This window comes from Paenibacillus lacisediminis (assembly GCF_046567315.2).
Map to the genome: position 1 here is coordinate 1 of NZ_JBKIAX020000030.1, position 52125 is coordinate 52125.

A 52125-nucleotide genomic window follows, 5' to 3' on the forward strand; every position below is an offset into this window, starting at 1 on the left:
AAGGCATGAGGTGTTCCATCCAAGTTGAAACTTTATTCGAAAGAGCGATTAGCTCAATCAGTTACTGACGAGAATTTTAATTCTCATTTAATACTCACTCGTTGTTCAGTTTTCAAAGATCAAACCACTCACGATGACATTCAATTCGACACAATACCAAACTCAAATTCATCATATTTCGTCGCCGATTTGATTTCAGCAGCGACCTTTTTAATATATCATGCTTTCCACTCTTTAGTCAAGGTTTTTTTTCGAGGTTATTTGTTCAACAACCTTGTCCAGCCTGACCCGGCGGAGAAGCGACTTATAATGTACCATACAACACAAAGCGGAGTCAACTGTTAGATCATGGTTAATTTTAGCCCTACCAGCAACGCGACGCCCGGCAAGCCAAGAACAAGCACTGTGCTTATGGTTATAGGATTTAAAGGAATGTATACTTCGGTCAGCAAACCCGAAAAATTAATGACGTAAATGCCCAGCGTCGCGAGAACCATGTGCAGCCCCAAACGCGTCAACCAAACAAAGCCCGGTTTCCGTGAAAGTAAAACGTATAAAAGCAGCGCCGATGATGCCACAAGAACGCCGGTCAGTAAAAGCTTCATAATCTCGCCTCCCCCCATTAATATATGAAAACCATTCACCACTAACTCTCCAAGAAGACAGCTTCGAAGTTAACACTTTCTGATCCGGATCGTTTAGAGATTATGCACTAGTTCGCCCAAAACGATCCGTACTGGAATGCGTTCCAATCCAAGTTGGCCTGTTTCGCCGCTTTCAGCAGAATTTGATATCTTCTCTCCGCCGCTTCAAGCGTGTAAATTGCCACATCCACCTCATCCATGCCAGTCGCCTCCTGAAACGCTGTATAAGCCTGCTCCCATTCCTTATGCGCCTTGACCACTTCCTTCTTGAGCAGTTGCATGTTCTTCATCGTTTCATTCATTCGCAAAACGGCTTCGCGATCCGTATTCCAGATTTTCCACAGCTTCAAGACCGATCGCCTCCCTAATCCGGTTTATTTCATTTCTATAGGGAAGCGGACAAACTTAGAACCTCGAACCTGCATAAAAAACGTCTACCGGCACATTTTCAATGAAGCCGGACCAAAGGATCCTCCGAAACTAAAAAAGAACTTTGCCTCCCGAACTTAAAATTCAGGATACAAAGTCCTTTTTTTCATGATGCCGGCATCAATTTATTTCGCGTCTGCCTTCCAACGCCTTGGACAGCGTTACCTCATCCGCATATTCCAGGTCCCCGCCGACCGGCAAGCCGTGAGCAATACGAGTTACACGGATATCAAACGGCTTTACGAGCCGTGAGATATACATAGCGGTAGCCTCACCCTCGATATTCGGGTTCGTCGCCAATATCAGCTCCTTGACGCGCTCATCGCTCAAGCGGTTTAACAGCTCCTTCAGCCGAATATCGTCCGGACCCAGGCCTTCCATCGGCGATATCGCCCCCTGCAGCACATGGTAATAGCCATCGAACTCTTTTGTGCGTTCCATCGCCACCAAATCCTTCGATTCCTGCACCACGCAAATAACGGACGGATCGCGGGTCTTATCCTGGCAGATTCGGCAAGGATCGGTGTCCGTGATGTTGCAGCAAACTGAACAATAGTGCAGATTACGCTTCACGCTCACCAAAGCTTTGGCGAAATCGATCACGTCGTCTTCCTTCATGTGCAGAACATGGAAAGCGAGCCTTGCGGCCGTTTTGGGTCCGATTCCGGGCAGATGGGTAAAAGCATCGATCAGCTTTGCGATCGGTTCGGGATAATACAATTTAGGCTTTCTCCTTCAGCTCAAAAATTAGAACAGGCCGGGAATTTTCATGCCGCCCGTAAATTTGCCCATATCCTGATTGGCCAGTTCCTCAGCTTTGTTCAGCGCATCATTAACTGCGGTGAGCACGAGGTCTTGCAACATTTCAACATCATCCGGATCGACCGCTTCCGGTTTAATGGTCAGGGACAGCACTTTTTTATGTCCGTTCACTTGGACCGTAACGACGCCGCCGCCTGCGCTGCCTTCCACCGTTTTGCTGCCGAGTTCCTCCTGCGCCTTCAGCATTTGCTCCTGCATTTTTTTCACTTGTTTCATCATTTGATTCATATTGTTCACGCGATTCACATCTCCTTTAATTGATCTGCATTTGGGAATTACAACACTTTAAAAATAACACAGAATTCGATGCGATTCTCCGGCAAAATCATTCCTTGATCACGACCAGGTCGTCGCCGAACAGATGCAGCGCTTCGTCCACCCATGGCTCCTTGCTGTTGCTGCCTTCGCCATCCTCGGGCGGGGGCTCCAGTTCGAACGCTTCCTTAGGCGGCTCCGCCGCTCCCTGAATCGCATCGTTCCAGTCCTTCAGCATCATCGTCACCAGGCGGCAGGGGCTGCCAAGCTGGCGGGCCATAACGTTTTCGATCAGCTGCTTATTGGCCGGCTTCTCCGTCGTTTCACGGTGAATATCGTTCTTGAAAGCGACCAAAACGGAATCCTCCAGCACCGAAACCGGTTCACCGTTCATAAACCAGGCGTGGATGGTTACCTTCTCCTCTTTGACGGCCTGCAGGATCTGATTCCATTTATTCTGAATCTCCATAAAGGCCGGACTATGCCGCTCGGCGATATACCGGTCCATATTGGACGGAATCTTGGCTTTCGACGCGACCCGCGGAGCGGAGCTTCGAGCAGGCGAACGATTGTTTCCCGCCGGCGCGGCTGCGCCACCCCCTGCTCCCGCGGACAAGCCTCCCTGCAGAGCCCGTTCCAGCTTCGCTTCCAGTTCGGAAAGCTGGCGTCTCAGCTGGCTGACTTCCGAAGCATCCGCCGCGGAACTGCGGGCAGTTGCCGAGGCCCCATCGATATCCTCCTTTGGAATCGTACAGATTTTCAGGAGCGCCACCTCAAACAACGTTTGCGGTTGAACCGCATATTTCATTTCCGTTTGATAGTGATTTAACGTATCGATGATCTTAAACAGCTGCGATTTCGCAAAAGATTCGGCGATTTCCGCAAAATCCCGGGGATCCAGCACACGCTCCGTCAATTTGTCCGCCTGCGGCACCATTTTCACCATCAACAAATCGCGGAAATAATAAAGGAGATTCTCCATGCATTTATCGGCGCTTTTGCCTTCCTGCATAAATCCGTCGATCATTTGCAGCATGCCGCCGACATCGCCGGCCAGCAGTGTTTGGGCAAGCTCGGCAAACTGCCGGGAGGCGATTCCCCCGGTCATTTCCAGAACCTGCTGATAGGAAACCTGTCCACCGGAGAAGGACGCAATCTGGTCCAAAATGCTAAGCGCGTCGCGCATTCCGCCATCGGACAACCGGGCGATATACTGAATGGCCTCTTCTTCGGCGGTGATGCCTTCTTTTTCGCAAATCAGTTTTAGCCGCTCGCTTTGCTCCTCCAGGGAGACCCTGCGAAAATCAAAGCGTTGGCAGCGGGAAATGACCGTAGCCGGCAGCCGATGAGGTTCGGTCGTAGCCAAAATAAACATGACGTGCGGCGGCGGTTCCTCCAATGTTTTGAGGAGGGCATTGAACGCTTCCGTGGTCAGCATGTGAACTTCATCGATAATATAAACCTTCTGCCGCACTTCCGTCGGGGCATATTTCACTTTCTCGCGCAGATCGCGAATTTCTTCGACCCCCCGGTTGGAAGCGGCGTCAATTTCAAGCACATCCATGACTGCTCCGGCGGTAATCCGCCGGCATGCATCGCATTCGTTGCACGGTTCTGCGGTTGGCCCTTTTTCGCAGTTCACAGCCTTGGCCAAAATTTTGGCGGCACTGGTTTTACCGGTCCCCCTGGGCCCGCTGAACAGATAGGCGTGAGACAACCGCTGTTCGCGAATCGCATTTTGCAGCGTCCGGATAATATGCTGTTGCCCCACCATGTCTTGAAACGACTGCGGCCGCCAAGCGCGGTACAGCGCAACATGCTCCATATGCGGCACCTCTTTCCTTCCAGTAAGCGACGTTTGTCGTTTCCTTATTATACTATACTCCCGTGGCGAGCAAAACTTCTAATCCGCAATCGAGCGGTATCAGCCCATTTTACACAAAAAAACACCCCGCCCGCAGGCAAAGGTGTCTCCTAATGTACTATGTAAACCGTGCACCTGTTATTGATCATTGCGATCCGAGCGGCACCTTTACGGCATGACTCGGGACAGGCGACCCTCCGGCACAAGAATGGCACTGCTTATGGCTGCTTCCTTCCGGACCTGACCAGGTTCACAGGCACTCCTTGCGGAGGACCCGTCCGTCAACGTCTGCCGTAAAGACCGGACCTCACATCGGCAAGACCTCTAACAGGACTTCAACCTCGCTACAGCGGATTGCGAGTTACAGGGCACCGCTACCTCCCCATCTAGCACGGTGAAAATAAGTATATCTCATGCCTGTATAAAATGCAACCGAGTGGAAGAACTTGGCGGCGCTGCCAAACCGCCTGCACGGACCGATACCGCCTTTCCGCCCCATGCATCTTCCCTCCTATTCTGGTATAATTCTGATATATTAGTAGAATAGAAGAAAAAGTGCAGAAAACGAGAGGAGAAACGAATGAAACTGATCGGGAAACTTTTCCTTGCAGCTGCCATTTTGGCCGGAGGCATAACCGGGGCAGGACTCCCTCAGGCAATCGCAGCCGCGAAAGTGCAAATTATGCTGGACGGATATCCGCTGTCTTTTTCCGGTGAACCTATCATCGTTGACGGTACAACCATGGTTCCTTTTCGCTCAATATCCGAAGCCTTAGGAATTCAAGTCACTTGGAATCAGGCCGCCAAAACGATTTCCGCCGTTAAAGGTACGGGCGGGGATGGAATACTCGTACAACTGACGTTGAATAATAAAACCGCCCAGGTGAACGGTTCCCCCGTGACGCTGGCAGTAGCTCCCCGTTCCGTCGATGGCAATACGCTGATTCCGCTCAGCTTCTTCAGCCAGCAGTTTGGAGCGGATGTCGGCTGGGATCAATCTACGCGAACGGTGTCTATTACTTCGCCGCAGGAAAGGATGTATATGCTGGGCTTCTATGCGATATCTTCTTTCTCGGAAGCATCGGCCATTCCTAGCCTCGATGCCGTAGCCTTTGGCTGGAGCAGGATCGACGAGAACGGCAACTTCACCCTGTCCGGCAAAGACTTCAGAATGCCGGAAGCTGCCGGTGAGACCACGCCGGAAAGTTTGGTCCAGACGGCGTCAGGCGCTCGAACGATCCCTTATCTGATGGTCTATGCCGGCGACGCGCAAGGCGAATTGACCAAAATGATCGAAGATGAGGAACTGCGCAAGCAAACCATTTCCGACATGATCTCCGCGGCAAAGGACAAGGCGTTTCAAGGCATCATGCTCGACTTAGAGGGATTAGGGCTGACAACCGACAAGTCGGCCACCCGCAAAGCTTTCACCGCTTTCGTCAAACAGCTGTCCACGGAAACGAAGTCCGCCGGTTTAAAGCTGTCGCTGGCACTTCATCCATTGAACTCATCTTACCAAGGTTATGATTACAAAGAGCTGGGGAAAATCGCCGACGAACTCATCATTATGGCTTATGATTATCGGGTAGGGCAAACTACCGGCAACCCGGAACCGGCGGACAAAGTGGATGAAGCAATTCAGCTGGCACTTAAGGAAACAAGCAAAAGCAAGCTCCTGCTGGGGCTGAACCTCAACAGCGAAAATGAAAACTCCGTCAAAACCTTGACCGGTTTGGCCAAACGCTATGACTTAAAAGGCATCGCCTTATGGCGGCTGGGGCTGATCAGCAGTGAGGAATGGGATAGTCTTAAGCAAAGCGTTGAATTTAAAAAGTGAACGATGCGCCGCGTCTAACAAAACAAACGAACAAACGTCTCTAACAAAGTACAGGCTGGAGCGAAGGGGGGGCTCCCCCTGGTCTCCCGCCTGTTTTTGGTTTAGGACTGCGCTGCATGTCCGTAGCTGCATGCTATCGGCTGCATTCGGCAGGGACCATGTCGTCCAGGTTGAACACGTCGCGCTAAGTCGACCACGTTGTTCTTCATTTAACTATTCCGTACCTACATTTCCTCGTTGCCGGATCAATACCTCCTTATTTCAAAATTGCGAGATGCAAAAGTGTAGTTCATTCCCCCGAAACGGATCCGTTTATGCGATTCAAATGCAAAAGTGCAGGCCATTTTCGCCATTTTGATCAGATTTGTCACCAAACCCCATTTTCAACTACACTTTTGCACTTCATAGCTAAAAATAGCTCGAACTCAGCCATTTCAACTGCACTTTTGCACTTGAGCCCGGGGCCGGAGCAAATATACCATCCTGTAAACTACCGAGTTTCGTCACTGCACTTCGTTACTGCTCATCATTACTGCTCTTCGTCACAGTCTCTTCGTTACTGCTCATCACTCACCCTTTCGTTCACCACTCACTCATTCATTTATTCTACCCTTCCCTCTACCACGCGCCTCCAAACCAACCACCAACTACCTCCTACCGCCAACCAACTACCACTCAAAAGCATCCCAATCTCTGCGCATGACCTCATATGCCAATACCCGGCCCGAGGAGCCACTCCATTTTGGGATTAGCCAGCCCATTTGGCACAACTGCTGCAAATAGCGGACCGCCGTCCGATGACTAACGCCCAGATGCTCCGCCACATCCTTTGGCCGCACCGGCTTGCCTAACTGCACGGCAAACAGCAGCGTGGATCTCAAGGCTATCTTTGCCACACCGGTCAAACGGGTTGCCTCGTAGCGGCTGAGCAGCATACGCAGCAGCGTAATGCACAATTCGGGATGCCGCTCTACATCATCGTAAGCAAATGAAATCACCCGAAACCCTAACGCCTGCAGAAAAAGCTCCCGATTTAATTCACGGCAATAACTGCTTCGGTCCATATCGCGAACATGCGGGCCATAACCTTTAATTTCGATGACCCACTTTACCGCTTCCGTCAACCATGCAAAATCGGCAAAGTAGGATCTGCCCCTCCAATCCATAATTTCATATTCCGGATGCAAGTCATCCAGGTTCTTCCGCAGCGGCCACCACACATTACGCAAAAACAGCTCCTCACCATGCCCGTGACCCCGTTCCAGACGTCCTTTTCGTTCACCGGAACGGAGTTTCATATGCGCTTTAAGCCACTCTTTATGTACAGCTTCAAACTCCATCACACTGCACCTCCGCTTTATTAAGAATCATCAGTACCTACTGACACATGTTGTAATCTTACCGTTCTTCCCGTCACCTTAAACTAGAAAACCTCAGAAGTAATGCCGCACTAAGCAGCAGTTTTTCTTACTCATCAAGAGCGGAAACTCCAACAATAATACCTTACTGATATAAAAAAAACGCCCCCCGCCATCAGATGATGGAGAGAGACGTTCCTCGTCATAGTTTCCAAATTCCAGTTGTATAAACTTAGATGCCGTATTTCTTTTTGAATTTATCCACACGTCCGCCGGCATCCACGAATTTCTGCTTACCTGTGAAGAATGGATGACAGTTGGAGCAAATTTCAACGCGCAGTTCTTGTTTAACGGAACCCGTTTCAAAGGTATTGCCGCAAGCGCAAGTAACCGTAGTCACGTGATATTTGGGTTGAATAGCTTCTTTCATCACTTTCACCTCTTTCCGCCCTGAGCCTCAATCGTGCACAGAGTTATAATGACACATAAAAGCATTATAGCACGGCATATACCGCCAGCGCAATTGCCTGTTTTATCCACGCACCTTGGTTTTGACGCGAGCCAGCTCAGCCGGAGGCACATGAGTGTACGAGCCGATCACCACGTCGGGCAATTCTTCCTGAAAAATTTCAATCGCTTGTTTCATTCCGAGTATCTCACCCTGCGCTTTCGGAATCAGCTCCAGGTAGCTTTCCGGGTCGATGTTCAGGTTGCGGAGCTGGATCAACTTCAGTTTGGTGCGGCGGGCGAATTCGATCATCGCCTCGACCTCTTCCTCCCGGTCGGTTACGCCGGGAAAAATCAAATAGTTGATCGAAGTGTATACTCCCTGATCCGCCGCGTACTTCAACGATTTCTCCACATTGGCAAGCGTGTAGCCGCGCGGCTTGTAGTACGCGTTATAGTGGCCGTCCAGTGCGCTGATCGTGCTGACCCGCATCAAATCGAGCCCGGCGTCAACGATGCCGCGGATATGATCGGAGAGCCCCGCGTTCGTATTGATGTTGATGTAGCCCATATCGGTTTGCCGCCGCACTTCGCGGATCGCTTCGATAATCAGCTTGGCTTGCGTGGAAGGCTCGCCTTCGCAGCCTTGACCGAAGCTAATGATCGATTCCGGCGTTTTCAGATGTTCCAGCATCACTTCGACCAGTTCCTCCACGCGCGGGCGAAAATTCATTCGCGTCTGCGGCGCCACAAACCCGCTGTCGTCCGGCTGCTCGGAAATGCAGCCAAAACAGCCCGCATTGCAGGAATAAGATACCGGCACGGCCCCTTCCCAGCGGTTCAGAAATGTATTGGAAGCCGTCAGGCACTCATAGCCGAGCGCGCAGTTCGACAAATGCTCGTACAGACGATTTTCCGGATAACGCGCTTTAAAAGCCTTTACCTGATTTTTCAGGTCAAGCGGATCGCAATTCAGCGGATTCCATTTCTCGGGATCGTCCGACAGCCGGGCCGTCACATAAAATTGCCCGTCTTTCCAGACCACCGCCGAGTAGCCGAACAAGGGCAGCTTATAGTCTTTATCGGTTTTGACATAGCCGGGAAGGCAAAGCCGCGTGTACCCTTGCGGCAGCAAAGCCCCCACGGCCTGCACATCGTCAGGGAGCGGTTTCATCTCGCCCGTGTCCGGATCCATCCCGACCGGCCGTGTGGAAGGCAGGCCCACCAGCGTAGCGCCCTCCGGCAGGGGAATCAACTCATCCTCCAAAATCTCCACGACCATATCCCCGCTCCGGGCAAGCCCGTACAGCGTCGGATGATCATAAACCTGTCCCTCAGCGTCGGCATATACTAAATGCATGATGTTCTCCTCTTCACTAGGCAATCTTAAAAATTATACGCCCGAACCATGCGTCGAACCAGCATTCGTCTGCGACGAACCCGTCCGCGAAGAAGGCGAAGCGGAACTGGTCCGAACCGGACGGCGCGCTCCCCCGTTCCCGCTTCCGGATGGCGTGTTGCCCGCCGTATCGAACGAAGCCAAAAATTCCGCGTTTGTCTTCGAATCGCGAAGTTTTTTCAGGAACCCTTCCACAAAGTCGTAGGAATCGTTCATGTTTTTGCGGATCGACCAGATCGTATCGAGCTCTTCCTTGGTCAGCAGCACTTCTTCGCGGCGTGTTCCCGAACGGCGGATGTCGATCGCCGGGAAAATGCGGCGCTCCGCCAGCTTGCGGTCCAAATGCAGCTCCATGTTGCCGGTGCCTTTAAATTCTTCATAAATGATATCGTCCATACGCGACCCCGTATCGACCAGCGCGGTCGCCAAAATCGTCAGACTGCCGCCCTCCTCCACATTTCGGGCCGAGCCGAAAAACCGCTTCGGACGATGGAAAGCCGCAGGGTCAATCCCCCCGCTAAGCGTACGGCCGGATGGCGGAACGACCAAGTTGTACGCCCGGGCAAGCCGCGTGATGCTGTCCAGCAGAATCACAACGTCCTTCTTATGCTCCACCAGCCGCAATGCGCGCTGCAATACCAGCTCCGCCACCTTGATATGATTCTCCGGAAGCTCGTCAAACGTCGAAGCGATGACTTCGCCTTTTACCGAACGCTGCATATCCGTCACTTCTTCCGGACGTTCGTCGATCAGCAATACGAATAACTCGATATCGGGATTGTTGGTGGAAATGCTGTTGGCGATTTCTTTGAGCAGCAGCGTCTTCCCTGCTTTTGGCGGCGCCACGATCAAACCGCGTTGTCCGAGTCCGACCGGGGCAAGTAAATCCATAATGCGGGTAGATAAGTGGGTTGGGGAAGTTTCCAGCACAAGCTTCTTCTGCGGATAAAGCGGAGTAAGCGCCGGGAAGTGCAGCCGTTCGGAGGCAATGACGGGATCTTCTCCGTTGACGGCATTGACCTGAAGGAGCCCAAAATAACGTTCGTTTTCTTTCGGAGCCCGGCACTTCCCGGAGACGAGATCCCCCGTTCGCAGATCGAACTTGCGGATTTGGGAAGCGGAAATATAAATGTCTTCTGTACTGGGCAAATAATTGATCGGCCTTAGAAAACCGTACCCTTCCGGCAAAATCTCGAGCACGCCCTCCATAAACATCAGCCCGCTCTGTTCTGCCTGTGCCCTTAAAATTGCGAAAATCAATTCTTTCTTTTTCAACTGGCCGTAATAAGGAATCTGATACTGCTTCGCAAGCTTGTACAGCTCGGTCAGTTTCATCCCTTCCAAATCGGCGATTTGCAGATCCATAATAAAATAACCACCTATTCAATTTTTTTGGAATCTATGAAGTTAAAATAAAATAATAGACTTCTGACCCTATTATTCCCGTTCCTTGGGAACTTATGCAAGGGGCGAAAAAGTTATTCCGCCTCTCGCCAAACGTCCGCACCCAAAGCCCGCAAATTAGGAACGAGATGGTCGTAGCCCCGGTCGATCAGTTCAACGCCCGATACTTCGGTGATCCCTTCCTCTACGGTTAAACCAGCCAATACGAGCGCCGCGCCGGCGCGCAGATCGGCCGCTTTCACTTTAGCCGCATTGAGCTTAGAGCCTTCGATAATCGCCGAACGGCCTTCCACCCGGATCTTCGCTCCCATCCGCACCAGCTCCGGGACGTGCTTAAAGCGGTTGCTATAAACAAAGTCGCTCAGCACGCTTACGCCGTTCGCCTGAGTTAAGAGACTTGTCATCGGGGATTGAATATCGGTCGGAAAACCGGGGTAGACTAATGCCTTGACATCGACATGTCCGTAAGCGGACTGACCGATAACGCGGATGCTCTCATCCAACTCTTCGACCTCAGCGCCCATTTCCAGCAACTTGGCGGTCAACGCCTCAAGATGCTTGGGGATCACCCCGTCGATCAGGACGTCGCCACGCGTGGCGGCCGCCGCAATCATATAGGTACCGGCTTGGATTCGGTCAGGAATAATAGAATGACGGCAGCCTCTAAGCTCCGTGACGCCTTCGATCCGGATCGTTTCCGTTCCGGCGCCTTTAATAATCGCCCCCATGGAATTCAGCAGGGTGGCTACATCTATAATTTCAGGCTCTTTAGCCGCGTTTTCGATAATCGTTGCGCCTTTGGCTCGCGTAGCCGCCAGCATAATGTTGATCGTTGCCCCAACGCTACTGACGTCCAAATAAATTTTGGCGCCGCGCAGCTCCTTGGCATGCAGATGAATCGATCCGTGCTCATTCGTCACGGTCGCGCCAAGTGCTTCAAATCCTTTGATATGTTGGTCGATCGGACGGGGCTCAAAATTGCAGCCGCCCGGTAAACCGATCGTCGCTTCCTTAAACCGTCCTAACAAGGCTCCCATCATATAATAGGAAGCGCGCAGCTTCTTAACGGGTCCATTGGGCATCGGAATCGATCTGATGTCGGCTGGGTCGATGCGCATCTGGTTGCCTTCCCACTGAACTCGGGCTCCGAGTTCTCCCAAAATTTCCGCGTACACAGCCACATCGCTCAGAACCGGCAGATTGTCGAGCACGACTTCCGATTCCGCCAGAATCGCAGCCGGAATCAACGCGATCGCACTGTTCTTAGCGCCGCTAATCGAGACGCTGCCGCGCAGCGGACGTCCGCCACGGATCATTAATTTCTCCATAAGTTCAAGGATCCCCCTACGTATTTGCGTCGGCAAACGAACCTAAGCCAAGTTATTTGCGGTGAAAATGGAAAGACACCGTCTAAGCGGTGTACTTTCCAAGTCACCTTATTCAGCTGGACCAGCCAGTTCCCTCGGGCGGTCCGATGACACCGGACAAAGCTCCCCGTACAGGAAGGTATGCAAGCCTACCAAAAGCCCTTAGGCCTTGTTGTTGGAACCAAACTCACGGATTTTTCCGATAACCGTTGCCTTGATGGCGTCGCGGCCTGGAACGATGTACTTACGCGGATCGTATACGTCCGGTTTTGCGGCAAGCACTTCACGAACCGCCTTGGTGAACTCGATTTGATTTTCCGTATTTACGTTGATTTTGGAAGTGCCGAGCGAAATTGCTTTTTGGATGTCATGAGTAGGAATGCCTGTCCCGCCGTGCAATACGAGCGGCAGCTTGACCGCGTCGCGGATTTCTTCCATTTCTTTGAAGCCGAGGTTCGGTTCGCCATGGTAAGGACCATGTACGGAGCCAAGTGCCGGAGCCAGCGTGTCAATTGCGGTTTCGTTTACGATGCGGATGCATTCGTTCAGGTCGGCATATTGAATACCGCCGGAAACGTCGTCTTCCTGACCGCCAACGGTACCGACTTCCGCTTCCACGGAAACGCCTTTGGCATGAGCGTATTCAACGACTTTCTTCGTCATGGCGATGTTTTCGTCGATCGGATGATGGGAGCCGTCGATCATAACGGAAGTAAATCCGGCGTCGATCGCTTCCTTACATTTATCAAAACTGGAACCATGGTCAAGATGGATGGCTACAGGAACGGTAATTTTCATGTCATGCAGCAAGCCTTCCACCATTTTAACAATGGTGTAGAAACCGCCCATATGGCGGGCTGCACCCTCGGATACGCCAAGGATAACCGGGGACTTCTCTTCTTCTGCGGCAGCAAGAATCGCTTGGGTCCATTCCAGGTTGTTGATGTTGTATTGACCCACTGCGTATTTGCCTTGAAGCGCTTTGTTCAACATGTCTGTCATCGATACTAATGGCATTGGTTTCAATCCTCCTAAGGATGTGGGATTTTATCTTATTTAGCCGACATTCACACACTTTTTTATTATACCACAACTTGTCAAAATTACTATTGGAGCTTTCCGGGGCGGCTGAAGCAAGGAATTCCGGCAGCGGGAAACGATCAGGGCACTCTGCATTTCTACTTCGGCACAGGGAGGAAATGGGACTTTTGCTAGGCGAACCGGGATATCGTTTGCTAGACGAATGCGGATATACCAACTCTCTCGAAATGCAAAAGTGCAGTTGAAACGGGCCGAATTCGGGCTGTTTAGAGCGATGAAGTGCAAAAGCGCATTTGAAAATGGAGCTTGGAAGCGATTGAGATCAAAACGGCGAAAATGAACTGCACTTTCGGCTTTTGCACTAGAACCGCTCATATTGAGGTGTTTCGACAAAAACCGACTGCACTTTTGCATTTGGCCAGTCGAACCGCCACCTGCCATGTCCCGAGTCAACGATCCCTCGAGCGTTATCCGGCCTTGCGCCAGGTAGATGCTCCCTCCAACAATAAAAAAGAACCTCCTTAGAGGACTCCAGAGCGTTAGCACGCTTCGAACTCCTCAAGGAGGTTTCACTTCCAAGCTAAATGACGGCGCCGCCTTTCAGCAGCATGTTCACCGCCACGCGCATTTCATCAATGTCAAAAGGCTTCGTAAAATGCATCAGGGCCCCAAGTTCGGTCGCTTCTTTAATCATGTCCAGCTCACCGTAAGCCGTCATCATAATGACTTTGATGTCCGGATTGACCTCCTTGATGTGCTTGAGGATTTCAAGTCCGTCCATTCCCGGGATTTTCATGTCGAGAAGCACCAAATCCGGCGAATCGCTGCGGACGATTTCCAAAGCCATTTTGCCGTTGGCTGCCTGAAACGTTTTATACCCTTCACTGCTGAAGACTTCCATCAATAAAATGCGGATACCGTTCTGATCGTCGACAATTAACACTTTCTTCTCTTCCACGGAAAAACCTCCCACCGATTCACCCCTGTAATCCTGGTAATACTAAATATTCGCCCCTAATTTGGAAATCCCTTCTGTACTGGAAAAAAGAGACTTAAAAATTCGCAGGCGGGATTTCAGGCAGATGCCCCGGGCGGGAGAGAAGCGCGAGACAACCTGGCCTTTCCGCGCCCGCCGGCTTGCGGACTGGCGCGGAATACAGCCCAAAGGGCTTAGGACAAATGGGTGATCGCTGCTTTGACAAACTCGCGGAACAGTGGCTGCGGCCGATTCGGACGGGACGTAAACTCCGGATGGAACTGTACCGCCAAAAACCAAGGATGATCCGGCAGCTCAATAATTTCGACCAGACGTCCGTCCGGCGAAGTGCCGGAAATACGCAATCCCACGCGTTCCAGCGTCTCACGGTACGCATTGTTGAACTCATACCGGTGACGGTGTCTTTCGTACACCAGCTCATCGTCATAGCATTGCATCGCCAGGGAACCCGGCACAAGTTTACAAGGATACAAGCCAAGCCGCATCGTTCCGCCCAGATCCTCGATATCCTTCTGCTCCGGCAGCAAATCGATGACCGGATACTCGGTGGAAGGATTGATTTCCGAGCTGTTGGCACCTTGCAGGCCGGCCAAGGCACGGGCGTATTCGATGACCGCCACCTGCATGCCAAGACAGATGCCGAAGAACGGAATCTTGTTTTCCCGGGCGTAACGGATCGTCGTAATTTTGCCTTCGATCCCCCGATCGCCAAAACCGCCCGGCACCAGAATGCCGCCGACGCCTTGCAGCAGCTCGGCCACGTTGCCGTCCGTCACCTCTTCCGCGTTCACCCAGCGGATTTTCACGTCGCTATTTGCGTCAAATCCAGCATGGGATAGCGATTCGACCACGCTCAAATAAGCATCGTGCAGCGCAACGTATTTGCCGACGATGGCGATTTCCACCGTCTTCTCCAGCTTGTTGATCCGCTCGACAAGGCTTTCCCACTCGTGCATATCCGGCATCGGCGTCGTCAGCTTGAGATGGTTGACGACGATTTCGTCCAACCCTTCGTCGCGCAGGTTCAACGGCACTTCGTACAGCGTATCCGCGTCCCGGCACTCCACCACCGCGCTGGGGTCAACATCGCAAAACTGGGCGATCTTCCCCTTGATGTCGTCCGACAGGGCATGCTCCGTCCGGCAGACGATCACGTTCGGCTGAATGCCGATGCTGCGCAGCTCCTTGACGCTGTGCTGGGTCGGCTTTGTTTTCACTTCGCCGGCCGCCTTAATGTACGGAATCAGCGTCACGTGGATATACATGACGTTCTCGCGGCCGATATCGCTTTTGATTTGGCGGATCGCCTCCAGGAACGGCAAGCTTTCGATATCGCCGACGGTGCCGCCGATTTCCGTAATGACGACGTCGGAACCGGCTTCGCGTCCGGCGCGGAACACGCGCTCTTTGATTTCGTTCGTAATATGCGGAATCACCTGCACCGTACCGCCGAGATACTCCCCGCGGCGCTCCTTGCCGATCACCGAAGAGTAAACTTTACCCGTCGTTACATTGCTGTTCTTCGATAAATTAATGTCGATAAACCGTTCGTAATGGCCAAGATCAAGGTCTGTCTCGGCCCCGTCGTCGGTGACGAACACTTCGCCATGCTGATAGGGGCTCATCGTCCCCGGATCGACATTGATATAGGGATCGAATTTCTGGATCGTTACCTTCAAACCTCTGTTTTTAAGCAGTCTGCCCAGCGACGCAGCCGTAATTCCTTTCCCTAGTGAGGACACGACCCCGCCTGTCACGAAAATGTATTTTGCCACAACTAAAAACCTCCTAAGATAGTACATGTTCAAAAAAAATCGGATTCCAGAAATTCGGGGAACTTGGATCGTTAGCGATCATTAGCGTAACCCATTAACGGTGAATCATAGTCGAATGGGCATAAGAATAACTTTTATCGACGCACCTTCAAAGCAGACAGACCGCGTTCAGCGGTAGTTTTTCTTGCGATATAAGGAAGCCGAGCCTCCGAGACTCATACATTCTTATATCTAAAAAAAAACAAAAAAGTGACACCCGAGTTAAGTCGGGGCACTTTTTTGAAAAATTCATTATTTTATAGGTTTGAATCATAAGCCCATGCAATAGTTTACCCGTTACCCCTGCCTGTGTCAAGTCAGGTGCTGCGGGCATACCTTGAACAATTTAAGGCATCGTTCTCGCATGTAAAATGGGCAGCAGCCGATGATCAGTCGTCATCGTTGTCGTTGTCGCCGTCGTAATCTTCTTCGCTATCCAGTTCGTCTTCTTCATCGGCGAGGGCGTCCTCGTCCTCCATCTCCTCATCGTCGATCATGGTGTCGTCCTCGACTTCATCCACCTCGTCTTCGTCATCGTCCGGGAACAGTTCATCGTCCCCATCCTCATCCAAGGCATCGTAATCCTCGTCCTCGTCGGAGATGTATCCGTCTTCTTCCTCCACGAAATCCTCGTCTTCCAAATCGTCATCGTCATCGTTAATGATGCGCGGACGTTTGGAGCTGGCCACCGGATCCTCCGAGCGGTCGACCGGGTACCAGCGCTTGAGGCCCCACAGATTGGTGCCTACGCAGGCAAACCGTCCATCGATATTAATTTCCGTATAGAGTTGAGCAATCGCTTCGTTGATTTGTTCCTCCGACATTCCGCGGAGTTTGGCAACCTCGTTCATCAGGTCACGGTAGTAATACGGCGTATTCGCCGCTTTCAGAATCATAAAGGCCAAGTCGACCATCGGGATTTCTTGAACCTTCTCCGGGTCGATGTTCAAATTGAGCGGGGTACTCACGTTACGGACACTTCCTCTCACGCAAATAGTTCACTATAAAGCAAAGGCGAAACCGTCCCTTACGGATCGTTTTCCTTCACTAACATATCCATATCACACATTAGTAAAACCTATTTGCCACTAAATTGCAAGTTTTAAAAACAGGACCGAAAGCACGCCCGCCATGTTCCCCGCCCGGGGTGCGATGGCCGAAATGGAAGGAGGCGAAGAACCCCCCGGTTCTCCGCCCCTTGACTGTACCCTCCCCTAAAGAAGGCTTGGCGGCCTTCCCAAGGTTGGCGAAAGCCGCTAACCGGCCTTCCCTTCATCCTATGTCCAGATTCCCGCTTTGACACGCCATGTTGCAGCCTAACTTCCACCAGGGGCCCATTTCCCGCAAAACAGGGCCTCTTCCCCACTCCATGGAGAGAGGATTGTCATACTATACTGCAACACGCTTCGTCAGGAGGGGCTACTTAAATATGGACTATTCCGGATTTCTGCGTTATTTAAACGAACATGTCGACACCTCCGGAAAAAGCGGACGCTACATCATCCGCTTCCCGCATCCAGCCGAATACGCCGAATGTGTACGTCAGTTGTTTCAGCATAAGCGAAAACATCCGGCGTTGCGGCAGATCCGAACCTCGCCACTGCTGCAGGCCCTGATCTGTCCCCTTGGTTTACGAGTGAAAGCAGCCCGCTCCCGATTCGGCCTCTGGGTCGAGGAAGATTCCAGAGTCAGCGTTCATAGTCCCGCCCCTTCCGGGAAGGGGCAAAATTCCGGAATTCCCTGGGGAGTAAAGCGCATCGGCGCGCCGGAGACGTGGTCCGTCTCAACCGGATACCGGGTTCGTATCGGCGTGATCGACACGGGGGCCGATTTCGCTCATCCGGACCTGCGCAACTCTTTGGCAAGGGGAATCAATTTGCTGAATCGGATTAGCCTTCCTTACGATGACAACGGACACGGCACCCATATCGCCGGCACCATCGCCGCTTCGGGCGGTTCGCAAGGCATGATGGGTGTGGCCCCCCGCTCGCTGATCTTTCCTGTTAAAGCGTTTGATCATAACGGATCCGCCTACGTTTCCGATATTATTTTGGGGATCGATTGGTGCGTCCGCAACCGGATGCACATTGTGAATATGAGTTTCGGCATGAAGACCAACAGCGAAGCCCTGAAGAACATCATCCGCAAAGCCCATAACGCAGGGATCGTTGTCGTGGCCTCCTCCGGAAACGACAGAAAAGGCCGGAGCGCTGATTATCCTGCGCGGTACCCTCAGACCATTTCGGTCGGGGCTACCGGGAGGGAAGGCCGCATCGCCTCCTTCAGCAATCACGGCCCATATATCGACATTTACGCCCCCGGCGAAAAAATAACGTCCTCGTGGCTGGGCGGAGGATATCGCGAAATGAGCGGCACCTCTATGGCCACCTCCCACGTCAGCGGAGCCGTGGCCCTGCTGCTAGCGCTGAAGCCCGACCTGAAGCCGGGCGAGATCAAGCGCCGCCTGCGCCGCACCGCGCGCCCGCTCCCTACCGCCAGCAGTGCCAAGGCAAAGAGCGCCGGCGAAGTCAACGCCACGCGCCTGCTGCGCGCTAAGCCCCGGCGGCGGAGCTAGCCCGGCGCGCCAACAAGCCGCCTCCCCCGTACCTGCGGGAGAGGCGGCTTGTTGGTTCCGTCCGGGCCTCAGGGCCCCTGCCGGCGATGGCTACATCTTTTCCGGCGCGGACACGCCGATCAAGCCAAGCACGTTGGCGAGCGCCGTCCGCACGCCGCCGAGCAGCACGAGCCGCGCCGCAGTTTGCTCCGCGTCGTCGGTGATGACGCGCTCCGCACGGTAGTAGCTGTGGAACAACGAAGCCAGGTCATACGCGTAACGCACCAGCCGGTGCGGCGCATAGTTGGCCGCCGCCACGCCGATTTCCTCCGGCAGCTCGCCGATTTTCCGCAGCAGGTCAAATTCATGCTCCGCCGCCAGCTTGGCTAGGTCGGCCTTTTCCGGCGACGGGGCGGCGATGCCCTGCTCTTCAGCCTGGCGGAAAATGCTGCAGATCCGCGCATGCGCATACTGCACGTAGTACACCGGATTTTCGTTTGATGTCGAAATCGCCAAATCCATGTCGAAATCGAGATGCGAGTCCATGCTCCGCATCGTAAAGAAATAGCGAATCGGGTCGACGCCCACCTCGTCCATCAGGTCCACCATCGTAACCGCTTTGCCGGTCCGTTTGGACATTTTCACCTTCTCGCCGTCCTGGAACAAGCTGACCATCTGGGCGATCAGCACGGTCAGCTTCTCCGGATCCTTGCCGATCGCCTGCATCGCCGCCTTGACGCGCGGAATATAGCCGTGGTGGTCGGCGCCCCAAATATTGATGATGCGGTCGAACCCGCGATCGTATTTATTCCGGTGATAAGCGATGTCCGGGGTCAAATAGGTGTAGGTGCCGTCATTTTTCACCAGCACGCGGTCCTTGTCGTCGCCGTAATCCGTCGTTTTGAGCCAGGTTGCCCCTTCCTGCTCGTAGGTTTGGCCTTTCTCGCGCAGTTCGGCGAGCGAGGCTTCCACCTGCCCGTCCTCGTATAGGGAAGTCTCGCTGAACCATACATCAAAGCGGACCCGGAAACGTTCAAGATCACGTTTAATTTTCGCCAGCTCTTTATCCAGCCCGAATTTGCGCAGAAAAGCCGACCGCGCCTCCGGCTCCATCGACAGCAGCTTGTCGCCTTGTTCCGCCACAAGCTCCCTGGCGAAGCCTTTAATGTCTTCGCCGTGATACCCGTCCTCCGGCATTTCCGCGTCCTGCCCAAGCTCCTGCAGGTATCTGGCTTCGATCGATTTGCTCAGGTTGGCGATCTGGTTGCCGGCGTCGTTGATGTAATATTCCCGCGTTACGTCGTATCCGGCAAAATCCAGCAAATTGCAAAGCGCATCGCCCACCGCCGCTCCTCGCGCATGGCCCAAATGCAGGCTGCCCGTCGGGTTGGCGCTGACGAATTCGACCTGGGCCTTTTGCCCATTGCCTTGCTGGATGCGGCCGTAGTTTTCCCCTGCACGATGAACCTCCAGCAGGATCGGATACAGATAACCTTTGCCCAGCGTTAAATTGATGAAGCCGGGACCAGCGATTTCCGCCTTTTCGATGCCGGCTTTCGAATAATCCAGCTTGGCCAGAATTTCTTCAGCGATTTGACGCGGGTTTTTCTTGGCGATCCGTGTCAGCTGCATGGCCGCATTGGTGGCGAAGTCGCCGTGCGCCTTGTCCTTCGGCACTTCCAGCACGATGGCCGGGATTTCCTCAGGCTGCGCCAGCCCGGCGGCGGCGATCGCTTCCAGAATCGCTTCCTTCAGCGCCTGGTTCATTTGTTCCAACGGATTGTGTGGCATATCAAGCTTCCTCCTGTATATGTAAACTGATTACAAAATGTCCCGACAACTCTTCATAAACGTACAAATCGTATTCCCAGGTAACCAGGCCAACCACGCCATCTAAACGGGAATCCATTTTTACGGTATCGGTAGACAAGTTAAAATGGGTAAAAGGGGAACGGTAAAAACCCGGCAGCCGCTGTCCGGTACGGAACGTTTGCTCCGCCTCCACATCCCCGTGCCGCATGATCTTCAGTTCCTCCCCGGTAATTTTAACCATCGTCCGCGTCATCCCGCCGGTCGGCCCCGCCTCCGGCTCATTATAACGGATGTAGACCGCTCCGTCCCGAATCATAGCACTTCCTTGCAGGGACTGCACCGTCTCGTCTTGTCCCTGCCGGCTCGTCAGCACGAGCTTGACCGGGCTCATCTCCGGCATACGCATCAAACCCTCATTCCGTACTCTATATATTACATCGTTTCTTACTGTACTACTATATCCAGTTCGTCCCGGCAATTCAATATGTGACGGTTTGTCCGCGTTCAGCGCTAGCCGTTCTTACAATAAGAAAAACGCCTGACGGCGTCCTTTAATGGCTCTGACTTCTACTTTGGAGCGATTGGAGGCTCTTCCTAAACTTTGGACGCTGCTCTAACGGACACCAGCGACCTTATCCGCCCATTTCCCGGGTATTTCCCAGCCTAACGGACACAGGCGACCCTATTTCGCTCTAAACTAGTTCATCCAAGACGATTTGAGGTAAATAAGGTCTTCTGTGTCCGTAACATTTTGCAATCCTCCGTTTTTCCGAAAATAACGGCTCTGGTGTCCCTTAGCCCCCATGTCCCGCTTCTCCTCCCCTCTCTACCTGCGCATCGCCTTCTACCATGCCCGAAATTTTGTAAATTCTACAAGTTTAAAAAAGCCGCTTCATCAGCGGCTCATCCCATCCTACAAAGGCTGGCTTAACACAATGTATTCCACTTTTTGGTCTTGAAAATACACATGAAACCGGTAGTAATCCCCGACTTTATAACTCCAGCGGCTTGCCAGCCTGAGCGCCTCCGGCCCCAGTTTGTCCATCACGTCACCCTGTCCGATGCCGACTTTGACCCCGTCCGCGGTTTGGTGATCCGCCGTCGTAAAAAAGATGATCCGGTTCAGCGCAAGTACGCCATCCTTGTACAGTCTGGCCTGTTTCACCTGCCCTTCGCTGTCATCGTAAAACGGCTTTTCCCACAGGACGTTCTCCGCTTGCTCTCCCGCAAGCCGCTTCACCCAACCGTCGAAGTCCAACCCTTCCACCTCGGCCCGGGAGGCCTCCAACGCCTCCGGCTCCGCGGCACCCGCCTGTTCCTGCTCCACTCGCGCTTGCTCCAGCAGCGCATCGAGCGTAGCCAGGTCCTTATTTTCCTGGAAAAGCCCCTGCATCAGCAGCAGCACCTGATCATCGGCGTAATAGGCGTGTCCGTCATATTGAAAAGCATTTAGCGCCAGGTCATAGGTTAGCTCATAGCTAGAATTGTTTAACGTAAATTGCAAAATTACCGGCTTTCGTGCGGCTCCCGGGTTCTCCTTCACCAACGCGCCCTGCATGTCGGTGAACCGCAGCGATTGCAGCAGCACCGCTTGCCGCTGTGCGGGAACCTGTACGCTGCCGCTGTCCGACTTAGCCGTAATCCCGGTCACATCCTCTTCCTTAAAAGGAAGATGGTCCAGCAAATAAGGGGATGCGGCATTCCCCGGTGTTTGCCCGTCATTCGCCGCTAACGCGTCCGCCTCCGGTTCCGTTCCCGCCGGTTGCGTCATCGCGGAATCCGCCGAGTCCGCCGGTATTTCCGCCGTCTGTTCCTCCTTTTGCCCGTTGTTGGAGGTGTGCGATTTATTCCCAGGCAGTCCGTAAAATAACCATCCGGCAACGAGAACCACCAAAATCATCATCGCGTAGGCCATTACGTTTCGTGGAGTTCTGTTCATTTGATTACCATCCCGCCTTAATTCAACAATTCATGACATTATTCATACTATCATACTCAAGTTGTATCACTCATGGTCCTAATGGCATGTTTTCCCACCCGCCGTCCTATTCGAAAAGTCCTATTCAAGCAAAAAAAGCATCCCTCGCCCAAATTGGGACAAGACGGATGCTTTTGGGGTATCGAAATAGGCGGGATCCGGTTCCATACGACCGTCCCTACTTCACAAGGTCTTCCACGAATTTGGGCAGCACAAACGCGGCCTTGTGAATCCGCGGCGTGTAATATTTGGTGTCCAGTTCGGGGATGTTCGACTCGTCCACTTCCAGAGGGTCATGCACTTTGCTGCCCATCGTGAACGTCCACAATCCGCTCGGGTAGGTGGGAATGTTGGCTCCGTACACGCGGACGATCGGAAAAATCTCCTTGACGTCCTTGTTTACTTTTTGGATCAAATCCGCTTTAAACCATGGGTTGTCCGTCTGGGCAACAAAAATCCCGTCGTCCTTCAGCGCTTCGTAAATGCCCTGATAGAACCCGCGCTCAAACAATGGCGCCGCCGGTCCCACCGGTTCGGTTGAGTCGACCATGATGACGTCGTATTTATTTTTGCTCTCTATAATATGCATATAGCCATCGGCCACCTGAACTTCAACCCGGGGGTTGTCCAACCCGCCAGCGATTTCCGGCAAATATTTTTTCGAATATTCGATGACCTTGCCGTCGATCTCCACCAGCACCGCTTTTTCCACTTCCGGATGCTTGATCACTTCGCGGATTACTCCGCCGTCGCCGCCGCCAACCACAAGCACATGCTTCGGGTTCGGATGCGTGTAAAGCGCAGGATGGGCCACCATTTCATGGTAAACAAACTCGTCTTTGATCGTCGTCATGACCATGCCATCCAGCACTAGCATCCGCCCGAATTCCTCGGTATCGATCATCGCCAGGTCTTGAAATTCCGTTTTTTCCGTGACCAGCGTTTCGCGTATTTTTGCCGTAATGCCAAAGACCGGCGTTTGCTTTTCCGTAAACCACAATTCCATCGTACCAACCTTCTTTCCGCCAGAATAGTGTTCGGCCCCAGGCCGTTTCCCCGTTTCCGCTGTACAAAGTTCATTTCCTAGTATTGTACCAAACAAAAAGATAATAACACAGGATCCGCCTATGCGCTTCAAGTGAACTCGGATATTAGCCCGGTTAGCAATGACTGGCGTATTGAAACAGCTCACTCATGAATGATCTATCCCAAACTTTCCCATACTAAAAAGAAACGTTCGGGAACATAGGAGTAACGGTTTAGTATAGCGCTTTGAAAGGAGAGAGCCCTTCCGTGCAGAAACTCGCTCGCAGTGACAGATACCATCAGCGCAAACCGCGCCGGGCTTGGCGGCTGCTGTTCAAGCTGACGCTCGGCACCGGACTGCTGGGCGTATGCGCCGCCGGCGTCCTGCTGTTATACCTGTATCAGGCCGATCTGCCTCTGGCGGATTCCGGCCGGAACTCGCAGCTGATCGATAGCAAAAGGAATACGATCGCCGTTTTTTCGGACGGCAGCAAAAACCGCGAAAACGTGGATCTCCCGGAGATTTCCCCGTGGCTGATCAAAGCGACGCTCGCGACCGAAGACCGGCATTTTTACGATCATTTCGGTTTTGACTTGAAAGGCATGGCCCGGGCGGCCCTCGTGAATTTGAAGGAGATGGGCAAAGTTCAAGGGGCCAGCACGTTAACGCAGCAGCTCGCCCGCAATTTGTTCCTCACCCATGAGCGGACCTGGTCGCGGAAAATCAAGGAGGCTTTATACACGACCCAGTTGGAAATGAAATACGACAAGGATGACATCCTTAGCATGTATTTGAACGAAATTTACTACGGCCACGGCGCTTACGGGATTGAGGCCGCCGCGCAAATGTACTTCGGCAAGCCCGCCAAGGATTTGAGCCTGGCCGAAAGCGCCATGCTGGCCGGAGTGCCAAAGGGGCCCACGTATTATTCACCTTTTAATCATATGAAAAACGCCAAAGACCGGCAGCGCACCGTGCTCTCGGCCATGGTTGCCACCGGCGACATTTCCTCGGAGGAGGCGGACCGAGCCTATAACGAGATGCTGGCCTTTCAATCGCCGAAGCAGCAAAACCCCGTGGACAAAGCCCCTTACTTCCGCGATTACATCCGCAGCGTCGTGGTGGACGAGCTTGGATTCGATGAAACGCTGCTGGAGCATGGCGGGTTGAGCATTTACACGACGCTCGATCCGGACGCCCAGCAGGCAGCGGAGGCAGCCGTGGCCTCGGAGCTGGACAAAACGCCGGAGCTGGAGGCCGCCCTGATTTCCATCGATCCGCGCAACGGGTACGTCAAGGCGCTCGTCGGCGGGGCCAATTACAAGCAAAGTCAATACAATCATGTTTTTGCCACGACCCGCCAGCCGGGCTCCAGCTTTAAGCCGATCATGTATTTGTCCGCACTGGCCTCCGGCAAAATGACGAGCGCTAGCAAGTTCAGCAGCCAGCCGACGCTGTTTCATTATGACGATAACCGCAAAACCTACAGCCCGAAAAATTTCGGGGACAAATATTTGGGCGAAATCGACATGCGTCAGGCGATCGCTCATTCGGACAACATTTACGCCGTCAACACGATTTTGACCGTTGGCGCCGAGCAGGTGATCGAGCTGGGCCGGAAGATGGGGATCACCAGCCCGCTGCAGCCGGTGCCGTCGCTGGCGTTGGGCACTTCCCCGATCAGCCCGTTCGAAATGGCCACCGCTTTTGCGGTGATCGGCAATCAGGGACGGAGCGTCAAACCGGTGGCTGTGCTGAGAATCACCGATTCCAGCGGGCGCGTGCTGTACGAGGCCAAGGCGGCCAAGCCCGAGCAGATCGTTGATCAGGCGGCGGCTTACGTGCTGACCAATCTGATGGAAAGCGTATTTGAAACCGGAGGCACCGGGAACCGGGTATCGGGTGAAATCAAGCGGCCGGTAGCCGGCAAAACCGGCACGACCAGCACGGACGCCTGGCTTGTCGGCTTTACGCCGGAGCTGTCCACCGCCGTCTGGGTCGGGTACGATAAAGGCAAAACGCTCGGTACGGCGGAATCGCGCAAGGCCGCGCCGATTTTTGCCAAATTTACGGAAAAAGCGCTGGCGAAAGTACCGCCGAAAATTTTTCCGATTCCCGACGGCGTCGTCAGCGTCTATATCGACCCGGAGACCGGCAAATTGGCGACAAAGGACTGCCCCGACAAAAAGCTGGAAGTGTTCATTCAGGGAACCGAGCCGACGGAATATTGCGAAGCGCACGGGGAAGGAAAACCGGAGCCGCTCCCGGAACCGGCCCAGGCAGGGAAGCAGGAAACCCATTCCTGGTGGAACGATTTGAAGCGCTGGTGGATGGACTGAAGCGGAACGATCGGCACTCATGCATGTGGACGAAACGCGCCCGGTTCTATACCATAAAGGGAGTTATAATTTCTACCCTAAAGGAGACTCCCCGATAGATGAATCAAATCACGAAAAAAATCGTTCCCGGCCGCCCCCTGCCCCCGGAATTTTACCGGCTTACCGCTCTGGAAGCCGGGCCCCTGCTTCTGGGGCACACGCTGGTCCGCCGGACGGAGGACGGCGACATCCGCTGCCGCATCGTGGAAACCGAGAGCTACGGGGGCGTGGAGGATAAAGGCAGCCACGCCTTCGGCGGGCGCCGCACCGCACGTACCGAGGTTATGTTCGGAGAGGGGGGCGTCGCTTATATTTATTTGATTTACGGCATGTACAACTGCCTGAACTTGGTCACTGGCGCGCCGGACGACCCGCAGGCGGTGCTGATCCGCGCCGTGGAGCCGCTGTCCCCGGCCGATGAGACGCTGATGCGCCAGCGCCGCGGTACGAAGGCACGCCGCCCGGCCGACTTGTCCGGAGGGCCGGGCAGGCTGTGCCGTGCCCTGGACATCGACAAGTCGCTGAACGGCCTGCCGCTCCACGAGCCCGGGTCCGCTCTGTGGCTGGAGTCCGGGGAGCGCGCGCCCGGCGGCGCCATTATGCAAGCGCCGCGGATCAATATCGCTTATGCCGCGGAATATGCCTCAAAGCCGTGGCGGTTTTATCTCCGCGATAACCCGTACGTTTCGGTCGTTGATAAGCAGGCCGTTGTTTGGACAAATTAGGATTCCATTTTATTCCACAACTTTTTCGTGTTTCATCCGTTTAATTCTACGTATCTACTTACTTCAGTAGGAGGATCAACGATGAAATACGTAATCTCGTTCGCCAAAGCGGCGGCGGCCCTCATGTTATCCTTGACGGTTGCGGCGGGAGCCCTTCCCGGCATGCAGCCGTTTTCGGCCACAGCCGCCGCGGCAGCAGCGAAAGGGCCCATAATCTATGGCCTGGAACACGCCACGTTTAAGCAATCGGGCCAGCTTTACCTTCCTTTGAAGGAAGTCGCCCCCCTTTTGGACCTGCAGGTCGGGTATGACAACACCACCAAAACGACTGAAGTCACAGGCGTGCAGCAATTGGCCAAGCTCAAATCCGGAAAATCCTCAGCAACCGGGAAAAGCGGGAAAACGGTCGCTTTAGGCGCTCCGATTCTGGTCAAAAACGGTGATACTTACGTCCCGGCCTCTTTGTTTTCCAAACTGTTCGGCATCTCGATCAAAGCGGGCAATGCTAAGGAACCGAGCGAAATCAGCTTTTCTTATAACCCCCAATATTTCACGTTGCGCTCAGGCAGTATGCTGTTCTGGATGAACAAGCAGCATGGCGTCATCTATGCCGGACCAAGCGGACAGCTTCCCGAGCGAGCGGGCAAGGTGACCGTCAGAGACCCGGATTGGCTCGGCGGAAAGGCGCAAAAAATCGACGATTCCACCTATGTCCTGGACATCAGCAACTCGTACGGGGAGCCGCATATCAACAACAGCTGGTACCGCATTCTGCTGCATGACGGGAAGATCGTCCGGCAGTCCGCCATGCATTTCGGAGGCCCTCCCTTTGGAAATCTGCATGAAAATGTTCTGACGTATGACGGCAGAATCGTGTTGAACAACGGACAGATTGCCAAATTGTACACGAAGGATGGACAACTAACCGAAACTATCAACTTGGTACAGTTTGGCGACACCGAGGATGTTTACAGTTTGGAGGCGCTGGAGGACGATTTTCTGCTGATCCGGCCTTACTCGTCAGGAACGCTGCTGCTGATCGACCGTAAGACCGGGGAACGGACAGCCCCTTATTTAAAGTTGCTTCAAGAGGACGACATCCAATGGATTCAAATGAACGATCTCAACGCCGATGACGGGCTGACCTACACCGGCCGGACCGGCTCCATCCTCCATTTCGACTGGGAGGGCTTCAATTCAAGCCCAGGGGGCAGCAAATCGCTTGATCTTACCAGTGCTTTCGAAAAAAACGATGAATAAAAGATTTTCGAATCGATATTGTGCCCACCTGAAATCTAAATGTTGTAGCAGCGGCTATTTTACTTTGCACGCTGCTCTAACGGACACCAGCGACCTTATTTGCCCATTTCCCGGGTATTTCCCAGGCTAACGGACACTAACGCACCTATTTCGCTCTAAACCCGTTCATCCAGGCCGTTTTAAGGTAAATAAGGTCATCTGTGTCCGTCCCATTTTGCAGACCTCTGTTTTCCCTCAAATAACGGCGCTGGTGTCCCTTAGCCCGCAGATTCCTCTTCTCCTCCCCTATCTACCTGCGCATCGCCCCCTACCTTGCCCGATCTTCTATAATGCCGAAAAAAACAGCGAACCCTCGCCGCAGCCTGGACGGCGAGGGTCCGCTGTTTTATTATCTGCATCTCACGGACTTTTAAGCCTCCAAAGCGCTTTTCAGCTCTCCCGGTGTGCGGTCCCACCACTCGGCGTTGGTTTCGATCAGCAGGTTTTTGAGCGCCGCCTTTTGCGCCGCCGCCAATCCATCCAGGATGACCCGGCGCTTCAAGGCATAGTCCATTTTGTTGACGTGGTCCGCGAGGATTTTCCAGCCGCGCCGCGCCTCCGTATCGATCCACATCTCGCAGGCGGTCATCCCGCCGTAAAATTGCCCCTCCGGACCGCGGTCGACCGCGACCCAAACGATCCACACCTGCCGGCCGTTCGGAACATCCTCCCGGTTCATCGAAAATTTGATGCCTTTTTCCACCTTGCTCTTGGCGTGCATCGCCCCGACATCGATGTACGCTTCATTGCCGTCGATGATGACCGGCGACATGCTGTTCAAATCGATGGAGCCTGCGCCAAATCCTTTATGCTTGCTTTTCTCGTCGTTGCTGATGATATTCAAGGCGAAAATTTTTTTGCCCGTTTTTGGTGATTGATCCATAATGTCCTCCATTATTCGCGAATCTATAGACGGTTCTCCGTAATATTCAGCCTTTTTGAGGCCTTATTGATTAATTCAATTTTAGCTAATAATCTGCCAAAAGCAAACATATACATGCTGTAGATGCTTGTCAACGGGAGGTATCCATTGTATGACCCGACGTACTAAGATCTACGGCATTTCCATCCTTGCTTTGTGTTTAATTCTCGGAACGGCTGGATTTGCCCTCCAGGCAGGCCCGGAGGATGCGGCTTCGTTCGCCCCGGAAAAGGGCAAGCCCAAGGCCTTCCAAAATACCGGACAAACCCCGGCCGCACCGCAGGCCGAAAGCATCCAGCAGCCGAAGGCGGAGGTGCTCAGCAACCGGGTTGCCGAATACCACATCGACGTTGCGCTCAATGAACAGGACGGGACGCTCACCGGCACGGAGACGCTGACATGGACCCATCCCGGCAAAAAAACGGTCAACGAAATTTATTTGCACTTGTACCCCAACGCCTTCTCCTCCCCGGACACCACGTTTATGAAGGAATCGGGCGGAAAGCTACGCGGGGATGTTATGCCCAAGGACGGCTGGGGCTCGATGGAAATCACCGAACTGCGAACGACGGACGGCATTTCCCTGCTCCACCGGTTGCAGTATGTCCAGCCGGATGACGGTAACGCGAAAGACAAAACTTTGGCCAAAGTGCGTCTGCCGGTGGCGGTTCAAGGCGGGGAAAGCCTGACGCTGAAGATGAAGTTTACCGTCAAGCTGCCGAAGGTTTTTGCGCGGATGGGGACGGCGGGAAATTTCGTGATGGCCGGGCAGTGGTTCCCGAAAATCAGCGTATATGAGCCTGCGGGTACCCGGGGGCGCACGGCGGAAGGCTGGAATCTCCACCAATACCACGGAAACTCCGAATTTTATGCCGATTTTGGCATATACAACGTGAGAATTAATGTGCCCGAAACCTATACCGTTGCCGCTACCGGATTTCAGACGAAAAAGGCGGCCATCCGGGATGGACGGAAAACGGTGCAGTTTTATGCCGACGATGTTCACGATTTCGCCTGGGCGGCCTCCCCCGATTTTATTTATGCGGAAGAGCCGTTTTCCTCCTCCGAGGTGCCCGGCGTGCGGATCAAGCTTTACCTGGATCCGGCCCATCAGGACTTGAAAGAGCGCTATTTTTATGCGGCCAAATCGGCTTTATCCAATTTCAGCAGATGGTACGGACGTTACCCTTATTCGACCCTGTCCATCGTAGTGCCCCCCGCGGACGGGAACGGAGCAGGCGGGATGGAATACCCGACGCTCGTGACCGCATTTGGCGCAAGCAGCGACTCTCCCGGGTACGACGAGCTGGAGCGGACGGTCATTCACGAGATCGCGCATCAATTTTTTTACGGCATGATTGCGAGCAACGAATTTGAAGAGGCTTGGCTGGATGAAAGTTTTGCTTCCTATGCGGAGGATAAATTGATGGAGCAGGAGTTCGGAATCAGCCCAACGCTTCCGATTCAGGCCGCGCTGATTTCCGCGCCGGCTCCGCTGACACAAAACGCCTGGAAGTACGGCTCCAGCGACGGCTATACCAAAAATGCCTATTACCGCGGCAAGCTTATTTTGCTCGATATTGAACGCCAGGTGGGGAGCAAAACGATGAAGCGCATTTTAACGGTTTATGCCCACAAATACCGCTTCAAACATCCAACGACGGCCGACTTTCAGCGGGTTGTCGAACAAGTCACCGGTCGCAGCTGGAAAAACTATTTTTCGCAATATGTATACGACGGCAAGATGGCCGATTTCTCCGTTGACCAAATCACGGTGAATCCGCTCCGTCAGAATGGCGCCACCGTTTACGAATCCACCGTCGTCATCTCCCGCAAAGGGGCGACCTATCCGAAGGTTCCGCTGCTGTTCGCGTTCCAAGACGGGCATACGGTGCGAAAACAATGGAAAGGCGAGGACAGCCGCGTCGAGCTTAAGCTGACATACAAGGAGCCGCTTGCCTGGGTGCAAATCGATCCGGACTATTCGCTGGTGGTCGAAAACAAACATATCAACAACTATTTGAAAACGGAGGTGCCCGAACCTCTCCTTTCGCGCTCCAATATGAGCGTGACCAAGCTAATCGAGGCCCTGCTCGGAACGCTTATATGGTAACTTTTAGGGGGTAATAGAGTATGACCTATGTGCGTCAGGGATGGAGCCTGCTGAAAAGCCAGTTTCCCTCCGTCATCATTTTGTTCCTGTATCAGCTGCTGTGGGGGTTGTTTTTGTACCGGCTGGTCGATACTGCCGTTACCGCTCTGCTGCAAAGATATCCTGATCCGCTGCCAACGCAGCTCAGCCGGTTTCTGTTTCTGCTGGAAGGGCGTATTTATTTGGGGAGCAATCCGGACGTCCGCCTTTATTTGGGATTGCTGATCGGCATGGCGGTTCTGCGTCTTCTGCTCACGCCTCTCATTCAAGCGGGAATTTTTTACGGGCTTGTCCCTTCCGAGAGCCGCGCGCACGGACTGCCGCTGTTCCGCGGAATGAAGGAATTCTGGAAACCGGTCGCCCTGTTTTATGCCCTTGAACTTATTTTAATTATGCTGCCTTCCTTCTGGATTGTTCCCAAGCTCCTGCGATTATGGCCGTATCTGCTGGGGTCCGGGGGACAAATGGCCCCGATGCTGACGGGCCTCATCTACATCCTGGGTTGGTTCGTTTACGGCTGGCTGGTAAGGCAATGCCTCCTCTACGTGCAATTTGGATATTTGTTTAAATCCAGCGTCTGGGGTTCCCTCCTCGTCTGTTTCCGGCACCTTCTGCAGGGCATCGGGATCTCCCTGATCCTGGGCGCGTTCGGACTGGGCGTTTTCCTGCTGTTCGGAACGGTCTCCTGGATCTGGACCGGCATGTTGGCGCTGATCCTGCAGCAAACCTACCCTCTTTTTCGCAGCGCTTTTAAAGTTTGGCAAGTCACCTCGCAATATCGCCTCTGGCAGACAAAAACCGAAAAAAGTTAAATTTTTTTCATCTCTCCGAAACCTTTACGGCACAAGGCCTTCGCGACTTTGCGAAGGCCTTGTGTGAGGTTTTCCCCTCTTAATCTTGCGAATTAACCATTGCCAAATGATCCCTGCCTTTGTTAAAATAACAGCAGCACAATTTCAGTAACAGTTTTGTAATTATTTTTGTCATCTTTGGCAGGAAAATAGCAAGCTACGTCGAATAAGTCTTATCAGGTGTGAAATCAAAGCCGAATTCCCTGCGCCGGGGAAACGGGGGAACCACTTTGGGTGAATTGATCTCGTAAGTGAGGGATCATAGGGAACCTTCAACCGAATCCTTAAGCTAACCTCGTAGGCATTGGAAGGAGCATACTTCTTGAAAAAGCGTTTGACCGTAACAGCAGTAAGTTTCGCGTTGCTCTTCACTATCGGAACTGGCAGCGTTTTCGCGGATTCCAAGTTGAACAGCGCCATTGACAATGGTCTCGGATCTCCTTATTCCTCAGGCGGAACAACGACTTCCGGTTTTGACTGTTCCGGATTTACGATGTATGTATTTAACCAACTCGGCATTGATCTTCCTCATCAATCAGGCTCCCAATTCGAGATGGGAACAAAAGTTTCCAAGGACGAATTAATCGCTGGCGATCTGGTGTTCTTCAACACTTCCGGCGATGGCATATCTCATGTTGGCATTTATGTCGGTGACGGCGAGTTTGCGCATGCCTCTTCCTCCAAAGGAGTGGTCATCAGCAAACTGAGCGAGAGCTACTATGAGAAGCGGTATGTCGGAGCGAAACGCATTATGAGCTCCGAGAAATATGAAGCTGTAACGGCCGAACAGTAATCGGAAACACTATAACGATTCGATAAACCCGCAGGGATGATGGGGCAGCCACATCTCTGCGGGTTTTTCATGTTTACATGAAGGCCCTAGGAATCATTACCCAGACTTACCCGCTCCGCAAACAGGCCAAAAGCATCCTTTTTGCCGGGAAACTTGCCAATGTTGGCCCGCTTTGGTAAAATGACCAACAGAAATAGTAACAACTTTGTAATTTTTGTTGTAACGTCGTTTTAGGGTGCATACTACATGAACTGCCGAATTCCCCGCACCCGGGAAACGGGGGAACCACATCAGGGTGAATTGATCTCGCTTCAAAGGGATCATAGGGAACCTTCAACCGAATCCTTAAGCTAACCTCGCAGGCCTTGGAAGGAGTTAGACATCTTGAGAAAGACTTTAGCAGCAGCGGTAACGAGTTTGGCTTTATGCTTCACCCTGGGAGCTGGAAGCGCCTTCGCGGCCGAGCAGGAAACTTCGCTCTCCGGCATTGTCGATTCCGTGTACGGCACGCCCTACAAATACGGCGGCACCAGCACGGCCGGATTTGATTGCTCCGGGTTTACGCGGTATGTGTTTAAGCAAATGGGCGTTACGCTCCCTCGCGTATCCACGGCCCAATACAAGGCAGGTACGGCGGTGTCCAAAAGCGAGCTGCAAGCCGGCGACCTTGTCTTCTTTAACACCCTGGGGGGCGGAAAAGTATCGCATGTAGGCATCTACGTTGGCGACGGAGAATTTGCCCATGCCTCCTCTTCCAAAGGAATCCGGATCGACAAGTTGAGCAACAGTTATTATGAGAACCGCTACGTTGGCGCGAAGCGGGTGCTCAGCAAATACGGTTACTCCGTGTACGCAGCGGAATCTTGAACCTCCGCCGGCGCTTTATTTCCGCTTCACATGACCTGCCTGCCGTAAGCCTATTCCATGCGAAATGGCTTGCGGTTTTTTTCATCCCTATCTATATAACGAAGCGACACGCCAAAAGGTTACCGATTTTTTGTGTATTCCCATATATCCACAGGAGTCCGAACGCCGGCAAAACCTTTACAAGTTAAGTAAATCCCGTTAGAGTGAGGGTAATAGGAATGCCGTTTTTAAAGGAGGATCCTAATGGATAAACCGATTATTCAATTTCGCATCGTCCCCATGGAAGAGAGCCACGGCGCGGAAATCTGCACCTGGCGTTACGATTCTCCCTATGACATCTACAGCTGGCTTCCTTGGGAACAAATGAAAGCGCTCGATGTTGAATTCGGCAATCCGGCGATCAGAGCGGAGCAATACGTGTCTGTGCTGGACGAAAGCGGAGAACTTGCGGGATTTGCTCAATATTTCCCGCTTAAGGATGTCACGCGGCTCGGCATCGGCATGAAACCGGAATTGTGCGGACATGGGCTCGGCAAACGATTTGTAACAAAGATCGTCGAGGAGGCACTGCGGCGGAAACCGGACCATGAGATCGACCTGGAAGTGCTTACGTGGAACACCCGGGCGATTCGCGCTTATCAAAAGGCCGGCTTCACCATCACGGACCTTTACGAGAAAATGACCCCTGGCGGTATCTCCAAGCCTTTTTATTGCATGGTTTATCGGGGGCCTCGGGCTTCATCCTAAAGGCCCTTGATCTGTTAGAGCGGACTTGCCTATGAAGTTTGTTACAAATTTTACCGCGATTGCGATGGAATTGTTCCTATTTTTGACACAAAGACTATGATCGAGCGGCATGTTCCGTTATAATGATTAAGGTAGCTTACATAGGAGGGGCGATTGGAATGCAAAAGTGGATCATGAGCGGGTTGTTTCTCGTAGCTTGCGCTTTGGCCGTCGTACTGATGTTCACCCTGCCAAGCCGGGAGCAGACCGCTAAGGAAGCCAAACCGCAATTGCCTGAAATTACGATGAATGCGGAACAAGCCGAAGCCACCGTCAAAGCCAACTGTATCACCTGCCACGGAGATCAGTTGCAAGGAGGCGCGGGACCGAATCTGCAAAAGATCGGCGCCGAACTGACGGCTGACCAGCTTTACGGCATTATCACCAAAGGCAAAGGCGGAATGATGCCTTCCTTCAAAGATCGGCTGAAGGATGAAGAGATTGCCAACGTTGCGATGTGGCTCGCGGAGAAAAAATAAGAAAAACACCTAAATTGCACACGAAAAGTACGCCCGCCGGAAACTTAAGCGTTTCCGGCGGGCGTTTTTTTGCCTGGCCTAATCCGCAGCGCGCATTTTGTCAAACGCCTCGTTATATTGCTGCGCTTCTTTAATATCCACTGCCGTAATTCCGCCTTCTTCCCATGAGGTCAGCCGGAGCGTCACGGTTTTATAGTCGATCGTAATAAACGGGTGATGATTAAACGCTTCTGAAATTGCGGCTACCTCATCCACGAAAGCAATACCCTTCATAAAATTGGAGAACGTATATTTGCGGAAGATCCATCGTCCTTCCTCAAGTTCCCAGCCTTCCAGCTTTTCCAAATGCGCTTGTACTTCTTGCGGTGTAAACGGCATCATTTATCCTCCCCGTTCTCTTCAAGAACTCCTTATTATGTAAGTATCCCCTGGCGCATCGGGACCTAAGCTTCCGGCCCCGTCCTCTACTATTTTATTCTGCAAACAACCTGAACATGCGTACTGCTTCCTGACTAACTATTTTACCACGGAACCCCGGGTCAAACCAAATTTCTCTAGATCAAAGCCACGGAGGTAAGCTCTTCGTCCCCGATCAGAACATTGATGCGGTGTCCTTCCGGATCATAGATGACGATCGCGCTTCCGACCTCAATGACGGGTTCCGCGCCTAACGCAAAAAACAGGTCCTCAGCCAGCGCCTCCTGCACCTCGGCCCGCTCCTCGTCAGCCAATCCCGCCCACTCCGACAATTCCATATCAAAAAAAAGATAGCTATCGGAAATCCGGCCCACCGCTTCCGTCAAGTCGGCCAAAATATATTCATAATCCCTTCCGTGCTTTACGCCCACCGTTATATCCTCCCTTGATAACCCTGGCTTTCAGGTCATGCTCTTATTATACCGGAAAAAACCACTTAAAAAAAAAGGCAGAACTGTCGATAAAATAGATAAATCTTTTTTTAGGCAGCAGTAACGTCTTTTCCGCAAGGATGCGGAAAGAAAAGAAAGGATTCAATTTAACTCAAGGACGAGGTGTACAATGGAAATTTCATCGATTATTGGACTTATTCTTGGACTCGTTTCGCTTATCTTGGGGATGTTCTTGAAAGGCGCGCCTGTTGGAAGCCTGGTCTCCAACCCTGCGGCCTTCGTCATTATATTTGTCGGGACCGCGGCGACGCTGTTCATGGCCTTCCCTATGGCGGAGCTCAAGAAGTTTCCGAAACTGCTCAAATTGACCGTCTCTCAACCGAAGATGATTACCAAAGCCGAGCTGATCACCCTATTCACGGAATGGGCGACGATTACCCGGCGTGAAGGCCTGCTTGCCCTGGAGGCGAAGGTGGAAGAAATCGACGATGACTTTTTGCGTGGGGGCATGCGCATGATCATTGACGGCAATGATCAGGAGTTCGTTCAAGACGTGCTTACCGAAGATATCGCGGCGACTGAAGAGCGCCATAAAGTCGGGGCCCTGATGTTTTCCCAAGCCGGGATGTACGCGCCGACCCTCGGCGTCCTCGGCGCCGTAGTCGGCTTGATTGCGGCCCTCTCGGACATGAGCGATATTGAGAAATTGTCCCACGCGATTTCAGGCGCTTTTATCGCTACCGTGTTTGGTATTTTTACCGGTTATGTGTTATGGCATCCGATTTCCAATAAATTGAAACGCCTTTCCAAAAAGGAGATGGAAGTGAAGTTAATGATGGTGGAAGGGCTGCTGTCGATCCAATCCGGCGTGTCCACCATCGCGATTCAACAAAAGCTGGCCGTGTTCTTAACCCCTGCCGAACGTGCGCAAATTTTAGAAAAGGGGGTAAATGAAGGTGAGCAAAAAGAATAAACACCAGGAACACGAGGAACATGCCGACGAAAGCTGGCTGCTCCCTTATTCCGACTTAATGACGCTGATGCTGGCGCTGTTCATCGTTTTGTTCGGCATGAGCACGGTCGACGCCAAAAAATTTGAAGAAATGAGCCAGGCGTTCAACAGCATCCTTACCGGAAGTGCCGGCATTTTGGAGCAAACGTCCATGACCCAAAACGAGAACATGGGGCAAGACCGGCAGCGCGAAACCTCTTCCATGAGCAATACCGAGTTGATGCGCAAGGAACAGGAAAGCCTGGAGGCCCTGAAGCGGCAACTGGACAATTATATCAAGGAAAATGGGCTGACCGAGGATCTGGATACGAAGCTCAACCAATCGCAGTTAATGATCACGATCAGCGATAAAGCGCTGTTTGCTTCGGGCGAAGCCGTGGTCAAGCCGGAATCCAGTCAGCTTGCCAAAGCAATCTCGACGATGCTGCAGGAGTTTCCGGACTATGAGGTGATCGTTTCGGGGCATACGGACAACGTACCGATCTCCACCTACGAATTCCCGTCCAACTGGGATTTGAGCGCAAAGCGCGCCTTGAACTTCATGAAGATCCTGCTGCAGAACACCAACCTGGATCGGAAGAAATTCAGCGCGATCGGCTACGGCGAATATCACCCCGTCGCCGGCAACGATACGGCAGCAGGAAGAGCCCAAAACCGCCGGGTCGAAGTCTCGATCATCCGCAAATATGTGGACAGGAATCAACAGCTTGGCGTTACTGCGGCACACTAACGGCGGTAAAAACAATAAAGGCAGGCCCTTACGTCAGGGTCTGCCTTCGTTTTCGTTTGTTGCACTTCGTTGTTTCAGGTCAGCCTATAATTCAGCGCTTCGCCAAGCTCCCGCTTCTCCCGCTCGGTTAAATCCCGCCAAGTGCCGGCCTTTTGTTCACCCAGGTGGATATTCATGATTCGGATCCGCTGCAGCTTGCGTACCTCATAACCCAAGGCGCTGCACATCCTGCGGATTTGCCGGTTTTTTCCCTCCGTTAAAATAATCCGAAACACCCGCTCCGAAATTCGGGTCACTTTGCAGGGCAAGGTCATCTGGCCTAAAATTTTCACGCCTTCGCTCATCGCCTTCAGAAAGCCGGACGACATTGGACGGTCCACCGTCACGATATATTCCTTCTCATGTTTGCCTTCGGCCCGTAAAATTTTGTTGACGATATCCCCGTCGCTCGTCAGCAAAATCAGCCCCTCCGAGTCTTTGTCGAGACGGCCGATCGGAAAAATCCGCTCCGAATGCCCGACAAAATCGACGATATTACCTTTGATATGGCTCTCCGTGGTACTTGTGATCCCTACCGGCTTATTCAAGGCAATATAGACGTGTTTGGTCTGTTTAGGCGAAATCGGCTTCCCCTCAACCCGCACATCATCGCCCGGTTCGGCCTGGCTGCCCAGCACGGCGGTGACTCCGTTGATCGTCACTTTCCCCGACTCCACCAGCTTGTCTGCTTCGCGGCGGGAGCAAAATCCTGTCTCACTGATAAATTTGTTAATCCGCATGATATAACTTTATCCACCCGTCTCTGTAAAATTCAAGCCGCCTTGCCCGCAGCCATCGGCCAAATCCGTCAGCTCTCCGGAGTCCGCAGCTTCCTCCGCAGAAGCCAGAGGCAACGTAATCGTGACGACCGTGCCTTTGCCCAACTCGCTTTCGATCAGCAGCGTTCCCCGATGGCTCTCGATAATACGCTGGCTTACCATCAGCCCCAAACCGGTCCCCTTTTCCTTGTTCGTGTAGAAGGGCTCCCCTAGCTTGAGCAGCCGCTCCTTCGCGATGCCTTCGCCCTCGTCAATCACCCGCAGCACCGCTTGGCGGCCATCGTGCACCTCCAACTGAAGGGCGATTTTCCCGCCTTTTGGCATAGCCTCCATAGCGTTTTTCAGCACATTGATAAACACCTGCTTAAGTTGATTTTCCTCACAATGTACCATAACTGGCTGCTGCGAGAAAAGAACCGCGAACTCGATATTATGTAAGTGCGCCTCACTATCCAATAAAGAGACGACGTCCCCCAGCGTAAAACGAACATCCTTCGTGAGAAATTGCACGGCCTGCGGTTTTGCGAGAATCAAAAATTCGCTGACAATCAGGTTAATCCGGTCCAGTTCAGCCAGCATGACATCGGTGTGCATCGTATTGATCGCTTTGGTCTGTTGCTGCATTTGCAGAAACCCCCGCAGCGTTGTCAGCGGATTGCGGATCTCATGGGCAACCCCCGCCGCCAGTTGACCGACCGTGGTCAACTTTTCCGAGCGGCGCAGCAGTTCATCCATCTTATTGTGTTCCGTCATGTCCCGGGAAATGCTGATAAACGCCGTAATTTTACCTTCCTGGTCATAAATCGGCGATACGCTGATGCCTACCTCGACCGAGCCTCCATCTTTGCGCAGACGTACCGTTTCCGTCACGACGGAGGCCGCCTTGCCGCCCGACTCCTCTTCCTGGCGCCAGGCCGTCCTGTTCTCCTCTTCCTCAAAGGGAGGAGTAAACTCAAGGCGCGAACCGATGATCTCTTCGCTCGTCCACCCATACAAGCTCTCAAAGGCGGGGTTCACCAACCGCACCCGTCCTTCGACATCCGTAATATGAATCGCGTCGGCGGTTTGACTGATGATCGATTCCAAATATTCTTTCATGGAGCGGTTTTCTTCGCTTTTCTGCGTTAATTCCTTGGTGTAGTTGCCCAAGCTATCGGCCATCGCGTTGATTTTGTTAGCCAGCAGGCCCAGCTCATCCTTCCGGTCCACCTGAAGCCGGGCTTCAAACTGCCCGACGGACAGCTCATTGACCTGGTCAAGAATATTCCGAATCGGCAGAATCAGACGGCCCGCCATCCAGTAACTGGTCAAAATCATCAAGACCAGCAGACTGACCGACACTGTAAACTGGCTGATCACTTGCTTCGAGATGGCGCCTGCGATCGGTTCATAACTGGAGATAATGCGAATCACGTAAGGCGCCTGTTTGTTCGGAAGAATCGGAACATAGCTAACCAAGACATGCTCGTTATTAATCATCGTGTCGTACAAAAGGCTTTTCTTTTGGCTGATCGATTCCCGAACGGCCCTTTCCACCATGCCGTCATTTTTGTATTCATAGGTCCCGAATAAGAGATGATCCTGATCGATTTGCTGTGGATTAAAACCGCTGATCTCCAACAGGCTGTTATTGGTGCCGAGGGATTCACGCACGATCCGTTCCGGGCTGGTCATATAAAGAATCCCGTCCACCAACCTGCCGTTGATTTTGTCCCCAAGCGACAGCTTGACATAATTATACACCGAGCGACTTTGTTCGACAGCGAGAGCGATATGCTTGGCCGTCAGCATCATGTTCGCTTCCCGGTCTTTGCGCAAATTGTCCCGGGTCGAGAAATAGCTTAGCACGATATTCAAGGACAAGATGATCATGGCAAAACATGAGATGATCAAAGCAAGTTTTGTTTTTATAGTCAAAGTTTCACCCCACTTCTAGAGCCATAGTAATGGGTTTTTATGGTAATCCGTAATTTTCTACTTTCATCATACCTTTTACGACAAGTTTTGCAAAGACGTTGAAATTCCCAGATCGTTTCCCTACAATAAGAAAAAATGCCTATACTGTTGGTACTTGGGTTGCATTGGCCATAAAATGAAGATATAAGCCCAACTTATCCACATACTATTAACATATCAACAGGACCAAAGTATAATATGTGTATAATAATGGGGATAATAACCCGCTTATTCACAGTGTTATACACAACATGTTAACAACGAATGCTTGTTCGTTGGACAAACCTGGGATGAACACCTTAGAAGGAGTTGAATTGATTATTGATGTCCTTTTCATTACTCCCGGAACCGCCATCCTCCACTTATCCACATGAGCACTGGATGGAAGAGGCGATTCGCGAAGCGGGAAAAGCGGAAGCGATAGGTGAAGTCCCTATCGGCGCGGTGATCGTGCTAGGCGACGAAATTGTCGGGCGCGGCCACAATCTGCGGGAAAGCTCCCGGGACGGGACGGCCCACGCCGAAATGATAGCGATCCGGGAAGCCAGCGCGCGTCTGGACGCCTGGAGGCTGCTGCACTGCCGGCTCTACGTCACGCTGGAGCCCTGCCCGATGTGTGCGGGCGCGATCGTGCAGTGCCGGGTTCCCCACGTCATTTACGGCGCCCCTGATCCAAAGGCAGGCTGCGCAGGAACGCTGATGAACCTGCTGCAGGAGCCCCGCTTCAATCACCGCACCGAAGTAACCGCCGGGGTGCTTCAGGAGGAATGCGGTACTTTGCTGACGTCGTTTTTTCGCCGGCTGCGCCAAAAATAATCGTCCCTGAAAAAATAAAACCTCCAGGCCCTGTGCACAGGGGTACTGGAGGTTTCGCCGTTATTTATTCCATTAATAGCCGAAGCTACGCATCTCTTCTTTAAACTTATCCAACGTGATCGTATCTTCCGGGATTCCGATTGCGAACTCCGGTTTTTCATTGATATAGCTATAAGTGCTGGTCGCCTGCAGCGCCGCTTTTACGTTATCTTTTGTTTGCGCATCGTTAAACTCCACATCGGCGTTAAGCACCTGATACACGGGATAGTTATCCCCAGCGATAGCTGTGTTTACGGTAAACTGGTGAATTTGCAGATGATCCAAGACTTTCGGCAGCATATTGTGGATAACCTTTGTGGCAGCCTCCGCAGCCGTATCGTTCGTTACTTCGAACCGGACGACCTGCTTGGCTTTGACGCCTTCCGGCAGCTCCGCTTCCTTCGGATCGATCGTTTTAAAATATGGGGCCGGTTCAAACTCTCCAAGTACCGCTACGGCCAACTCCGCTCCAAGCTTCTGCGTCTTCTCTGGGTCGAGCAGGTCCGAACTAAGGCCCTCGACGTTTTGCTTTGCCAGCTCCTGCCGATCCAGCTCGACGAATTTCCCTGTAACGGACTTTGGCATCGGCAAAAACGGAATGCTCGGAACCTGGAGGTACAACTTCTCTTTCGTCATCACGAACGGAGCCGTAATGGTTGTGGCCACTTTGCCGGCCAGTTTGATTTCCAGCTGTCCTTCGGTTTGCATCGGTTCCTTCCGGTAGATCTGCCGTATGTTGATTTCAGCGTTAGGAAGCGCCGAGAGGATCGCACCGATATTCGGATTTAACGATTTCGCATTTACGGTCAGATCCGAAATTTTAATACGGCTCTCCAAGGCGAAAGAATCCATGCCGAGCGCATGCAGAGCCGCGCTGCTTAACACTTCCTTCGGCTCCTTCTCGGCGGTGCATCCGGACAACACGGCAACCAGCGACATCATAACAAGCAATACAAACATGTAAAATCGTTTTTGAAACATACTATCTCCCCGTCCAACCTGATTCTCGATTCCTCACACATCATATCCCATTTGGACCCGAATCGGAAGCCTTTTTGCCAAATTAATGGATGGCCTTTTTCTTGAAACGTCCACCCTTCACGTCATGGATATTCCCGACCGCCAAAAAGGCATTTTCATCGTAATGATTTACGATTTCCTTCAGCTTGGCTTCCTCCAAACGGGTAATCACGCAAAAAATAACCTTTTTCGGATCCCCGGAAAATCCGCCTTCTCCCGATAAATACGTCACGCCCCGGCCCAACCGGCTCAAAATGGCGTCCCCGATTTCGTCAATCTGGTCGCTGATGATCCAAACGGATTTCGATTCGTTTAAGCCGTCCACGACGATATCGATGGTTTTATAAGCGATATAATAGGCCAACAAGGAGAATAAAGCCCGTTCCCAGCCGAATACAAATCCGGCGCTGAGCAGTATGAAAAAGTTGAAAAACATAATAACTTCGCCAACGGAAAAAGGAGTTTTACGCGAGATTAAAATAGCGACGATTTCAGTTCCGTCCAAGGACCCGCCAAACCGGATCACGATCCCGGTTCCGAGGCCGAGCAAAATGCCGCCGAACACGAATGCCAGCAGGGTATCGCTCACAAAGGCTTGAACGGGATGCAGCAGCGCTGTTCCGGCCGACATGACGGAGATGCCGATCAGCGTGGAAATGGCAAACGTTTTGCCAATTTGTTTATAGCCGATAATGAGAAAGGGGAGGTTAAAGAGGAACAGGAAAATACCCAGAGGGAAACCCGATAAATAAGAAGACATTACGGAGATGCCCGTAATTCCGCCATCCGTAATTTTGTTAGGTACCAGGAACAGCTCAAGGGCCACAGAAACGAGAATCGCTCCAATAATAATGAAGAAGGTTCGAAACAGTATGCTTTTGACCGTTCTCTGTTTGTGCTGCCGAGCTTGCTGCGTCATCGCAGAGGGACTCATATTGCTTGGATTTATGGCGTTCAATCGCATCACGATCCTTTCGGTTAAAATATCTGTTTTTTCATCTCCGCTCCTAATTGATCCATTTCTTGAAGCTGGCCAGACACCCTATCTTTATTATTACATGTTTCTATGCCTCATGTCTTGCTTTTCATGCAAGTTTAAACTTGAAAAACCTCGCCATTAGTGAGGTCCTTTGCCGTGCAAACCTATACGATCGGTGCAAAGGGAAGGAATGCTGCTCTAACGGACACCAGCGACCTTATCCGCCCATTTCCCGGGTATTTCCCAGCCTAACGGACACACACGACCCTATTTCGCTCTAAACCCGTTCATCCAGGACGATTTGAGGTAAATAAGGTCTTCTCTGTCCGTTACATTTTGCAATCCTCCGTTTTTCCTCAAATAACGGCTCAGGTGTCCCTTAGCCCCCCACTCTACCCGCGCTTCACCCTCTACCATGACAGAAATTTTATAAATTCTATAAGGTTGAAAAACCTCAGCCTTGGGCTGAGGTCGTGAGGTTTCCGCGTCCGTATTATCCTTCAGGATTGTTATGACTGACGTGGTTTTGCGTCTTCACTTTCTTGGACCCGGACAGCGGCTCCGGTCCCTCCTGCTTCCGCTCGCGGCGCGGGTTGTCTTCCGGCCCATTGCCGGCCGAAGTCTGATACGTTTGCGGTTTGGTCATCGCAAACCCTCCCCTCCATTATGGATGTAGGGTTAATTTGCGATGAAACCCGCTGTATTATGCAAAAAAGAGAGCATCGCTGCTCTCTTGTGAACAAACATGGTATGTATGGCGGAGAGGATGGGATTCGAACCCATGTGAGCTTGCACTCTAACGGTTTTCAAGACCGCCCCGTTATGACCGCTTCGGTACCTCTCCGTAAGGTGAATCCGATTTGCGTAACAAATCAGATTCTACCACATTGCTTGCCGAATCGCAAGCCGTTAACGTTTGGCAATCTTCTCAATGTTGCCCATGTAAGGCCGCAGCACTTCCGGAATTTCCACGCTGCCGTCCTCTTGCTGGTAGTTTTCCAGAATCGCCGCAACGGTGCGTCCCACCGCCAGCCCCGAGCCGTTTAGGGTATGTACGAATTCGGGTTTGGCTTTCGGCTCCGGACGGAAGCGGATGTTGGCGCGGCGAGCCTGGAAATCCTCCACATTGGAACAAGAGGAAATTTCCCGGTACATGCCGCTTTCCGGCAGCCACACTTCGAGGTCGTACGTTTTGGCCGCCGTAAAGCCAAGATCGCCCGTACACAACGCAAGCACGCGATATGGCAATTTAAGCATCTGCAGGACACGCTCCGCGTTTGCGGTCATCTTCTCCAGCTCATCGTAGGACGTATCCGGATGCACGATCTTGATCATTTCCACTTTGTTGAACTGGTGCTGGCGAATCAATCCGCGCGTATCCCGGCCTGCCGCGCCGGCCTCCGAACGGAAGCAGGAACTGTAAGCCACATAATTGCACGGAAGGTCTTCCGCGTTCAAAATCTCATCGCGATGATAGTTCGTCACCGGCACCTCTGCCGTAGGGATAAGATAATAATCGCTGGTCCCCTGCAGCTTGAACAGGTCCTCTTCGAACTTCGGAAGCTGTCCCGTTCCGTACAGACTGTCGCGGTTTACGATATAGGGCGGCAGCATTTCCTCATACCCATGCTCATTGCTGTGCAGATCCATCATGAAGCTGATTAATGCCCGCTCCAGGCGCGCACCGAAGCCTTTGTAAAAAGCAAACCGCGATCCGGTGACCTTGGCCGCCGCTTCAAAATCGAGGATGCCGAGACCGGCTGCCACGTCCCAATGAGCTTTCGGGGCAAAATCGAATTGCCGCGGCTCGCTCCAACGGCGGACCTCAACGTTTTCCTCCTCGGAAGCGCCCACCGGCACGCTCGCGTGCGGAATGTTCGGAAGCGCCAGCATCAATTCATCGATCTGCGCCTCCAGCGTCCGAATCTCCTCGTCCAGCTCCTTGATCCGGTCGCCGACCTCTCGCATCTCCGCGATTAACTCGTCGGCATTCTCCTTGTTCCTCTTCCGCTGCGCCACTTCGGCGGACACCGTATTGCGGCGGTTTTTCAGCAATTCGCTCTCTTGAAGCAGCTCTCGGCGCTTCTCGTCCAGCGGCTGAAAACCGGAAATCAGCTCCAGCGATTTCCCCCGGTTTTTCAATGCTTCTTCAACTCGTGTATAATCGTTTCGCATTATTTTTACATCCAACATAAGTAGTCCCTCCTAGATTCATCCCTTTGCAGGCCTGCCTACCTCAAGAGTCATCCGTCGAAGGGAGGCTGCTATGCAATATGGAAACGCCGGCCGGCGGTTTGTGATCCCAAACCAGATAAAACCTCGACCCATCAAAGGAGTCAAGGTCCCTGTTTACGGCCGCTTCGTCTGCTTGATCATTTCAACAAAATAAGCATGGAGCGAAAAGTCGTCGGTCAGCTCCGGGTGAAAGGACGAGACGAGCAAATGCCCCTGACGGGCCGTGACGATTTCGTCCTTGTACGTCGACAACACCTCAACTCCCGGACCTACCGCCGTAATCAGCGGAGCGCGGATAAAGACGGCCCGCAGCGGAGCCGCAAGCCCCTTAACCTCCAAGTCCGTCTCAAAGCTCTCCCGTTGGCGTCCGAAAGCGTTGCGCGATACCTTGATATCCATTAAAGCGAGATGGGCTTCTTCCCCGCCTTCGATTTCCTTGGCCATCACAATCAGACCGGCGCAAGTGCCAAACAAAGGTTTGCCTTCCCGAGAAAAATCTTTGATCGCTTCAATAAATCCGTATTTTCGCATCAGCTTGCCGATCGTCGTGCTTTCGCCGCCCGGGATGATGAGCCCGTCCAGCTCGCCCAGCTGTTCGGTCCGCTTCACTGCCGTCCCCTCGGCTCCGGCGCTTTCCAAGCTTCGAATATGCTCCGCTACGGCGCCCTGCAGCGCCAGCACTCCTACCTTCATGGCAATCCTTCTTTCTGCTGCAGCCAAACTATGTGCACCCCGGCCATCACATGGATTTGCCGGGGTGGGTTAGAACTGCTTCCTTCGCTATTTCGGCCCGATTACCAGCCGCGCTCCGCCATCCGCTCTGCGGGAGACAATTTGGAGATTTCAATGCCTTTCATCGGCGTACCCAGGTTTTTGGATACTTCGGCAATCAACTTATAATCCGTGTAATGCGTCGTCGCTTCGACGATCGCACGGGCGAATTTCTCCGGGTTGTCCGATTTGAAAATACCGGAGCCAACGAACACCCCGTCCGCGCCAAGGTGCATCATCAGCGCGGCATCGGCCGGCGTCGCCACGCCGCCGGCGGCGAAGTTCACGACCGGCAGCTTGCCGTTTTCATGAACTTCCAAGAGCAAATCGTAGGCTACGCCCAGGTTTTTGGCTTCCGCATACAATTCGTCTTTGGACATGTTCTGCACTTTACGGATTTGGCTGTTGATCAGACGCATATGGCGAACGGCTTCCACGATGTTTCCGGTTCCGGGCTCGCCTTTCGTACGGATCATCGACGCGCCTTCACTGATCCGCCGCAGCGCTTCGCCGAGGTCTTTCGCTCCGCAAACGAACGGTACAGTGAAATCGCGTTTATCGATATGGAACACTTCGTCCGCCGGGGTTAACACTTCGCTCTCGTCCAGGTAGTCTACCCCCAGCGATTCAAGAACTTTCGCTTCTACGTAATGGCCGATCCGCGCTTTGGCCATTACCGGAATGGAAACGACCTTCATCACTTCCTCGACTATCGTCGGGTCCGCCATCCGGGCTACGCCGCCGGCCGCCCGAATATCCGAAGGAACCCGCTCCAGCGCCATGACGGCGGTAGCCCCGGCCGCTTCGGCGATTTTGGCTTGCTCCGCGTTCATAACGTCCATGATGACGCCGCCTTTTTGCATCTCGGCCATGCCTCTTTTGACACGCGATGTTCCTGTTTCCATGTCCAATCCTCCTGATAATAATCTAACTTGATATTTTACAATATTCCCATTAAATATACAACTCGCTGACTTGGGATTTCGCGCCTAGAACAGGTTTTTGATCCCGTTGAACAGATCGCCGAAGAAATCGCCGATCGCCCGCATCATCAACGCGAACCAGCCGGCTTTTTCCGTATCTTGGGCCGTGATCAGGTTGACGGTTTTCTCCAGCGTTTGCTCCATGCCCGGAACCTTGAAGGAATAAGTGACCGTACCTACTTTCGTCCCCTGCTTCAGCGGAGCGGTCAGGCTGGCGGCATCGTCCAGCGTCACTTTCGCTTGAACAGCGCTCGTATCCGCTCCTTTCGGTACCACAAAGCTGACGGCTTGATCGGTTACCACAGGAACTTTCGTGTCCTTCGCTTTGTTTACGATTACCGTCTCCGTGCCGACCACGGTCGCTTTTGGAGGAACGATCTGTTTGGTTTCAAAGTTATTGAAGCCGTAATCCAGCACTTTGCGGGTTTCGACGAAACGTGCGGAATCCGATTTGGCGTCAGCGCCCATGACTACACTGATTAACCGCGTACCGTTCCGCACGGCCGTTCCCGTAAAGCAGTTGCCGGCTTTGGAGGTATGGCCGGTTTTCAGGCCGTCCAGGCCTTCATAAGCATATTGTTTGAAGTTCGTGATGTTTTTGTTCGCTTCCAGCATCCAGTTCAAGTTCACCATCGGCGCGGTGTCGCGTGCCCGGAACTTTTTGCTTTGAATGGTGGTAAAACGGTTGAAATCCGGATGGTCGGTTACGATATACTTGGCCAAGATCGCCGCATCCATTGCGGACATGACGGTTTCCTTGCCGTCCGTCGGCTGAAATTCCTTCGGCATGTCTTTAATGTCAAGGCCGGTAGCGTTGGCGAAATGGGTATGGGTCATGCCCATCCGTTTGGCTTCGTCATTCATCATTTTAACAAAGGCCTGCTCGGAACCGGCAACATACTCGGCAAGCGCCACCGAGGCATCATTCGCGGAAGCGATGGCCATGGCGGTATACAGCTCTTCTATCGTATGCTGATCTCCCTCGGCCAGGAAAATTCGTGAGCCAATCGTGTTTGCGGCATTTTTTCTTACCGTTACCACGTCGTCCCATTTGAATTTGCCCTGTTTTACGAGATCAGCGACAATGTATTCGGTCATCATTTTGGTCATGCTGGCCGGCGGCAGCGCTTCATCGCCGTTGACATTCAGCAGCACTTGCCCGGATACGGGCTCCAATAAAACGGCGGATCTTACTTTAAGGTCTAATGATTCCACGGAAGGAATTGAGGTGGTCGCAGATTGCACTGCCGCAGGTTTGGTAGAAGTAGACTCCGTTTGCTCCCCTTCCGCCAGCGCCATGTCCGGCACCAAAGAGAAGCACAGTGCGTTCAGCAGCAATACAGATGCTACGCTTTTGCGCAGGAAACGCCGTTTGGATTGTGTAGTCTTACGTTTGGATTGTCTCAGTTTCAATGCCCTTAAAGCTCCCCTCATATTCTCTTTCATTTACTTTTTCTATTCTATCACAGGGGATATCGCAAAAAAAGACAAGCCCCGGCGAAATTGCCCGGCTTGCCTTGGTAGATTGTGGAATGCCGATAGATTTATAGCGAATAGTTCGGCGCTTCCTTCGTGATTTGCACATCATGCGGATGGCTTTCGCGAAGGCCGGCGCCCGTAATCCGGATAAATTGCGTATCGTTCCGCAGCTCGTCCAGACTTGGGGTGCCGCAGTAGCCCATGCCGGAACGCAGCCCGCCGAGCAGCTGATGGATCGTGTCGGACAACGGACCTTTGTAAGCAACCCGGCCCTCGATGCCTTCCGGTACAAGCTTCTTGTCGTCATCCTGGAAATAACGGTCCTTGCTGCCCTGCTTCATCGCGCTTATCGAACCCATGCCTCTGTACACCTTATAGCGGCGCCCTTGATAAATTTCCGATTCGCCGGGGCTCTCTTCCGTTCCCGCAAACAAACTGCCCAGCATCACGGCATGTGCGCCTGCGGCGATCGCCTTGGTGATTTCACCGGAATATTTGATGCCGCCATCGGCGATGATCGGCACACCATACTCACGGGCCACCGTTGCGCAATCGTAGACAGCCGTAATCTGCGGCACACCGATGCCGGCGATGACCCGGGTCGTACAGATCGACCCCGGACCGATCCCGACTTTAACCACCGACGCCCCCGCTTCGATCAGGGCTCTGGTGGCATCCCCGGTCGCAACGTTGCCGGCAACGATCGTCAGGTCCGGATAACGTCTGCGCAGCTCTTTGACCGCGTCGATGATGTTGATGTGGTGGCCGTGCGCCGAATCGACCGTAATGACGTCAACACCGGCCTTGACCAACGCATCGGTCCGATCGAACGTATCTTTGGAAATGCCCACGGCCGCGCCGACGAGCAGGCGTCCCTGAGCGTCTTTGGCCGCGTTCGGGAACTGGATTGCTTTTTCGATATCCTTAATGGTAATGAGGCCTTTCAGCACATTGTTCTCATCGACCAGCGGCAGCTTCTCGATCTTATGCTTCTGCAGAATCACTTCGGCCTGTTGCAGGGTTGTTCCGACCGGAGCGGTAACCAGATCATCGCGGGTCATGACCTCGCTGATTTTGATGTTGTAGTCATGTACAAACCGCAAGTCCCGGTTCGTCAAAATCCCGATCAGCTTATGCTCATCATCGACGATCGGCACCCCGGAAATCCGGAATTTGCCCATGACCTCTTCCGCATCGGATACAAGATGGTTCGCCGTAAGCGAAAAGGGATTGGTGATTACGCCGCTTTCGGAGCGTTTTACCCGATCTACTTCCTCCGCTTGCTGCTCAATCGGCATATTTTTGTGAATGATCCCGATGCCGCCTTCCCGCGCGATCGCAATCGCCAGCGCGCTTTCCGTCACTGTGTCCATCCCCGCGCTGATCAGCGGAATGTTCAGCTTCACCTTGTCGCTCAGCTTCGTGGATACGTCGACCTCTTTAGGCAGAACCTCCGATTTGCGCGGAACCAATAGCACGTCGTCGAACGTTAAGCCTTCCTTGTCAAATTTGCTTTCCCACACTGTAAAGATCCTCCTTAAAAATAATTTGAATGATGATGGCCGATTTCCTAAGTAAGCCCGGTTAAGAACAACGTCTTCGAGTACCCTTACCTAAAACAAGAACCGCCTATAGCGGTGTCTCATACGTGGGATCTCCCTTATATATCAAGACCGGAAAGCCCCTTACGAAAATATATTATTGCCATCTTAGCAAAGGCCCTATAGGCTGTCAAGGAAAAGCCGACCCAAATCTTCAAGCGGCTTCCGGGCAAAAACAATTGTCTATTGGACACGAACACTACTGAAAATGAAACCTTCCGTTCACTGTATTTCTGCCCTAAACCGGCAATTCCGATTCTTACAGCTCCAAAACAAAAGAACGGGGCCGTTATCGGCTTCCCGTCCTGTTGTTTTTTATTTGGTTTTAGTGCGGCCCCGTCCGGTCCACATATGCTCTTGACGAGACGCCTGCCCGACGCATTACGAGTTGCGGTTCTCGCTGTAGATCACCTGGTCGATAATCCCGTAGGTCTTGGCCTCTTCCGCAGTCATAAAATAATCCCGGTCCATATCCTTCTCGATCTTCTCAAGAGACTGGCCCGTGCATTCGGCGGCAATGGTATTCAATCTCTCCCGGATGCGCAAAATCCGCCGTGCGCTGATCTCAATGTCGCTCGCCTGCCCCTTTACGCCGCCATGCGGCTGGTGGATCATGATTTCGCTATTCGGTAAGGCGAACCGTTTTCCTTTGGCTCCGGCCAATAGCAGAATCGCCGCGAAGGAAGCGGCAAAACCGGCGCAAATGGTTTGGACATCCGGCTTCACGTACTGCATTGCGTCGTAAATCGCAAAACCCGCTGAAGTCGAACCGCCAGGGCTATTGATATAAAAATGGATGTCCTTCTCCGGATCCTCAGCCGCCAAAAACAACATCTGCGCCGTAATGCTGTTGGCCACTTGATCGTCAATCTCCGAACCGAGAAAAATGATCCGGTCCTTTAACAGGCGTGAATAAATATCGTAAGAACGCTCTCCGCGATCCGTCTGTTCAATGACGTATGGAATTACCGAACTCATAAGTTTACCTCCTTAATTGGGTCAAGCCGCTGCCGCTATCATCCATTGGCTCCTAACCGGTGTTGCCTTTCGAGTCCCCGGTTTGGCTGCCGTGTTACAGCGATAGGACTGCAGCGTTAACGTTGGAACAAGATCTTGAGGACGAGGATCGTTGAACAACATGGCCAAAGCGGTAGCATCCTGACGGCGAAAAGCGTCCAAATAGGCATATACCACAGCTTCATGCGCTCCTGTATCGTCTTGCCGTTCCGAAAAAGCGCGAGCTTTGCTCTGCTCTTCCCCTTCCCGCGATTGAAACAGACCGTTGCGCAGCTTCGTACGGGCCCGGTGCAGCGCCGCCTTGACAGCTCCCTCCGTTGACTGGATCAACTGGGCCGCTTCCGCTGCCGTATACTGCAGGACATCAACCAATAGCAACGCAGTCCGTTGATTCGGCGGCAGCTGGCTGACCAAAGTCTCCATCGCCGCCCAAACGCTGGTCTCATCCAACCTCTGCTGAGGCAACTCTTCCACGACCATGGGGTGCGCTGGGAGCATTTTTTTGCGTCCGCGGTCAATCCAGGTATTTCTGGCCGCTTTGTATAAATAAGCCCGCGTAAGCCGAATACGATCCCCTTGGTTCCGCAATGAAGACCAAACCTTAAGCCACGTGTCCTGCGCCAAATCGTCGCCTTCCCACGCCGATCCGGTCAAGGAGTGGCAATAGCTACGCAACGCCTTCTGATGCGCGTCAACCCAATCCGGAAAATCGGGCGCTTCCCCGGCTCCCTCGGCACCCCCTGCAGTCTTGGCCACTTTACGCTTCTCCTGCTCCGCAGCATATTTGCGCATGTTAGAACACCTCCTGCCCTTCCATAGCTAAAACCTTCCGACTGTTGACCAATCTATACTTGCTGATTTTGTTGTTCACCGTTATAAACGAAAAATTAGCGGTAATCGATACGGTCTCATGCAAAATATTTTACCTGAATTTTTGTATTTTAGCGTCATTCATATCGGAAACCAGCACACTTACCGGAAACTGCCACTCATTGGCCACTCCGCCATGCTGCAATACCACCTAACGGACTCCTGTAGTATCGCCTTGTAGTATCGCCTAACGGACTCCAGCGACCTTATTCGCCCATTTCCCGGGTATTTCCCGTTCTAACGGACTCAGACGACGCTATCGGATTAAAAATACGGACATTGACGCCGATCTGAACGAAATAAGGTCCGCTCGGTCCGTTAGAATTCCTACCCCCTCGTTTTCGACCCAATAACGTCGCTCAGGTCCGTTAGCCTCATCCGTTAAGCTTCACTTCTCCATCCCCTAGAATCCGCAATAACGTTGCTATCCGTTTCATCACGCCGTTTCGTTTCATTACGCTGCAAACACTTCAACAACGCAAAAAAACACCGCCGAGTTATCGGCAGTGCTCTTCTTTCTTGCTTGGCGGCGTCCTACTCTCCCAGGACCCTTCGGTCCAAGTACCATCGGCGCTGGAGGGCTTAACGGTCGTGTTCGGGATGGGTACGCGTGGAACCCCTCCGCCATC

The 52125-nt window shown here is 52.8% G+C and carries 48 protein-coding genes, 1 tRNA gene, 1 rRNA gene, 1 other RNA gene and 2 riboswitches; of the genes, 14 read left to right on the forward strand and 37 right to left on the reverse strand.

All coding sequences use genetic code 11. The features are described from left to right. Positions 1-341: 341 nt before the first annotated feature. The 6 genes from ACLD72_RS31315 to ffs form a co-directional block, all read right to left on the reverse strand. Positions 342-605 (reverse strand): pro-sigmaK processing inhibitor BofA family protein, encoded by a 264-nt coding sequence (locus tag ACLD72_RS31315; RefSeq protein ID WP_251596343.1) that lies wholly within the window; start codon positions 603-605, stop codon positions 342-344. 107 nt (positions 606-712) lie between these two features. After that, on the reverse strand, positions 713-994 hold the full coding sequence (locus ACLD72_RS31320) for a DUF2508 family protein (RefSeq protein ID WP_251596345.1): 282 nt from the start codon (positions 992-994) through the stop codon (positions 713-715). A 199-nt stretch (positions 995-1193) separates the two neighbouring features. Next, a complete protein-coding gene (gene recR / locus ACLD72_RS31325; RefSeq protein ID WP_128630988.1) occupies positions 1194-1793 on the reverse strand; it encodes a recombination mediator RecR in 600 nt (199 codons plus the stop codon). A gap of 27 nt (positions 1794-1820) precedes the next feature. After that, the gene (locus tag ACLD72_RS31330) at positions 1821-2132 is read right to left on the reverse strand and encodes a YbaB/EbfC family nucleoid-associated protein (RefSeq protein ID WP_128630987.1); all 312 of its coding nucleotides are present in this window, start codon (positions 2130-2132) and stop codon (positions 1821-1823) included. A gap of 88 nt (positions 2133-2220) precedes the next feature. Further along, the gene (dnaX, locus tag ACLD72_RS31335; protein WP_411003317.1) at positions 2221-3975 is read right to left on the reverse strand and encodes a DNA polymerase III subunit gamma/tau; all 1755 of its coding nucleotides are present in this window, start codon (positions 3973-3975) and stop codon (positions 2221-2223) included. Between the two features lie 166 nt (positions 3976-4141). After that, positions 4142-4409: signal recognition particle sRNA large type (ffs, locus tag ACLD72_RS31340), an RNA gene on the reverse strand. A gap of 185 nt (positions 4410-4594) precedes the next feature. On the opposite strand from ffs, the gene ACLD72_RS31345 reads away from it, so the two are divergent. Next, positions 4595-5851, forward strand: coding sequence for a stalk domain-containing protein (locus ACLD72_RS31345; RefSeq protein WP_411003316.1), 1257 nt, complete (start codon positions 4595-4597; stop codon positions 5849-5851). Between the two features lie 668 nt (positions 5852-6519). Here ACLD72_RS31345 and ACLD72_RS31350 read toward each other — a convergent pair. From ACLD72_RS31350 to rpoE, 10 genes are all read right to left on the reverse strand, one after another. Further along, on the reverse strand, positions 6520-7191 hold the full coding sequence (locus ACLD72_RS31350) for a hypothetical protein (RefSeq protein WP_411003323.1): 672 nt from the start codon (positions 7189-7191) through the stop codon (positions 6520-6522). 250 nt (positions 7192-7441) lie between these two features. After that, positions 7442-7639 carry a 50S ribosomal protein L31 gene (gene rpmE / locus ACLD72_RS31355; protein ID WP_036617998.1) on the reverse strand — a complete coding sequence of 66 codons (198 nt, stop codon included), beginning with the start codon at positions 7637-7639 and terminating at the stop codon, positions 7442-7444. A gap of 102 nt (positions 7640-7741) precedes the next feature. Beyond that, positions 7742-9016, reverse strand: coding sequence for a radical SAM protein (locus ACLD72_RS31360; protein ID WP_411003315.1), 1275 nt, complete (start codon positions 9014-9016; stop codon positions 7742-7744). A gap of 33 nt (positions 9017-9049) precedes the next feature. Next, entirely contained in the window at positions 9050-10420 is a 1371-nt protein-coding gene (rho, locus tag ACLD72_RS31365; RefSeq protein WP_251596357.1) for a transcription termination factor Rho, read from the reverse strand. A 113-nt stretch (positions 10421-10533) separates the two neighbouring features. Further along, the gene (locus ACLD72_RS31370) at positions 10534-11787 is read right to left on the reverse strand and encodes a UDP-N-acetylglucosamine 1-carboxyvinyltransferase (RefSeq protein ID WP_251596359.1); all 1254 of its coding nucleotides are present in this window, start codon (positions 11785-11787) and stop codon (positions 10534-10536) included. A gap of 201 nt (positions 11788-11988) precedes the next feature. After that, entirely contained in the window at positions 11989-12843 is an 855-nt protein-coding gene (gene fba / locus ACLD72_RS31375) for a class II fructose-1,6-bisphosphate aldolase (RefSeq protein ID WP_128630980.1), read from the reverse strand. Positions 12844-12882: 39 nt separating this feature from the next. Further along, on the reverse strand, positions 12883-13242 hold the full coding sequence (locus ACLD72_RS31380; RefSeq protein WP_458476508.1) for a hypothetical protein: 360 nt from the start codon (positions 13240-13242) through the stop codon (positions 12883-12885). Positions 13243-13447: 205 nt separating this feature from the next. After that, entirely contained in the window at positions 13448-13825 is a 378-nt protein-coding gene (locus ACLD72_RS31385) for a response regulator (RefSeq protein WP_128630979.1), read from the reverse strand. Positions 13826-14037: 212 nt separating this feature from the next. Next, the gene (locus ACLD72_RS31390; protein ID WP_411003322.1) at positions 14038-15639 is read right to left on the reverse strand and encodes a CTP synthase; all 1602 of its coding nucleotides are present in this window, start codon (positions 15637-15639) and stop codon (positions 14038-14040) included. A 428-nt stretch (positions 15640-16067) separates the two neighbouring features. Then, positions 16068-16646, reverse strand: a complete 579-nt coding sequence (rpoE, locus tag ACLD72_RS31395; protein WP_411003314.1) for a DNA-directed RNA polymerase subunit delta — start codon at positions 16644-16646, stop codon at positions 16068-16070. A 461-nt stretch (positions 16647-17107) separates the two neighbouring features. Here rpoE and ACLD72_RS31400 point away from each other — a divergent pair, with 461 nt between their 5' ends. Then, positions 17108-18253, forward strand: a complete 1146-nt coding sequence (locus ACLD72_RS31400; protein WP_411003313.1) for a S8 family peptidase — start codon at positions 17108-17110, stop codon at positions 18251-18253. A gap of 90 nt (positions 18254-18343) precedes the next feature. On the opposite strand, the gene argS is transcribed toward ACLD72_RS31400, so the two are convergent. The 4 genes from argS to speE all read right to left on the reverse strand — a co-directional run bounded on the left by argS (position 18344) and on the right by speE (position 23028). Continuing rightward, positions 18344-20023, reverse strand: a complete 1680-nt coding sequence (gene argS / locus ACLD72_RS31405; RefSeq protein WP_411003312.1) for an arginine--tRNA ligase — start codon at positions 20021-20023, stop codon at positions 18344-18346. Position 20024: 1 nt separating this feature from the next. After that, on the reverse strand, positions 20025-20444 hold the full coding sequence (locus ACLD72_RS31410; RefSeq protein ID WP_411003311.1) for a DUF1934 domain-containing protein: 420 nt from the start codon (positions 20442-20444) through the stop codon (positions 20025-20027). Between the two features lie 513 nt (positions 20445-20957). Then, the gene (locus ACLD72_RS31415; protein WP_411003310.1) at positions 20958-21983 is read right to left on the reverse strand and encodes a hypothetical protein; all 1026 of its coding nucleotides are present in this window, start codon (positions 21981-21983) and stop codon (positions 20958-20960) included. 217 nt (positions 21984-22200) lie between these two features. Then, positions 22201-23028 carry a polyamine aminopropyltransferase gene (gene speE, locus ACLD72_RS31420; RefSeq protein WP_411003321.1) on the reverse strand — a complete coding sequence of 276 codons (828 nt, stop codon included), beginning with the start codon at positions 23026-23028 and terminating at the stop codon, positions 22201-22203. A gap of 287 nt (positions 23029-23315) precedes the next feature. Here speE and ACLD72_RS31425 point away from each other — a divergent pair, with 287 nt between their 5' ends. The 3 genes from ACLD72_RS31425 to ACLD72_RS31435 all read left to right on the forward strand — a co-directional run bounded on the left by ACLD72_RS31425 (position 23316) and on the right by ACLD72_RS31435 (position 27412). After that, complete coding sequence (locus ACLD72_RS31425) at positions 23316-25388, forward strand: transglycosylase domain-containing protein (RefSeq protein ID WP_411003309.1); 2073 nt, start codon at positions 23316-23318, stop codon at positions 25386-25388. 98 nt (positions 25389-25486) lie between these two features. After that, positions 25487-26152, forward strand: a complete 666-nt coding sequence (locus tag ACLD72_RS31430; RefSeq protein WP_411003308.1) for a DNA-3-methyladenine glycosylase — start codon at positions 25487-25489, stop codon at positions 26150-26152. A gap of 81 nt (positions 26153-26233) precedes the next feature. After that, positions 26234-27412 (forward strand): copper amine oxidase N-terminal domain-containing protein, encoded by a 1179-nt coding sequence (locus ACLD72_RS31435; RefSeq protein ID WP_411003307.1) that lies wholly within the window; start codon positions 26234-26236, stop codon positions 27410-27412. Between the two features lie 409 nt (positions 27413-27821). Here ACLD72_RS31435 and ACLD72_RS31440 read toward each other — a convergent pair whose 3' ends face one another. After that, a complete protein-coding gene (locus ACLD72_RS31440; protein ID WP_411003306.1) occupies positions 27822-28334 on the reverse strand; it encodes a YwhD family protein in 513 nt (170 codons plus the stop codon). 151 nt (positions 28335-28485) lie between these two features. Here ACLD72_RS31440 and ACLD72_RS31445 point away from each other — a divergent pair, with 151 nt between their 5' ends. The 6 genes from ACLD72_RS31445 to ACLD72_RS31470 all read left to right on the forward strand — a co-directional run bounded on the left by ACLD72_RS31445 (position 28486) and on the right by ACLD72_RS31470 (position 34301). Continuing rightward, entirely contained in the window at positions 28486-30486 is a 2001-nt protein-coding gene (locus ACLD72_RS31445) for a M1 family metallopeptidase (protein ID WP_411003305.1), read from the forward strand. A 20-nt stretch (positions 30487-30506) separates the two neighbouring features. Further along, positions 30507-31337: a hypothetical protein gene (locus ACLD72_RS31450; RefSeq protein WP_411003304.1), complete on the forward strand. Its 831-nt coding sequence runs from the start codon at positions 30507-30509 to the stop codon at positions 31335-31337. A 221-nt stretch (positions 31338-31558) separates the two neighbouring features. Then, positions 31559-31695: riboswitch (cyclic di-AMP (ydaO/yuaA leader) on the forward strand. Positions 31696-31698: 3 nt separating this feature from the next. After that, a complete protein-coding gene (locus ACLD72_RS31455) occupies positions 31699-32169 on the forward strand; it encodes a C40 family peptidase (RefSeq protein ID WP_411003303.1) in 471 nt (156 codons plus the stop codon). Positions 32170-32411: 242 nt separating this feature from the next. After that, positions 32412-32549, forward strand: a riboswitch (cyclic di-AMP (ydaO/yuaA leader). Positions 32550-32553: 4 nt separating this feature from the next. Beyond that, positions 32554-33036, forward strand: coding sequence for a C40 family peptidase (locus tag ACLD72_RS31460; RefSeq protein WP_411003302.1), 483 nt, complete (start codon positions 32554-32556; stop codon positions 33034-33036). A gap of 243 nt (positions 33037-33279) precedes the next feature. Beyond that, on the forward strand, positions 33280-33783 hold the full coding sequence (locus ACLD72_RS31465; protein ID WP_411003301.1) for a GNAT family N-acetyltransferase: 504 nt from the start codon (positions 33280-33282) through the stop codon (positions 33781-33783). 158 nt (positions 33784-33941) lie between these two features. Further along, positions 33942-34301, forward strand: a complete 360-nt coding sequence (locus tag ACLD72_RS31470) for a c-type cytochrome (RefSeq protein ID WP_411003320.1) — start codon at positions 33942-33944, stop codon at positions 34299-34301. Positions 34302-34379: 78 nt separating this feature from the next. Here the strand turns inward: ACLD72_RS31470 and ACLD72_RS31475 are convergent, their stop codons facing one another. Both ACLD72_RS31475 and ACLD72_RS31480 read right to left on the reverse strand, forming a co-directional pair. After that, positions 34380-34679 carry a 4a-hydroxytetrahydrobiopterin dehydratase gene (locus tag ACLD72_RS31475; protein ID WP_251596418.1) on the reverse strand — a complete coding sequence of 100 codons (300 nt, stop codon included), beginning with the start codon at positions 34677-34679 and terminating at the stop codon, positions 34380-34382. 176 nt (positions 34680-34855) lie between these two features. Beyond that, positions 34856-35149 carry a hypothetical protein gene (locus ACLD72_RS31480; protein WP_411003300.1) on the reverse strand — a complete coding sequence of 98 codons (294 nt, stop codon included), beginning with the start codon at positions 35147-35149 and terminating at the stop codon, positions 34856-34858. Positions 35150-35339: 190 nt separating this feature from the next. On the opposite strand from ACLD72_RS31480, the gene motA reads away from it, so the two are divergent. Continuing rightward, positions 35340-36143 carry a flagellar motor stator protein MotA gene (gene motA, locus ACLD72_RS31485; protein WP_411003299.1) on the forward strand — a complete coding sequence of 268 codons (804 nt, stop codon included), beginning with the start codon at positions 35340-35342 and terminating at the stop codon, positions 36141-36143. Further along, positions 36127-36912 carry a flagellar motor protein MotB gene (gene motB, locus ACLD72_RS31490; protein ID WP_411003298.1) on the forward strand — a complete coding sequence of 262 codons (786 nt, stop codon included), beginning with the start codon at positions 36127-36129 and terminating at the stop codon, positions 36910-36912. The genes motA and motB overlap by 17 nt, the downstream gene beginning before the upstream one ends. A 74-nt stretch (positions 36913-36986) precedes the next feature. Here motB and rluF read toward each other — a convergent pair whose 3' ends face one another. Next, complete coding sequence (gene rluF, locus ACLD72_RS31495; protein ID WP_411003297.1) at positions 36987-37691, reverse strand: 23S rRNA pseudouridine(2604) synthase RluF; 705 nt, start codon at positions 37689-37691, stop codon at positions 36987-36989. Positions 37692-37700: 9 nt separating this feature from the next. Then, complete coding sequence (locus ACLD72_RS31500) at positions 37701-39647, reverse strand: ATP-binding protein (protein ID WP_411003296.1); 1947 nt, start codon at positions 39645-39647, stop codon at positions 37701-37703. A 363-nt stretch (positions 39648-40010) separates the two neighbouring features. Here ACLD72_RS31500 and tadA point away from each other — a divergent pair, with 363 nt between their 5' ends. Then, positions 40011-40502, forward strand: a complete 492-nt coding sequence (tadA, locus tag ACLD72_RS31505; RefSeq protein ID WP_411003319.1) for a tRNA adenosine(34) deaminase TadA — start codon at positions 40011-40013, stop codon at positions 40500-40502. 72 nt (positions 40503-40574) lie between these two features. Here the strand turns inward: tadA and ACLD72_RS31510 are convergent, their stop codons facing one another. From ACLD72_RS31510 to rrf, 12 genes are all read right to left on the reverse strand, one after another. Next, on the reverse strand, positions 40575-41501 hold the full coding sequence (locus tag ACLD72_RS31510) for a hypothetical protein (protein WP_458476509.1): 927 nt from the start codon (positions 41499-41501) through the stop codon (positions 40575-40577). A gap of 103 nt (positions 41502-41604) precedes the next feature. Further along, complete coding sequence (locus ACLD72_RS31515) at positions 41605-42480, reverse strand: YitT family protein (protein WP_411003293.1); 876 nt, start codon at positions 42478-42480, stop codon at positions 41605-41607. A gap of 553 nt (positions 42481-43033) precedes the next feature. Beyond that, entirely contained in the window at positions 43034-43186 is a 153-nt protein-coding gene (locus tag ACLD72_RS31520; protein ID WP_128630951.1) for a small acid-soluble spore protein P, read from the reverse strand. Between the two features lie 109 nt (positions 43187-43295). Beyond that, positions 43296-43384, reverse strand: a tRNA-Ser gene (locus tag ACLD72_RS31525). Positions 43385-43449: 65 nt separating this feature from the next. Continuing rightward, positions 43450-44733 (reverse strand): serine--tRNA ligase, encoded by a 1284-nt coding sequence (serS, locus tag ACLD72_RS31530; protein WP_411003291.1) that lies wholly within the window; start codon positions 44731-44733, stop codon positions 43450-43452. 156 nt (positions 44734-44889) lie between these two features. Then, complete coding sequence (pdxT, locus tag ACLD72_RS31535; protein WP_411003318.1) at positions 44890-45468, reverse strand: pyridoxal 5'-phosphate synthase glutaminase subunit PdxT; 579 nt, start codon at positions 45466-45468, stop codon at positions 44890-44892. 101 nt (positions 45469-45569) lie between these two features. Beyond that, positions 45570-46451 (reverse strand): pyridoxal 5'-phosphate synthase lyase subunit PdxS, encoded by an 882-nt coding sequence (gene pdxS / locus ACLD72_RS31540; protein ID WP_128630948.1) that lies wholly within the window; start codon positions 46449-46451, stop codon positions 45570-45572. An 84-nt stretch (positions 46452-46535) separates the two neighbouring features. Continuing rightward, positions 46536-47942, reverse strand: a complete 1407-nt coding sequence (locus tag ACLD72_RS31545; protein WP_411003290.1) for a D-alanyl-D-alanine carboxypeptidase family protein — start codon at positions 47940-47942, stop codon at positions 46536-46538. Between the two features lie 131 nt (positions 47943-48073). Further along, on the reverse strand, positions 48074-49531 hold the full coding sequence (gene guaB, locus ACLD72_RS31550) for an IMP dehydrogenase (protein ID WP_411003289.1): 1458 nt from the start codon (positions 49529-49531) through the stop codon (positions 48074-48076). A 459-nt stretch (positions 49532-49990) separates the two neighbouring features. After that, positions 49991-50587 (reverse strand): ATP-dependent Clp endopeptidase proteolytic subunit ClpP, encoded by a 597-nt coding sequence (gene clpP, locus ACLD72_RS31555; RefSeq protein ID WP_411003288.1) that lies wholly within the window; start codon positions 50585-50587, stop codon positions 49991-49993. Between the two features lie 21 nt (positions 50588-50608). Beyond that, on the reverse strand, positions 50609-51418 hold the full coding sequence (locus ACLD72_RS31560) for an RNA polymerase sigma factor (RefSeq protein ID WP_411003287.1): 810 nt from the start codon (positions 51416-51418) through the stop codon (positions 50609-50611). A gap of 599 nt (positions 51419-52017) precedes the next feature. Beyond that, positions 52018-52125: ribosomal RNA gene (gene rrf / locus ACLD72_RS31565) — 5S ribosomal RNA — on the reverse strand; the annotation flags it as partial.

Excerpts from the sequence above, each read along its gene's own strand:
- motA (WP_411003299.1), top strand. The coding sequence starts at position 35,340 with ATGGAAATTTCATCGATTATTGGACTTATTCTTGGACTCGTTTCGCTT.
- fba (WP_128630980.1), bottom strand. The coding sequence starts at position 12,843 with ATGCCATTAGTATCGATGACAGACATGTTGAACAAAGCGCTTCAAGGC.
- ACLD72_RS31445 (WP_411003305.1), top strand. The coding sequence starts at position 28,486 with ATGACCCGACGTACTAAGATCTACGGCATTTCCATCCTTGCTTTGTGT.
- ACLD72_RS31435 (WP_411003307.1), top strand. The coding sequence starts at position 26,234 with ATGAAATACGTAATCTCGTTCGCCAAAGCGGCGGCGGCCCTCATGTTA.
- ACLD72_RS31430 (WP_411003308.1), top strand. The coding sequence starts at position 25,487 with ATGAATCAAATCACGAAAAAAATCGTTCCCGGCCGCCCCCTGCCCCCG.
- ACLD72_RS31315 (WP_251596343.1), bottom strand. The coding sequence starts at position 605 with ATGAAGCTTTTACTGACCGGCGTTCTTGTGGCATCATCGGCGCTGCTT.
- argS (WP_411003312.1), bottom strand. The coding sequence starts at position 20,023 with ATGCCACACAATCCGTTGGAACAAATGAACCAGGCGCTGAAGGAAGCG.
- ACLD72_RS31520 (WP_128630951.1), bottom strand. The coding sequence starts at position 43,186 with ATGACCAAACCGCAAACGTATCAGACTTCGGCCGGCAATGGGCCGGAA.
- rho (WP_251596357.1), bottom strand. The coding sequence starts at position 10,420 with ATGGATCTGCAAATCGCCGATTTGGAAGGGATGAAACTGACCGAGCTG.
- clpP (WP_411003288.1), bottom strand. The coding sequence starts at position 50,587 with ATGAGTTCGGTAATTCCATACGTCATTGAACAGACGGATCGCGGAGAG.
- ACLD72_RS31515 (WP_411003293.1), bottom strand. The coding sequence starts at position 42,480 with ATGACGCAGCAAGCTCGGCAGCACAAACAGAGAACGGTCAAAAGCATA.
- rpmE (WP_036617998.1), bottom strand. The coding sequence starts at position 7,639 with ATGAAAGAAGCTATTCAACCCAAATATCACGTGACTACGGTTACTTGC.
- ACLD72_RS31345 (WP_411003316.1), top strand. The coding sequence starts at position 4,595 with ATGAAACTGATCGGGAAACTTTTCCTTGCAGCTGCCATTTTGGCCGGA.
- ACLD72_RS31410 (WP_411003311.1), bottom strand. The coding sequence starts at position 20,444 with ATGCCGGAGATGAGCCCGGTCAAGCTCGTGCTGACGAGCCGGCAGGGA.
- pdxS (WP_128630948.1), bottom strand. The coding sequence starts at position 46,451 with ATGGAAACAGGAACATCGCGTGTCAAAAGAGGCATGGCCGAGATGCAA.
- ACLD72_RS31475 (WP_251596418.1), bottom strand. The coding sequence starts at position 34,679 with ATGCCGTTTACACCGCAAGAAGTACAAGCGCATTTGGAAAAGCTGGAA.
- tadA (WP_411003319.1), top strand. The coding sequence starts at position 40,011 with ATGTCCTTTTCATTACTCCCGGAACCGCCATCCTCCACTTATCCACAT.
- ACLD72_RS31560 (WP_411003287.1), bottom strand. The coding sequence starts at position 51,418 with ATGCGCAAATATGCTGCGGAGCAGGAGAAGCGTAAAGTGGCCAAGACT.
- ACLD72_RS31465 (WP_411003301.1), top strand. The coding sequence starts at position 33,280 with ATGGATAAACCGATTATTCAATTTCGCATCGTCCCCATGGAAGAGAGC.
- ACLD72_RS31400 (WP_411003313.1), top strand. The coding sequence starts at position 17,108 with ATGGACTATTCCGGATTTCTGCGTTATTTAAACGAACATGTCGACACC.
- dnaX (WP_411003317.1), bottom strand. The coding sequence starts at position 3,975 with ATGGAGCATGTTGCGCTGTACCGCGCTTGGCGGCCGCAGTCGTTTCAA.
- ACLD72_RS31440 (WP_411003306.1), bottom strand. The coding sequence starts at position 28,334 with ATGGATCAATCACCAAAAACGGGCAAAAAAATTTTCGCCTTGAATATC.
- speE (WP_411003321.1), bottom strand. The coding sequence starts at position 23,028 with ATGGAATTGTGGTTTACGGAAAAGCAAACGCCGGTCTTTGGCATTACG.
- rluF (WP_411003297.1), bottom strand. The coding sequence starts at position 37,691 with ATGCGGATTAACAAATTTATCAGTGAGACAGGATTTTGCTCCCGCCGC.
- ACLD72_RS31370 (WP_251596359.1), bottom strand. The coding sequence starts at position 11,787 with ATGGAGAAATTAATGATCCGTGGCGGACGTCCGCTGCGCGGCAGCGTC.
- ACLD72_RS31380 (WP_458476508.1), bottom strand. The coding sequence starts at position 13,242 with ATGAGCGGTTCTAGTGCAAAAGCCGAAAGTGCAGTTCATTTTCGCCGT.
- ACLD72_RS31360 (WP_411003315.1), bottom strand. The coding sequence starts at position 9,016 with ATGCATTTAGTATATGCCGACGCTGAGGGACAGGTTTATGATCATCCG.
- ACLD72_RS31510 (WP_458476509.1), bottom strand. The coding sequence starts at position 41,501 with ATGTTTGTATTGCTTGTTATGATGTCGCTGGTTGCCGTGTTGTCCGGA.
- ACLD72_RS31350 (WP_411003323.1), bottom strand. The coding sequence starts at position 7,191 with ATGGAGTTTGAAGCTGTACATAAAGAGTGGCTTAAAGCGCATATGAAA.
- ACLD72_RS31415 (WP_411003310.1), bottom strand. The coding sequence starts at position 21,983 with ATGAACAGAACTCCACGAAACGTAATGGCCTACGCGATGATGATTTTG.
- pdxT (WP_411003318.1), bottom strand. The coding sequence starts at position 45,468 with ATGAAGGTAGGAGTGCTGGCGCTGCAGGGCGCCGTAGCGGAGCATATT.
- ACLD72_RS31470 (WP_411003320.1), top strand. The coding sequence starts at position 33,942 with ATGCAAAAGTGGATCATGAGCGGGTTGTTTCTCGTAGCTTGCGCTTTG.
- ACLD72_RS31450 (WP_411003304.1), top strand. The coding sequence starts at position 30,507 with ATGACCTATGTGCGTCAGGGATGGAGCCTGCTGAAAAGCCAGTTTCCC.
- serS (WP_411003291.1), bottom strand. The coding sequence starts at position 44,733 with ATGTTGGATGTAAAAATAATGCGAAACGATTATACACGAGTTGAAGAA.